General features: G+C 66.1%; 42 protein-coding genes, 1 tRNA gene and 1 pseudogene. 21 read left to right on the forward strand and 23 right to left on the reverse strand.

Going from position 1 to position 46909, the window contains the following annotated elements; genetic code table 11:
• Positions 1-167: 167 nt before the first annotated feature.
• The 3 genes from dprA (at position 168) to HWX25_RS25430 (ending at position 4649) form a co-directional block, all read left to right on the forward strand.
• The gene (dprA, locus tag HWX25_RS25420) at positions 168-1442 is read left to right on the forward strand and encodes a DNA-processing protein DprA (protein ID WP_175911164.1); all 1275 of its coding nucleotides are present in this window, start codon (positions 168-170) and stop codon (positions 1440-1442) included.
• 37 nt (positions 1443-1479) lie between these two features.
• On the forward strand, positions 1480-1860 hold the full coding sequence (locus HWX25_RS25425; protein ID WP_059819965.1) for a thioredoxin family protein: 381 nt from the start codon (positions 1480-1482) through the stop codon (positions 1858-1860).
• A 191-nt stretch (positions 1861-2051) separates the two neighbouring features.
• On the forward strand, positions 2052-4649 hold the full coding sequence (locus HWX25_RS25430; protein ID WP_175911166.1) for a DNA topoisomerase III: 2598 nt from the start codon (positions 2052-2054) through the stop codon (positions 4647-4649).
• Between the two features lie 141 nt (positions 4650-4790).
• Here the strand turns inward: HWX25_RS25430 and HWX25_RS25435 are convergent, their stop codons facing one another.
• Positions 4791-5840: a LysR family transcriptional regulator gene (locus HWX25_RS25435; RefSeq protein WP_059534907.1), complete on the reverse strand. Its 1050-nt coding sequence runs from the start codon at positions 5838-5840 to the stop codon at positions 4791-4793.
• 426 nt (positions 5841-6266) lie between these two features.
• Between HWX25_RS25435 and HWX25_RS25440 the strand changes: the two genes are divergently transcribed.
• A complete protein-coding gene (locus HWX25_RS25440) occupies positions 6267-7280 on the forward strand; it encodes a D-2-hydroxyacid dehydrogenase family protein (RefSeq protein ID WP_057924643.1) in 1014 nt (337 codons plus the stop codon).
• A gap of 49 nt (positions 7281-7329) precedes the next feature.
• Here HWX25_RS25440 and HWX25_RS25445 read toward each other — a convergent pair whose 3' ends face one another.
• The gene (locus tag HWX25_RS25445; RefSeq protein ID WP_059534905.1) at positions 7330-8196 is read right to left on the reverse strand and encodes a patatin-like phospholipase family protein; all 867 of its coding nucleotides are present in this window, start codon (positions 8194-8196) and stop codon (positions 7330-7332) included.
• An 8-nt stretch (positions 8197-8204) separates the two neighbouring features.
• Positions 8205-8609 carry a PaaI family thioesterase gene (locus HWX25_RS25450; protein ID WP_040142566.1) on the reverse strand — a complete coding sequence of 135 codons (405 nt, stop codon included), beginning with the start codon at positions 8607-8609 and terminating at the stop codon, positions 8205-8207.
• A 191-nt stretch (positions 8610-8800) separates the two neighbouring features.
• Here HWX25_RS25450 and HWX25_RS25455 point away from each other — a divergent pair.
• Together HWX25_RS25455 and HWX25_RS25460 are read left to right on the forward strand one after the other, a co-directional pair.
• Positions 8801-8876 (forward strand) — tRNA-Lys (locus tag HWX25_RS25455).
• Between the two features lie 200 nt (positions 8877-9076).
• Positions 9077-10126 (forward strand): DUF3592 domain-containing protein, encoded by a 1050-nt coding sequence (locus tag HWX25_RS25460; RefSeq protein WP_175911168.1) that lies wholly within the window; start codon positions 9077-9079, stop codon positions 10124-10126.
• Between the two features lie 42 nt (positions 10127-10168).
• Here the strand turns inward: HWX25_RS25460 and HWX25_RS25465 are convergent, their stop codons facing one another.
• A complete protein-coding gene (locus HWX25_RS25465; RefSeq protein WP_175911170.1) occupies positions 10169-10783 on the reverse strand; it encodes a CGNR zinc finger domain-containing protein in 615 nt (204 codons plus the stop codon).
• An 81-nt stretch (positions 10784-10864) separates the two neighbouring features.
• On the opposite strand from HWX25_RS25465, the gene HWX25_RS25470 reads away from it, so the two are divergent.
• On the forward strand, positions 10865-11680 hold the full coding sequence (locus HWX25_RS25470) for an alpha/beta hydrolase (RefSeq protein ID WP_175911172.1): 816 nt from the start codon (positions 10865-10867) through the stop codon (positions 11678-11680).
• Positions 11681-11709: 29 nt separating this feature from the next.
• Here the strand turns inward: HWX25_RS25470 and HWX25_RS25475 are convergent, their stop codons facing one another.
• From HWX25_RS25475 to HWX25_RS25485, 3 genes are read right to left on the reverse strand one after another with little or no spacing between them, the layout of a single operon-like run.
• Positions 11710-12468, reverse strand: coding sequence for an amino acid ABC transporter ATP-binding protein (locus tag HWX25_RS25475; protein WP_175911174.1), 759 nt, complete (start codon positions 12466-12468; stop codon positions 11710-11712).
• Entirely contained in the window at positions 12465-13145 is a 681-nt protein-coding gene (locus HWX25_RS25480) for an amino acid ABC transporter permease (protein ID WP_175911176.1), read from the reverse strand. The genes HWX25_RS25475 and HWX25_RS25480 overlap by 4 nt, the downstream gene beginning before the upstream one ends.
• 14 nt (positions 13146-13159) lie before the next feature.
• On the reverse strand, positions 13160-13942 hold the full coding sequence (locus HWX25_RS25485; RefSeq protein WP_059534891.1) for an amino acid ABC transporter substrate-binding protein: 783 nt from the start codon (positions 13940-13942) through the stop codon (positions 13160-13162).
• Between the two features lie 332 nt (positions 13943-14274).
• Between HWX25_RS25485 and HWX25_RS25490 the strand changes: the two genes are divergently transcribed.
• A complete protein-coding gene (locus tag HWX25_RS25490; protein WP_059535130.1) occupies positions 14275-14550 on the forward strand; it encodes a hypothetical protein in 276 nt (91 codons plus the stop codon).
• Between the two features lie 39 nt (positions 14551-14589).
• Here HWX25_RS25490 and phnY read toward each other — a convergent pair whose 3' ends face one another.
• Together phnY and phnA are read right to left on the reverse strand one after the other, a co-directional pair.
• Entirely contained in the window at positions 14590-16044 is a 1455-nt protein-coding gene (gene phnY, locus HWX25_RS25495) for a phosphonoacetaldehyde dehydrogenase (RefSeq protein ID WP_175911178.1), read from the reverse strand.
• A 27-nt stretch (positions 16045-16071) separates the two neighbouring features.
• Positions 16072-17310 (reverse strand): phosphonoacetate hydrolase, encoded by a 1239-nt coding sequence (gene phnA / locus HWX25_RS25500; protein ID WP_175911180.1) that lies wholly within the window; start codon positions 17308-17310, stop codon positions 16072-16074.
• A 136-nt stretch (positions 17311-17446) separates the two neighbouring features.
• On the opposite strand from phnA, the pseudogene HWX25_RS25505 reads away from it, so the two are divergent.
• Both HWX25_RS25505 and HWX25_RS25510 read left to right on the forward strand, forming a co-directional pair.
• Positions 17447-17645 (forward strand): annotated as a pseudogene (locus HWX25_RS25505) (2-aminoethylphosphonate--pyruvate transaminase); the annotation flags it as partial.
• A 108-nt stretch (positions 17646-17753) separates the two neighbouring features.
• Entirely contained in the window at positions 17754-19142 is a 1389-nt protein-coding gene (locus HWX25_RS25510) for an FAD-dependent oxidoreductase (protein ID WP_175911182.1), read from the forward strand.
• 93 nt (positions 19143-19235) lie between these two features.
• On the opposite strand, the gene HWX25_RS25515 is transcribed toward HWX25_RS25510, so the two are convergent.
• Both HWX25_RS25515 and HWX25_RS25520 read right to left on the reverse strand, forming a co-directional pair.
• Entirely contained in the window at positions 19236-19964 is a 729-nt protein-coding gene (locus HWX25_RS25515) for a phosphonate utilization associated transcriptional regulator (RefSeq protein ID WP_175911184.1), read from the reverse strand.
• A 184-nt stretch (positions 19965-20148) separates the two neighbouring features.
• Complete coding sequence (locus HWX25_RS25520; RefSeq protein ID WP_175911186.1) at positions 20149-22320, reverse strand: phospholipase C, phosphocholine-specific; 2172 nt, start codon at positions 22318-22320, stop codon at positions 20149-20151.
• A 229-nt stretch (positions 22321-22549) separates the two neighbouring features.
• On the opposite strand from HWX25_RS25520, the gene HWX25_RS25525 reads away from it, so the two are divergent.
• Positions 22550-23458 carry a LysR family transcriptional regulator gene (locus HWX25_RS25525; RefSeq protein WP_175911188.1) on the forward strand — a complete coding sequence of 303 codons (909 nt, stop codon included), beginning with the start codon at positions 22550-22552 and terminating at the stop codon, positions 23456-23458.
• Between the two features lie 133 nt (positions 23459-23591).
• Here HWX25_RS25525 and HWX25_RS25530 read toward each other — a convergent pair whose 3' ends face one another.
• Complete coding sequence (locus HWX25_RS25530; protein WP_175911190.1) at positions 23592-25232, reverse strand: L-lactate permease; 1641 nt, start codon at positions 25230-25232, stop codon at positions 23592-23594.
• 460 nt (positions 25233-25692) lie between these two features.
• Between HWX25_RS25530 and HWX25_RS25535 the strand changes: the two genes are divergently transcribed.
• Positions 25693-26007, forward strand: coding sequence for a DUF4148 domain-containing protein (locus HWX25_RS25535; RefSeq protein WP_175911192.1), 315 nt, complete (start codon positions 25693-25695; stop codon positions 26005-26007).
• Positions 26008-26098: 91 nt separating this feature from the next.
• Here HWX25_RS25535 and gshA read toward each other — a convergent pair whose 3' ends face one another.
• The 3 genes from gshA to ada form a co-directional block, all read right to left on the reverse strand.
• Complete coding sequence (gshA, locus tag HWX25_RS25540; RefSeq protein ID WP_059819979.1) at positions 26099-27712, reverse strand: glutamate--cysteine ligase; 1614 nt, start codon at positions 27710-27712, stop codon at positions 26099-26101.
• A 466-nt stretch (positions 27713-28178) separates the two neighbouring features.
• The gene (locus HWX25_RS25545; RefSeq protein ID WP_244138793.1) at positions 28179-29132 is read right to left on the reverse strand and encodes an AlkA N-terminal domain-containing protein; all 954 of its coding nucleotides are present in this window, start codon (positions 29130-29132) and stop codon (positions 28179-28181) included.
• Positions 29133-29149: 17 nt separating this feature from the next.
• Positions 29150-30241 (reverse strand): bifunctional DNA-binding transcriptional regulator/O6-methylguanine-DNA methyltransferase Ada, encoded by a 1092-nt coding sequence (gene ada / locus HWX25_RS25550; RefSeq protein WP_059691902.1) that lies wholly within the window; start codon positions 30239-30241, stop codon positions 29150-29152.
• Between the two features lie 440 nt (positions 30242-30681).
• On the opposite strand from ada, the gene HWX25_RS25555 reads away from it, so the two are divergent.
• Positions 30682-31095, forward strand: a complete 414-nt coding sequence (locus HWX25_RS25555) for a VOC family protein (RefSeq protein WP_059534865.1) — start codon at positions 30682-30684, stop codon at positions 31093-31095.
• A 10-nt stretch (positions 31096-31105) separates the two neighbouring features.
• Here HWX25_RS25555 and HWX25_RS25560 read toward each other — a convergent pair whose 3' ends face one another.
• From HWX25_RS25560 to speG, 3 genes are all read right to left on the reverse strand, one after another.
• Entirely contained in the window at positions 31106-31660 is a 555-nt protein-coding gene (locus HWX25_RS25560; protein ID WP_175911196.1) for a YaeQ family protein, read from the reverse strand.
• A 178-nt stretch (positions 31661-31838) separates the two neighbouring features.
• On the reverse strand, positions 31839-32186 hold the full coding sequence (locus HWX25_RS25565; protein WP_044848669.1) for a hypothetical protein: 348 nt from the start codon (positions 32184-32186) through the stop codon (positions 31839-31841).
• A gap of 501 nt (positions 32187-32687) precedes the next feature.
• The gene (gene speG, locus HWX25_RS25570) at positions 32688-33230 is read right to left on the reverse strand and encodes a spermidine N1-acetyltransferase (RefSeq protein ID WP_059534864.1); all 543 of its coding nucleotides are present in this window, start codon (positions 33228-33230) and stop codon (positions 32688-32690) included.
• A 151-nt stretch (positions 33231-33381) separates the two neighbouring features.
• On the opposite strand from speG, the gene HWX25_RS25575 reads away from it, so the two are divergent.
• The 4 genes from HWX25_RS25575 to HWX25_RS33790 all read left to right on the forward strand — a co-directional run bounded on the left by HWX25_RS25575 (position 33382) and on the right by HWX25_RS33790 (position 35649).
• Positions 33382-33552, forward strand: coding sequence for a hypothetical protein (locus HWX25_RS25575; protein ID WP_006489933.1), 171 nt, complete (start codon positions 33382-33384; stop codon positions 33550-33552).
• Positions 33553-33657: 105 nt separating this feature from the next.
• On the forward strand, positions 33658-33906 hold the full coding sequence (locus HWX25_RS25580) for a DUF2795 domain-containing protein (RefSeq protein ID WP_175911198.1): 249 nt from the start codon (positions 33658-33660) through the stop codon (positions 33904-33906).
• A 109-nt stretch (positions 33907-34015) separates the two neighbouring features.
• Positions 34016-35374: a sensor domain-containing diguanylate cyclase gene (locus tag HWX25_RS25585; RefSeq protein ID WP_059819981.1), complete on the forward strand. Its 1359-nt coding sequence runs from the start codon at positions 34016-34018 to the stop codon at positions 35372-35374.
• 149 nt (positions 35375-35523) lie between these two features.
• Positions 35524-35649: a hypothetical protein gene (locus HWX25_RS33790; RefSeq protein ID WP_256980637.1), complete on the forward strand. Its 126-nt coding sequence runs from the start codon at positions 35524-35526 to the stop codon at positions 35647-35649.
• Positions 35650-35748: 99 nt separating this feature from the next.
• Here the strand turns inward: HWX25_RS33790 and mnmE are convergent, their stop codons facing one another.
• Positions 35749-37143: a tRNA uridine-5-carboxymethylaminomethyl(34) synthesis GTPase MnmE gene (gene mnmE / locus HWX25_RS25590; protein ID WP_175911200.1), complete on the reverse strand. Its 1395-nt coding sequence runs from the start codon at positions 37141-37143 to the stop codon at positions 35749-35751.
• A 344-nt stretch (positions 37144-37487) separates the two neighbouring features.
• Here mnmE and HWX25_RS25595 point away from each other — a divergent pair, with 344 nt between their 5' ends.
• Positions 37488-37925: a helix-turn-helix transcriptional regulator gene (locus tag HWX25_RS25595; RefSeq protein WP_175911201.1), complete on the forward strand. Its 438-nt coding sequence runs from the start codon at positions 37488-37490 to the stop codon at positions 37923-37925.
• A 132-nt stretch (positions 37926-38057) separates the two neighbouring features.
• On the opposite strand, the gene yidC is transcribed toward HWX25_RS25595, so the two are convergent.
• The 4 genes from yidC to rpmH form a co-directional block, all read right to left on the reverse strand.
• Positions 38058-39713 carry a membrane protein insertase YidC gene (gene yidC, locus HWX25_RS25600; protein WP_175911203.1) on the reverse strand — a complete coding sequence of 552 codons (1656 nt, stop codon included), beginning with the start codon at positions 39711-39713 and terminating at the stop codon, positions 38058-38060.
• Between the two features lie 8 nt (positions 39714-39721).
• Positions 39722-39988 (reverse strand): membrane protein insertion efficiency factor YidD, encoded by a 267-nt coding sequence (yidD, locus tag HWX25_RS25605; RefSeq protein WP_006750110.1) that lies wholly within the window; start codon positions 39986-39988, stop codon positions 39722-39724.
• 75 nt (positions 39989-40063) lie between these two features.
• On the reverse strand, positions 40064-40525 hold the full coding sequence (gene rnpA / locus HWX25_RS25610; protein WP_031401531.1) for a ribonuclease P protein component: 462 nt from the start codon (positions 40523-40525) through the stop codon (positions 40064-40066).
• A gap of 15 nt (positions 40526-40540) precedes the next feature.
• On the reverse strand, positions 40541-40675 hold the full coding sequence (gene rpmH / locus HWX25_RS25615) for a 50S ribosomal protein L34 (protein ID WP_004198824.1): 135 nt from the start codon (positions 40673-40675) through the stop codon (positions 40541-40543).
• Positions 40676-41097: 422 nt separating this feature from the next.
• On the opposite strand from rpmH, the gene dnaA reads away from it, so the two are divergent.
• The 3 genes from dnaA (at position 41098) to gyrB (ending at position 46617) form a co-directional block, all read left to right on the forward strand.
• A complete protein-coding gene (gene dnaA / locus HWX25_RS25620; protein ID WP_059819985.1) occupies positions 41098-42672 on the forward strand; it encodes a chromosomal replication initiator protein DnaA in 1575 nt (524 codons plus the stop codon).
• Positions 42673-42842: 170 nt separating this feature from the next.
• Positions 42843-43949: a DNA polymerase III subunit beta gene (gene dnaN, locus HWX25_RS25625; RefSeq protein WP_006756934.1), complete on the forward strand. Its 1107-nt coding sequence runs from the start codon at positions 42843-42845 to the stop codon at positions 43947-43949.
• 193 nt (positions 43950-44142) lie between these two features.
• Positions 44143-46617: a DNA topoisomerase (ATP-hydrolyzing) subunit B gene (gene gyrB / locus HWX25_RS25630; protein WP_175911207.1), complete on the forward strand. Its 2475-nt coding sequence runs from the start codon at positions 44143-44145 to the stop codon at positions 46615-46617.
• Positions 46618-46909 lie beyond the last annotated feature (292 nt).

Here is a 46909-nt window from a genome sequence, read left to right on the forward strand (position 1 = left end):
CGGGATGCAATGAAGATGAGGCGGACGCGCGGCATGTCAATGCCGCGGGTCTGCCTCCTGCAATTGGCCGGACGCTCGTGCGCGCGGCCCTATCGAGTATTTCGGATGATGAAAATTTTATCACGGCGCCACGCTGTTCGCTGGCCGTCGCATTCGAGGGGAACCTCATGTCGCCGCAAGCGCTGACGACCTCCGCGTTGCGTGCGTGGCTGCAGCTCGCGCATGCACCGGGACTCCCGCCCGCCGTGCTGCGTGCACTGCTCGATGCATTCGGCTCGCCGACGGCGCTGCTGCGCGCATCCGACCAGGCCATCGGTGCGGCGAGCAGCGCTGCCGCCGCGCGGGCGGTGCGCACCAGCCAGCGGAACGGCCTCGACGCCCGCACCGACGCCGCACTGGCATGGCTCGACGCACCGGGCAACGCGATCGTCACGCTCAACGATCCCGTCTATCCGCCGCGGCTGCGCGACCTGCACGATCCGCCACCGCTGCTATATGTAAAGGGCAGGCTCGACTTGCTGCATGCACGCGGGCTCGCCGTGGTCGGCAGCCGACATGCGACGCCGCAGGGGCTCGCAGACGCCACACGCTTCTCGCATGCGCTGTCCGATGCAGGCCTCGTGATCGTCTCCGGTCTCGCGCTCGGCATCGACGGCGCCGCACATCGCGGCGGGCTCGACGGCCGCGCCGGCACGGTCGCGGTGATCGCGACGGGCGCCGATCTCGTCTACCCGGCTCGGCACCGCACCCTTGCGCACGAGATTGCCGCACGCGGCGCGATCGTTTCCGAATGGCCGCTCGGCACACCCGCGCGGGCGGCGCATTTCCCGCAGCGCAACCGGCTGATCGCTGCGCTCGCGCTCGGCGCGCTCGTCGTCGAAGCCGCGCCGCGCTCTGGCTCGCTGATCACCGCGCGGCTCGCGAACGAGCTGGGCCGCGACGTGTTCGCGATGCCGGGCTCGATCCACGCGCCGCTCGCGCAGGGCTGCCACGCACTGATCCGCGACGGCGCGAAGCTCACCACGACCCCGCTCGACGTGCTCGAGGAATACGGGTTGGGCGAACCGGCTGTTCACGCCAGCCGCACGGAGAATTCACGTTCGCGCCCCGATAACGGTGGAACGACCGACACCGCCGCGCGGTGCGCGGGCGAGCACATCGAGAAAGCCGGTTCCGCCATTCCGGTCGCCACGCCCGCCGAGATCGACGGCACGCCAACCGACAACCCGGCCGAACAGTCCGTGCTCGCCGCACTGGGATACGGCCCCGTTACTTACGAGTGGCTTGCCGAGCACACCGGTCTGTCCGACGACGCGCTGCACCGCGCGCTACTCGGGCTCGAACTGGCCGGCCGCGTGGCGAGCATGCCCGGCGGACGCTTCGCGCGGCTTGACGCAACGCCCACCCCGCCCGCGTCCGGCGTGCTACAGTCCCCCGCATAGAGGCGGCCGTGCCGCCGACGCAACCCCGAGGAATTCCATGCCCGCGCTGAATCTCGACACCGATGCCGATCGGATCGCCGAGCGCCTCGCCGATCCCGACACGCTGCTGGTCGCCTGCCTGTGCGCCGAGTGGTGCGGCACCTGCCGTGACTACCGAACGGCCTTCGACCAGCTCGCCGACGCCCATCCCGACACCTGCTTCGCGTGGATCGACGTCGAAACCCATGCCGACCGGCTCGACGATCTCGACGTCGAGAATTTTCCGACGATCCTGATCGAGGACGCGAACACCGCGCGCTTCTTCGGTACGGTGCTGCCGCACGCGGCGATCGTCGAACGGATGCTGTCCGACCTGAGCGCCGTGCCCGGCGCGCCGCACGCACCGAAATTGCGCAACATCCTGAATGTCGAGGCGTAAGCCACGCACCGGCCCGGCAGCTTTTCGCGCCGTTGCGCGTGCCGCCGCGCCGGGCGCTTGCCGCCGTTGCGGCCCCCCACTATGATGAGCCGCTTTTTGCACGCCGCGCCGCCGTCGCCGCGGCGTGTGCTATAAAGCCGTCGTAAAAGGGACCCACGCCGGCGAACCCGGTCTACCAACACACATCTGTCATGTCCAAAGCACTGATCATTGCGGAAAAGCCTTCTGTCGCGAACGACATCGCGCGCGCTTTGGGCGGCTTTACCAAGCATGACGAATACTTCGAGAGCGACGAATTCGTCCTGTCGTCCGCGGTCGGCCACCTGCTGGAAATCGCCGCCCCGGAAGAGTACGAGGTCAAGCGCGGGAAATGGAGCTTCGCTCATCTGCCCGTCATCCCCCCGCATTTCGACCTGAACCCGATCGCAAAAAGCGAGTCGCGCCTGAAAGTCCTGACCAAGCTCATGAAGCGCAAGGACGTCGACCGCCTAATCAACGCATGTGACGCGGGGCGCGAGGGCGAGCTGATTTTCCGCCTGATCGTGCAGCACGCGAAGGCGAAACAGCCGGTCCAGCGCCTCTGGCTGCAGTCGATGACGCCGCAGGCGATCCGCGACGGTTTTGCGCACCTGCGCAGCGACACGGACATGCAGCCGCTCGCCGACGCCGCACGCTGCCGCTCGGAAGCCGACTGGCTCGTCGGGATCAACGGCACGCGGGCGATGACCGCGTTCAACAGCAAGGGCGGCGGCTTCTTCCTGACGACCGTCGGCCGCGTTCAGACGCCAACGTTGTCGATCGTCGTCGAACGTGAAGAGAAAATCCGCCGTTTCATCCCGCGCGACTACTGGGAAGTGAAGGCCGAGTTCGCGTGCGCGGGAGGCTTCTACGAAGGCAAGTGGTTCGACCCGAAATTCAAGCGCGACGAATTCGATCCTGAAAAGCGCGACTCCCGCCTATGGAGCCTGCCGGCCGCCGAAACGATCGTCGCCGCGTGCCGCGACCAGGTCGGCACCGTGTCCGAGGAATCGAAGCCGTCGACCCAGCTGTCGCCGCTGCTGTTCGACCTGACGAGCCTGCAGCGCGAAGCGAACAGCCGCTTCGGCTTCTCCGCGAAGAACACGCTCGGTCTCGCGCAGGCGCTGTATGAAAAGCACAAGGTGCTGACCTACCCGCGTACCGACGCGCGCGCGCTGCCGGAAGACTACCTCGCGACGGTGCAGTCCACGCTCGAGATGCTCAAGGAGAGCCACAACTACCTGCCGCACGCGAAGCAGGTGCTCGACAAGGGCTGGGTGAAGCCGAACAAGCGGATCTTCGACAACTCGAAGATCAGCGACCACTTTGCAATCATCCCGACGCTGCAGGCGCCGAAGTCGCTGTCCGAGCCGGAGCAGAAGCTGTACGACATGGTCGTGAAGCGCTTCCTCGCGGTGTTCTTCCCGGCGGCCGAATTCCGCGTCACGACGCGGATCACCGAAGTCGCCGGCCATCACTTCAAGACCGAAGGCAAGGTGCTCGTCGAGCCGGGCTGGCTGCAGGTGTACGGCCGCGACGCCGAAGGCGCGGACGCGAATCTCGTGCCGGTGCAGAAGGACGAGAAGGTGAAGACGGACGAGATCGCCGCGGTCGCGCTCGTGACGAAGCCGCCCGCACGCTACTCGGAAGCGACGCTGCTGTCGGCGATGGAAGGCGCGGGCAAGCTCGTCGAGGACGACGAACTGCGCGAGGCGATGGCCGCGAAGGGTCTCGGCACGCCGGCGACGCGCGCGGCGATCATCGAAGGCCTGCTCGGCGAGAAATATCTCGTGCGCGAAGGCCGCGAACTGATCCCGACCGCGAAGGCATTCCAGCTGATGACGCTGCTGCGCGGGCTCGGCGTGAAGGAGCTGACCGCGCCCGAGCTCACCGGCGAATGGGAATACAAGCTGTCGCAGATGGAGCGCGGCAACCTCGGGCGCGACGCATTCATGCAGGAAATCGCCCGCATGACGCAGCAGATCGTCAAGCGCGCGAAGGAATACGATTCCGACACGATTCCCGGCGATTACGCGACGCTCGAGACGCCATGCCCGAACTGCGGCGGCCAGGTGAAGGAAAACTACCGCCGCTTCGCGTGCACGAAGTGCGAGTTCTCGATCTCGAAGATTCCGGGTAGCCGGCAGTTCGAGATCGCGGAAGTCGAGGAGCTGCTGCAGCAGAAGACGATCGGTCCGCTGTCCGGCTTCCGCAGCAAGATGGGCCGTCCGTTCTCGGCGATCCTCAAGCTCTCGTTCGACGACGAGACGAAGAACTACAAGCTCGAGTTCGACTTCGGCCAGGATCAGGGCGGTGAGGAAGGCGAGGCGCCCGACTTCTCCGCGCAGGAACCGGTCGGCGCATGCCCGAAGTGCAAGGGCCGCGTGTTCGAGCACGGGATGAGCTATGTGTGCGAGCACTCGGTCGCGAATCCGAAAACCTGCGACTTCCGTTCGGGCAAGGTGATCTTGCAGCAGGAAATCACGCGCGAGCAAATGGCGAAGCTGCTGGCCGACGGCCGCACGGATCTGCTGCCGAACTTCAAGTCGTCGCGTACGGGCCGCAACTTCAAGGCCTTCCTCGTGAAGCAGCCGGACGGCAAGATCGGTTTCGAGTTCGAGAAGAAGGAGCCGAAGGCCGCCGCCGCGAAGAAGACGGCAAAATCGGCGACGAAGGACGCCGAAACCGTCACGGAAGGCGCCGACGAGAAGCCGGCACCGGCCCGCAAGACCGCCGCCCGCAAGACGACGGCGCGCAAGACCGGCTCGTAATGCTCCGGCTGCCGGGGGCTCCCCCGGCGCGTCGCACGTCGGACGCACGGCCATGCAAGCAGCGATAAAAAAACGCGGATCGATCGCTCGATCCGCGTTTTTTCTTGATGCTGGCCGGGTCGGTGCGCGGCCGCCGCGACGTTACAGCGGCGACGGCACCGCAACCCGCGCGCGCGGCGAACGCGCGAGGCGCGGCTGCAGGTTCGGACCGGTCGATTCGGGCGGCTCGGCACGCGTCTCGACGCCGATCGGCGCAGGCGCAGCACCCTGTGCGGCCCACTGTTCGCCCATCGTCGCGTCGGTCGAGTGGCTGAAATACTCGACGAGGTGGTCGATGAACGTGCGCACCTTCGCAGGCAGATGGCGCCGGCTCGGATATGCGATGTTGATCTCGACCTGCGGCAGCCGGAAATCCGGCAGCAGCCGCACCAGCGCACCGCGCGCGATGTCGCTGCCGATCAGGTAGCTCGGCAGGATCGCGACACCCATCCCGAGCAGCGCGAACTGGCGCAGCATCGCGGTGTTGTTCGCGACGATCACGTTGGTCGGGCGCACGCGCACTTCGCCGTCCGGCCCCGTGAACACGCGCTCGTCGCCCCAGTATTCGGTCGGCAAGCTCAGCGCCGGGTGTTCGGCGAGATGTTCCGGGTGGGTCGGCACGCCGTGCTTTTCCAGGTAGCTCGGCGTCGCGCACACGGTCATGCAGCCCGTGGTCAGCCGCCGCGTGACGATGCTCGCGCTGCGCATCTGACGCGTGACGACGATGCCGACGTCGAAACCTTCCTCGACGAGATCGACCTGGCGGTCGACCAGCGTCAGATCCGGCACCACTTTCGGGAAATTCTCGGTGTACGACTGCAGGACGGGCGCAAGGTTATGCAGGCCGAACACGACCGGCGCGACGATGCGCAGCGTGCCGACCGGCTCGTGATTGCGCGCGACGACCATCTGTTCGACATCCTCGAGCTCATCGAGAATCTGGCGCGCCCGCTCCAGGTAGACCTGCCCCGACTCCGTCAGCGAAAGGCTGCGCGTGGTGCGGTTCAGCAGACGCGTGCCGAGCCGGCCTTCCAGATCGGCGACGTGACGCGTCGCGACCGCGTTGGAGATATCCATTGCACTCGCGGCCCGCGCGAAACTGCCGAGATCTGCAACCTTGACGAACACGCGCATCGACTGCAAATGATCCATAAACGACTCCTGCCGCTGTTACAACTTCAAAAAGTTGAAGCATATGCGTAATTCTCCTACGACAGCGGAAATGATGCAGAGTTGCTCAACAAGGCCCGCGTTGACGATAAAAATAGTCAAAAATCCTCACCCATCGCGAATGGATGATCCAATTATTCTGATTGGAGCAACAATTGGGTGAACCTCGTCCGGTAAGCGGCCGAATCAGGAAGGACGTGTCTGATGCGACACAACATCGCACCCAGCCGCAGCCGACGGGAGCGGCGCCGGGTCTGGCCGGCGCCGATTGCGGCGGAGCGTAACAACCTGTTAAAAAGACACCACGACGTCCGCCGACGTAGCATCATGTCGGCCCCGGCCGGGCGGGACGGGTGCGCGACGTGCGCCGCCGCCACTGCCGCTTTCAACGCGCGACTCCCGCTGATCATGAAAATTGCCATCCTCGACGACTACCAGGACGCCGTCCGCAAGCTGAACTGCTTCGAGATGCTCGCCGAGCACGACGTGAAGGTCTTCAACAACACGGTACGCGGCCTGGGGCAACTCGCGAGCCGCCTGGCGGAAGTCGAGGCGCTCGTGCTGATTCGCGAGCGCACGCCGATTTCGTCGCAATTGCTCGCCAAGCTGCCGAACCTGCGCATGATCAGCCAGACCGGCCGTATCTCGAGCCACATCGACCTCGAAGCGTGTACCGATCGCGGCATCGCGGTGCTCGAAGGCACGGGTTCGCCGGTCGCGCCCGCCGAACTCACCTGGGCGCTCGTGATGGCCGCCCAGCGCCGCATTCCGCAATACGTCGCGAACCTGAAACAGGGCGCCTGGCAGCAGTCGGGCCTGAAGACATCGGCGCTGCCGCCGAACTTCGGTCTCGGCCAGGTGCTGCGCGGCCAGACGCTCGGCATCTGGGGCTACGGCAAGATCGGCCGGCTCGTCGCCGGCTACGGCAAGGCGTTCGGGATGAACGTGCTGATCTGGGGCCGCGAGCATTCGCTCGAGGCCGCACGCGCCGACGGCTACACCGCCGCCGAGAGCCGCGAAGCGCTGTTCGAGCAGAGCGACGTGCTGTCGCTGCACCTGCGCATGCACGACGACACGCGTGGGATCGTGAAGCAGGAAGACCTGATGCGGATGAAGCCGACGTCGCTGCTCGTCAACACGAGCCGCGCGGAACTGCTCGAGGAAAACGCACTCGTCAACGCGCTGTCGCACAACCGTCCGGGGATGGTCGCGATCGACGTGTTCGAGAGCGAGCCGATCCTGCAGGGCTACAGCCTGCTGCGGATGGAAAACGTGATCTGCACGCCGCACATCGGCTACGTCGAGCGCGAAAGCTACGAGCTCTACTTCAGCGCGGCGTTCCGGAACATCCTCGCGTTCGACCAGGGCGACCTGTCGAGCGTCGTCAATCCGGAAGCGCTGACGCCGCGCCGCGTGCGCTGACCGGCGCGAGCCGCGTTCGCCGCGCGGCTCCGTTTCTCCGTTCCCGCCTTCAGGCGGCCACGCGGCCGCCCGTCATCGCGTCGACGCGCGTGAGGAAATGCTCGCCGTCGCGGCGTCCGAGGTCGTATGCATGCCGCATCTGCGACGGACTCGTGTAATCCCAGCTCGAAATCGGCACTTTGCTCGACGGCTGCACATAGAGCCGCCGCTGGTCGCCATGCGCGACCGTGAACATCTGCGGGCGCGGATACAGCCGCGTGACGAGCACCAGCACGTCGCCCGGCGATGCGTCGAGCGCGTCGACCGGCACGTTGTCGACCATGCCGCCGTCGAGCACCGGCCGGCCGCCGCGGCGCAGCACCGGCGTGAACGGCGGCGTGCACGACGACTGCAGGATCAGGTCGGCGAGTTCTTCGACGCTCGCGCATGCCTGCGCGCGCACGAACTCGGGCCGGAAGCCGAGCGTGCGCCCGAGCGTCGGATGCAGCGTCTTGCGCACGTACTTTTCGATGTTGTATGCAACGAGGCCGGCCGCGACCGCGCTGCGCGCGCCGAGCCAGCGCGGCACGTGCGACACGCCGATGCGGATCTCGGGCGCATCGGCAAGTTGCGGGAACGGCTCGCCGTAGATGTCGAGCAGTGCCTGACGGTAGATCCGGTAATGCGGAAACACCGGCTCGCGCCCGAACAGGTTGCCCCAGTACGCGTTCTTGCGGTTGTGGCGCAGCGCCTCCTCGTAATAGCGCATCACCCACGCGGCGTCGCGCGTATACAGCATGCAGGCGGTCGCCGCGCCGGCCGAGATGCCGGCGATCACGCGCGGACGCAAGCCGAGCGCCGGCTGGGCAACGTCCCAGAAGCCGGCCTGCCACCAGCAGCGATTGCCGCCGCCCGCGAAAACGATCTGGTCGAACATCGCGCCGCTCAGCTGACGAGCGCGTAGGTCGACGTTGCGTGAACGGCCATCTTGCCGTCCTCGTCGAACAGCTCGACTTCGCCGAACACCAGGTTGCGGCCCATCCGCAGCACGCGCGCGGTGACGAGCACGTCGCCCTTGCGCACCGGACGCATGAAATTCGTGTTCAGCGACACGGTGGTCATCGGCCGGAACTCGCCGAGCGCGACCGAGATCGCGACCACCATCGCGGTGTCGGCGGCGGCCGTGAACACCTGCCCGCAGATGATGCCGCCCGAATGACGGAATTCGCCGGAAAACGGCAGGCGCATCGTGACGCTGTCGTCGCCGATCGATACGGGGACCAGACCGAGCGAGCGGACCCACGGGGCCAGCAGGCGGTCCAGCAATTCGCGGACTGCGTTTTCGTCCATCTTCGAATGTCCAGAAAACGTTGCGCGACCGCCGCGCAACAGGTGTGGACGTCATCATACCGGGAGCGCGCCAACTGCGATCGGTCGTGACCGCGCGGGGAGCCGCCGCGGCCGTGACGAAGTATTTTCAGGAAATTTGCAGAAAGCGCTTGCCAAGACCGAAATACCCGTGCATAATCTTTCTTCTGTTGGGGGCGTTAGCTCAGTTGGTAGAGCAGCGGACTCTTAATCCGTAGGTCGAGTGTTCGAGTCACTCACGCCCCACCAGGAATTCAAAAGGCCGGTCAGCGCAAGCTGACCGGCCTTTTTCCGTTCCGGCGACCGATTCAGGCGCCCGCCTGACTCCCCCGCATCGCGGCATGCAATTACATACATGCCTCGCCCGTGCACTTTCCGCTAGAATCGTCCGACAAAATATCACACGACCGGGACGGCGATCGCCATATCGCCGCCGGCACTGAGAGAGCATGGGACGTCAGACATGGAATCATGTGAGCGAGACGCGACCATTCAGAGGGCATGGTCACGCCGACAGCGGCGCGCGCGTCGAGTCGCGCCATCCCCCCGATCGCATCCGGCCCCGTCGCACGACGCGCACCGCGGATCCGGCCATGCCACGTAAGGACGCGCTCGTCGCACTCGCGCTCGGCGTTGCACTGCTCGTGGTCGCAGCGATGCTCGCCGTCATCGCGAGCCATGCGGTGGGTGATCTGGTCCGCACGCCGGGCACGGTCGTGCGCATCGTGCAGGACAGCGACGCGATGCGTGGATACCGCCCGATCGTCGCCTATCTCGCGAACGACGGCCATCGCCGTGAAGTCGCCGGCAATACCGCATCGGTGGTCCCGGCGTATGACATCGGCGAAAGCGTGGACGTCCTGGTCGATCCGGCCCATCCGAACCGTCCCGCGATGATCGACGATTTCACGCAACGCTGGTTTCCCGTCGCGGTGCCGACTCTGCTCGCGGTCGCGTCGCTTGCGATCGGCAGCCTGCTGTACAGGAGCGAGCGCCGCAGCCGGCACGCCGACGCGCTTGCCGCACCAGCCGCCGGCAAGTCGGCCCGGCGCCGCTGGAACATCGCGATCGTGCTGATGCCGATCGCGATCGGCACCGGCTTCCTGGCCGGCGCCGGCGCCGCCGGGCTGAGACAATGGCAGATCGCCCGCCATTACGCGCACTCGACCGGCCACGTCGTCGAGATCACCGAATCCGCACAATCGTCCCGCACACGCACGTCGCTCTATTCGGCGACCATTGCGTTCACGACCGACAGCGGCCGGCCGGTCACGTTCGCGCAAGGCTCGGCTTCATCGCGCCCCGGCCTGTACGAAGGCGAGGTGGTCAACGTGCTGTACGACCCCGTCATACCCGAGCGCGCGGTCATCGACCGGTTCTGGGACCGGTGGGGGCTCACGGCGATCCTGTTCGCGATCGGCGCGCCGTTCCTCGTCGCCGGATTGTTCGTCATCGGTGCGCTGTGGCCCGACCATCGGCCGCACGAACTCACTGAATGACGAACGCGAAGCAGCCGGGCCGTCGACACCACGGCCCGCGCCTCACCGCTCCCTGAACGCCTCCACCTTCGCGCGATTCCCGCACGTGCGCATGTCGCACCAGCGTCGGCCGACGCCACGGCCGCGATCGACGAAGAACCACGTACAGCGGCCGCACTGCCGCACGCGCGCGAAGTCGTCGCCGCGCAGCAGATGCTCGAACCCGAGCGCGGCCGCGTCGACCCAGCGCGACGCCGCACGCGCATCGGGCCGCCATGCGAAGCGGCCATCGACCGCGTCGAACGTGCTGCGCCCGATCGCATCGCGAATCGCCTCCGCGAGCCGGTGCGCCGCCCGCGCGCCGGCGCTGCCGCCGCCACCGCTCGTCAGGTGCGCGAGCGCCACGTATGCATCCTCGCGAAAACCACGCAGCGCGGCGAGCTCGTCCGCGCCGTCCTGCCGGGGATGACGCAGAAACCGTGTCAGGTCGGCCCGAGCCAGCAAGCCCGACTTCTCCGCCCACGCGCGCACGGCCGCCCAGTCGACGAGTTTGTCCTCGTCGCGCGTCTTGCCCGTGTCGGCCACCGTGTTCAGGAAATCGAGCGCCGGATGGCCGCCGACGAAATCGGCCGCGGTCCATGCGTGCGCCTGTCGCGCAGGCTCGTGTCGAGTAACCATTTATTTCCACCTATCGGTTTCATATCCGGATGAACAGGCGTAACCTGTTACCAACCCAAACAGGTTAGCACGGAGGCACCGATGCTCGATCTCGCCAATCGCTTCGTTTTCGACGGTCACCGGATCGCATGGGGCACGCTCGGTGAAGGGCCGCCGCTCGTGCTCGTGCACGGCACGCCGTTTTCATCGCAGGTGTGGCGCCGGATCGCGCCATGGCTCGCGCGACGCCATCGCGTGTTCTTCTACGACCTGCTCGGCTACGGCCAGTCGGACATGCCCGACGCGGACGTCTCGCTCGGCCGGCAGAACGTGCTGTTCGGCGCCCTGCTCGACGAATGGAAAATTTCGCGCCCGCGCGTGCTGGCGCACGATTACGGCGGCGCGACCGTGCTGCGCGCGCACTTCCTCGACGGCATCGCGTATTCGGACCTGACGCTCGTGAACCCGGTCGCGATCGCGCCGCAAGGCTCGCCGTTCGTGCGGCATGTCGCGCAGCACGAAGCCGCGTTCACCGGGCTGCCGGCGTATGCGCACCATGCGCTCGTGTCGGCCTATATCGGCCATGCCGTCGCGCGACCGTTGAGCGACGACGTGCTGTCGATCTATCGCTCGCCATGGCTCACGCCGACCGGCCAGCCGGCGTTCTATCGACAGATCGCGCAAATGCGCCAGCGTTACATCGAGGAAGCCGAGGCATGCTATGCGCCGCCGGACTTTCCGGTGCGCATCGTGTGGGGTGAGGACGACGCGTGGATTCCAATCGAACAGGGGCAGGCCCTCGCCGATCGCATCGCGGGCGGCAAGCTGATCCGCGTGCCGTGTGCGGGGCACCTGGTCCAGGAGGATGCGCCCGAGGCGATCGTCGCCGCGGTGCTCGACGCACACGGACAGGAATGATCGCCCACGCAGCCGTGAGGCGTAGCAAATCAGAAGGCCGGCACGCCCTGCGCGAGCGTCGCGACGAACTTTGCGGCGCGCGGATCGCGCGGCCGCCCGAACAGTTCGCGCGATGCGCCGGCCTCGACCACCCGGCCATCCGCGAGAAACACCGCATCGTGCGCGACCGACGCCGCCAGGCGCAGGTCGTGCGTGGCCATCAGCATCGTCGTGCCTTCCCGCGCGAGCTGGCGCAGCACTTCGACGACTTCGATGGACAACTCAGGATCGAGCGCGGACGTCGGCTCGTCGCACAGCAGCACCTGCGGCGACGGTGCGAGCGCGCGGGCGATGGCCACGCGCTGCTGCTGGCCGCCCGACAGCGTCGCGGGCCATGCGTCGGCCTTGTCGGCGATACCGACCTTGTCCAGCAACGCGAGCGCCCGTTCGCGCGCCTGCTCGCGCGGCCAGCGCTGCACGGTCACGAGCCCTTCCATCACGTTCTGCACGACGCTCAGGTGCGGAAACAATTGGAAGTTCTGGAACACCATGCCGGTCTGACGGCGCACCGCGAACACGTGATCGCGCGACGGGCGACGCCCCGCCGCGAAGTCGATGCGGGCATCGCCGACCGTGAGCACGCCCGCCTCCGGCACTTCGAGCAGGTTCACGCAGCGCAGCAGCGTGCTCTTGCCGCTGCCGGACGGCCCGATCAACGCGGTCACGCTGCCGGGCTGCAACGCGAGGTCGATGCCGGTCAGCACGCGCTGCGCGCCGAACGATTTGTCGATGCGTTCGAGACGGATCATCGCAACTCCGCGTGGAACAACGCATGGCGCCCGAAGCGGAGCTCGAGCCGACATTGCAGCGACGAGAGCACCGAACTGAACAGCAGATAGATCAGCGCGGCTTCGGTATAGAGGATCAGCGGCTCGTAGGTGACGGCCGCGATGCGCTGCGCAGCCTGGAAGATCTCGGGCACGGTCAGCACGGCCGCGAGCGACGTGTCCTTCACCAGCGAGATGAACGAGTTCGACAGCGCGGGCAGCGCGACGCGCGCGGCCTGCGGCAGGATCGCGCGGCGCAGCGCCTGCGCGCGTGTCATCGCCATCGAGTACGCGGCTTCCCACTGCCCCTTCGGGATCGACTCGATCACGCCGCGGATCACCTCGGCGTTGTACGCGCCGACGTTCAGCGAGAAGCCGATCACGGCGGCGGTCAGCGGATCGAGCACGATGCCGACGTTCGGCAATCCGTAGAAGATCACGAACAGCTGCACGAGCAGCGGCGAGCCGCGAAACAACCAGATGTAGAAACGCACGCCGGCCTGCACCCAGCGCGGCCCGAACAGGCGCGCGAGCGCCGCGCCGAACGCGAGCAGCAGGCCGATCGCGAACGACGCGAGCGTGAGCGGAACCGTGAACACGAGCCCTGCCACCAGCAGGGGCCGCAGCGATTCCGCCATCAGGTGCAGCCAGGGCGGCATCGGTCAGCCTCGCGTCACGGCTGCGACACGTCGCGGCCGAAGTACTTCTGCGAGATCTTCGCGTAGGTGCCGTCGGCCTTGATGTCCGCGAGCGCCTTGTCGATCGCCGCCACCAGCGCGGGACTGCCCTTGCGCAGCAGCACGCCCGATGCATCGCCGGCGCCGCTCGTGTCGGTCGCCGCGATCTTCAGTTTCGCGTCGGGCTTGTGCTTGCGGAAATCGAGGTACGACAGCGAATCGTTGATCGTCGCGTCGACGCGACCCGCGCTCAGCAGGTCGATCGATTCGTTGAAGCCCTGCACGGGCACCACGTCCGCGCCGTGCGCGGCCGCGAGCTTGCCGAAATTGCTGGTCAGCGTGTTCGCGGATTTCTTGCCCTTCAGGTCGTCGAACGAGCGGATCGACGTGTTGTCCGCGCGCACGATCAGCACCGCGTGGGACGTGATGTACGGTGTCGAGAAATCGTATTTCGCCTTGCGCGCATCGGTGATCGACACTTCGTTGACGACCGCGTCGTATCGGTTCACGTCGAGGCCCGCGATCAGCCCGTCCCACTTGCCTTCGACGAACTCCGCCTTCACGCCAAGCCGTTGCGCGATCGCGGTCGCGATGTCGACGTCGAAGCCGGTCAGCTTGCCCGACGCATCGTGATACGTGAACGGTGCATAGGTGCCTTCGGTGCCGACCCGGAACACGCCGGCCGACTTGATCTGCGCGAGACCGTCGGCCGCCAGCGCGCTCGTGACGGCAGTGGCCTGCAGCAATGCGACGACCAGGATGGAGCGAAGGAATTTCATGGTGCGGACCCCGAACGATGGAAGGGAGTGGACCCGCCGGCCCGAACGGCCGCGCGAGAGGTCCGCGAATTCTACCGACGCGCCGATATCCGGCAAAAACGCAAATCCGCTAACGATATGAGCGCGTCGAATAACGAACGCGCCGGCCGGCCACGCCCATTCCGCAGACGAAATCCGTCGCGATACAGCGCGGCGATCGTACGACGATTCGTTACCGGCAGTTACAGAAGCGACGCTGCGGTATCACCCATTCGGCAAGCGCTACGTACCATGAAGACATGGTGAACCGATTGCTCGCGGGCCTTGCCGCCCGCGAACGGAGTGAACGGAAAATGAAACGCATCCTGTTGTCCAGTGCTCTCGGCATCGCGGCCGCCTGCCTGTCGGCAAGTGCGTTCGCGCGTGCCGACATCGGCGTGTATTTCGGGGTGCCGGGCCCCGTGATCGAAGCGCCGCCTGTCTATTACGCGCCGCCGCCGCCCGTGATTTACGAGCCGGCACCTGTCTATTACGGCCCGTACTACGGCGACTACCGTTACCGCTACTACCGGCACGACAACGGCTGGCATCGCGGCTGGCGTCGTCACCATCACGAGGACGAGGATTGACCGTCGCGTGGCGGCCGGCGCGTCCGCATCATGCACCGCTTACCACGGTAGCGAATAGGTCTTCGTGTTCGTGAAGCTCTTCATCGCCTCCTGCACGCCTTCCTTGTAGCCGAGGCCCGAATCCTTCACGCCGCCGAACGGCGTCAGTTCGAGCCGGTAGCCCGGCACCTCGCGCACGTTCACGCTGCCGACCTCCAGCTCCGTGATGAAGCGCGTGATGCTGTCGAAGCGGTTCGTGCAGACCGACGACGACAACGCATAGTCGGTGCTGTTCGACATCCGGATCGCGTCGTCGATGTCGCGAAAGCGCATGATCGGCGACACCGGCCCGAACGTTTCGTACTTCACGAGCGGCATGTCGGGCGTCACGCGATCGATGACCGTCGGCGAATACAACGCGCCGTCGCGCACGTTGCCGACCAGGAGCCGCGCACCGCGCGCGATCGCGTCGTTCACCTGCTGCTCGCAGAACTTCGCGGCCGCTTCGTCGATCACGGTGCCCATGTCGACCGACGGATCCGCCGGATTACCGTAAGCCCACGCGCGGGTTTTCTCGACGACCAACTCGGTGAAGCGATCGGCCACCGCCTCGTGCACGAGCATGCGCTTGATCGCGGTGCAGCGCTGCCCCGAGTTCTTGTACGAGCCCGACACGGCGAGCGTGCTCGCTTCGTCGAGATCGGCGTCTTCCATCACGATGATCGGATCGTTGCCGCCGAGTTCGAGCACCGCGCGCCGGTAGCCCATCCGCGACGCAATCGACTTGCCGATCGACACGCCGCCGGTGAACGTGATCAGATCGATCGCCGGGTTCGTGATCAGCTCGTCCGCGATTTCCTTCGGGTCGCCGGTGATCACCTGCAGCATTTGCGGCGGCAGGCCGGCTTCATACAGGATGTCCGCGAACAGGTAGCACGACAGCGGCACCTTCTCCGACGGCTTCACGACGATCCGGTTGTTGGTCGCGACCGACGGCACGACCTTGTGCGCGACCTGGTTCATCGGATGATTGAACGGCGTGATCGCGGAGATCACGCCGAGCAGCGGTTCGCGCTGCGTGTACACGCGACGCTTCTTGCCGTGCGGCGTCAGATCGCACGAGAAGATCTGCCCGTCGTCCTTCAGCACCTCGCCCGCGCCGAAGGTGAGCACGTCGGCCACGCGCCCCGCTTCGTACGTCGAATCCTTGATGCACAACCCGGCCTCGGCCGTGATCAGCGCCGCGATCTCGGCGGTGCGCGCACGCACGATGTCGGCCGCGCGGCGCAGGATCGCCGCACGCTCGTGGCGCGTGAGCGACGGCCGGTATGCACGCGCGACGGCGAATGCACGTCGCACGTCGTCGAGCGTCGCCTTCGGCACGGTGCCGACCAGCGTTCCGTCGTACGGGTTGCGGACCTCGATCACCGCGTCGCGATGAATCCGCTCCCCATCGATTCGCAGTGCTTCACGATGAGGTGAACCGGTCGCCGTCGAGGCTGCAATGGCGTTCATGATGTCTCCCTGGCGGATGCGTCCGCGTCACTGCAGATGATTGAGCGCGATGTCGATGATGTCGAAGTTGCGCAGTCGCGCGCGGCCCGTGACGTCGGTCGCGACCGGCTTGCTGAAGATCAGCGGCACGATCTGCTCGGAGATCCCGCCGTGCGAGCGCAGCGGCACATCGAGGCCCGACAGGTCGTGCTTGATGCGGCGCGTGCCGAGCACGACGTCCTGCTTCGAGATCACGATCAGGTCGCCCATCCGGTCGGGCGGCAGCTCGAAGCGTGCGCAGCCTTCGGCACCCGTCAGCACGACCTCGATGCCGTCCACCTCGGCGAGCCGCGCGCGCAGCGCGTCGGCGTCGGCGGAAGCCGGCACGTAGACGGTCGCGAACGAGCCGAGCGCACCGTGATGCACGACGTACGGATCGGTGATCGGCAGGATCACGCGCGCGGCGTCGTGGCCGAGCCACTCGTCGAACAGCTCCTGCAGGTAGATCACGTTCGGCTCGCCGGTCTCGCCGTCGTGCTTCGCGTTCATCCCGTGGTCGGCCGTGATCGCGACGATCGCGCCGAGCGCGTCGAGCCGCTTCAGATACGCGTCCATCATCTGGTAGAACGCGTTCGCGCCATCGGTGCCGGGTGCGCACTTGTGCTGCACGTAGTCGGTCGTCGACAGGTACATCAGGTCGATCGGGCGCGTCTCGAGCAGGCGCACGCCGGCCGCGAACACGAACTCGGACAGGTCCGCGCTGTACACGCTCGGCACCGGCTTGCCGACCAGCTCGAGCACGTTGTCGATGCCGTTTTCCTCGAGGCTCGCCTCGTCGGCCTTCTCCGACGAGAAGCAGATACCCTTGAGCCCCTTGCCGAGCAGGCGCCGCAGCTTGTCCTTCGCGGTGACGACCGCGACGCGCGCGCCCTGTTCGGCGAAGGTTGCGAGCACGGTGGGCGCAACGAGGTACTTCGGATCGTTCATCAGCACCTCGGCGCCGGTGTCGCGATCGTAGAAGTAGTTGCCGCTTATCCCGTGGATCGCCGGCGGCACGCCGGTCACGATCGACAGGTTGTTCGGGTTCGTGAAGCTCGGCACCACGCACTCGCCCTTGAGCGCCGTGCCCGGCTTCAGCAGCGTGCGCAGGAACGGCGCGACGCCGGCCTCGGCCGCCATCTCGAGATATTCGTAGGCGCAGCCGTCGACGCAGACCACCACCACGGGGCGGCTCATCCAGTTGTAGCGGCGGCCGTTCACTTCCACGGATACAGGCGTTTCGGTCATGACGTTCAGTCCTTTCGGTTCGAAGGGGTCGAGCTGTCGGCGCCCGCGCCGCGCCGAGGAGGTCTTTTCCATGCTTGACATTAAAGTTGATGATTTGTAGATTGTCAACAACATGCAGAGAACAGAAAGCAAAAGACCGGGCGATCCGAACTACGATTTCAAGCGCATTTATCAGGTGGTCAAAAAGCGCGGCTACATTCCGTATCCGGGCAACGTTCCGCGTCGGCTGCATCGGCCACTTCGGCGAAGCCGGTATTCCCGGCGCGGTCGCCGCGATCGCCGACACGCTGAACGCGATGGGCGTGCCGCGCGTATCCGCCGAAGCGGCGGCCTGACACGATGCGCCCGCCGCACGACGTCACGCGTCGCCGCGCGGCGGCTTCGTTTTGTTTTCCCGCCGTGTGCGGCACGGCAATCTTCGACCCTTACCGGCACGACATCCGATGCGACCTTTCTGGATCGAACAAGCACTGTTCAACGATGGCGATCTCGCCCCCGCGCTGCAGGGCGCGACGCAGGCCGACGCCTGTATCGTCGGCGGCGGCTTCACCGGGCTCTGGACCGCGATCCAGGCGAAGCAGCAGGACCCGGCGCTCGACATCGCGATACTCGAGGCCGACCTGTGCGGCGCCGGCGCGAGCGGGCGCAACGGCGGCTGCCTGCTTACATGGTCCGCGAAATTCCTGACGCTGCGGAGGCTGTTCGGCGAAGCGGAGGCGATCCAGCTCGTGAAGGCGTCGGAGGCGGCCGTCCAGCACATCGCCGACTTCTGTCGCGCGCATCGCATCGATGCCGAGCTGCGGCTCGACGGCACGCTGTACACCGCGACATCGCGCGCGCAGGTCGGCACGCTCGCGCCGGTGCTCGACGCGCTAGTCGCGTGCGGCATCCACAGCTACGAGCCGCTGCCGGCCGCCGACGTCGCGCGCCGCTCGGGCTCCGCACGCAATCTCGACGGCGTGTACTCGCCGATCGCCGCGACCGTGCATCCGGGCAAGCTCGTGCGCGGACTGCGCCGCGTCGCGCTCGACATGGGGATCCGGATCTACGAACGCACGCCGCTAGTCGACTTCACGCCGGGGCAGCCGGCCGTCGTGCGCACGCCGTCCGGCAGCGTGCGCGCGAGCAAGCTGGTGTTCGCGATCAACGCGTGGATGGCGAGCCGCTTCCAGCAGTTCGAACGCACGATCGCGGTCGTGTCGAGCGACATGGTCATCACCGAGAAATGCCCGGAACTGCTCGAGCGGACCGGGCTCGTGGACGGCGTGTCGGTGCTCGATTCGCGGATCTTCGTGTATTACTACCGCACGACCGCCGACGGCCGGCTGATGCTCGGCAAAGGCGGCAACACGTTCTCGTGGCGCAGCCGCATCGCGCCGGTGTTCGACCGGCGCTCGCCGTACGAGGCGCAGCTCACGCGGAGCCTGCGCGAGTTCTTCCCGTCGCTCGCCGGCGTGCCGATCACCGCAAGCTGGAACGGCCCGTCGGACCGCTCGGTGACGGGCTTCCCGTTCTTCGGCCGCCTCGACGACGCGCCGAACGTGTTCTACGGCTTCGGCTATTCGGGCAACGGCGTCGGGCCGACCTACATGGGCGGGCAGATCCTGTCGTCGCTGGTGCTCGGCCTCGACAACGCATGGACGCGCAGTCCGATCGTGCGCGGGCCGCTCGGCCATTTCCCGCCGGAGCCGATCCGCTATGTCGGCGCGCACGTCGTGCGCAATGCGATCCGCCGCAAGGAGCGCGCGGAAGACGAGAACCGACGGCCGGCGAGGATCGACACGTGGCTCGCGAAATTCGCGAGCGCGGCGGGCAAGGCCGACAAGGCGTGACGAAGCGATGACGCGACGCGCAACGAAGCGCAACGAAAAAGGGACGCTGCGAAGCGTCCCTTTGCTTTTGCTACGACCGCCCGTGCGGCCGCGTCACACGCGCGCGGCTTTCTCGCGCGCCGCCTTGCCCGCCGCGGGCAGCCCCTGCTCGTGCGTGCGGCGCATCCGCGCGAGGCCGTGCGCGAGGTGCTCGCGCACGAGCGCGACGGCATTCTCTTCGTCGCCGCTCGCGAGCGCCTGCACGATCTTGCCGTGCTCGGCCGCCGACACCGCGATCGCGTCCTCCTCGGCCTCGATCGCGGCCTGGCGCAGCAACCCGAGCTGGCGCACGAGACGGCGATAGGTGTCGGTGAGGTGCGTATTGCCGACCCCGACCACCATCGCGTCGTGGAACTGCACGTTCAGCTCGGTATAGCGCGTGACGTCGTGCGCCTTCGCCGCCTCCTTCATCGACTGGATGATGCCCTTCAGCACCTTCAGCGTGTCGGGCGAAATGCGTTTCGCGAGCGCGCGCGCGACCGACTCGTCGAGCATCGCGCGCACTTCGTAGATTTCCTCTGCCTCGCGCAGCGGCACGACACGCACCGTCACGCCGCGGTTCTTCTCGTTGCGCAGCAGCCCGGCCTGCTCGAGCGCGCGGAATGCCTCGCGCACGGGCCCGCGCGACACGTTCAGCTTGGTCGCGATATCGACTTCGTTGAGTTTCTCGCCCGGCGCATATTCACCGGACACGATCGCGCGCTCGAGCATGTCCTGGACAATCATCGCAAGCGACTGGCTTTGCAGGAGTTCGATGGCGTTGAGCGCGTTCGGGGCAGTCATGATCGGGCAGGCAGCGAAGCCGCGGATGAGAACGAGGGCGCCATGTCGGCGAATGATCGTTGTATACCCTCGGCCCGATATATTGTCAACAGTTTTCAGTTTCCAAAAACCAGTTCCTCGTGCCGGAATGCGGTCAGCGTGCGGCCGGCGCGCGCACGCCGGACCGCACGACGCAGGCCTGCCGTCAGGCCGTCTGCTTGACCGGCCCCGGATCGCTCTGGCTTGGCCGGCCCGTCTCGACGTGGCCCGCGAAGCGGCGCACGACCTTGTCGTCGCCGCCGCGCAGCGTCGTCGCGGTGATCGTCAGATCGTACCAACCGTGGCTCGACGACAACTCGAAGTGATCTTCGATCCGCTCGCCCGGATCCAGCGTGTAGCTGCGCGCATGCGCGTGGCTGTACGCGTTGTCGACGACCACGCGGCATGCCGCACGACCGCTGTTGCGCAGTTGCAGGTACACGTGGCGATTGCGCACGTCGTAGCCGATCTTCGCTTCCGGATTCGCGTGGTGGCCGTCCGCAGCCAGCCGCGTGTTGCCCTGGAATTCGCACAGATAGCCGTTCGGGCCATAGGCGGCGAGATGGTAGTCGCCGCGCGCGGCCGACGTGCTCCAGGTATCGGCGAAGCGGTCGTGCGACGACACCGCGTAGCGGCGCGGCGGCGTCCCCGGATTGCGGCGGTCGTACACGTAGAACGCGGCGCCCGCGTCACCCGAGTTCGCGAAATCGAGCGACACGCTGTCGTCGCGCCCGTTCACGCGGGCATGCACGAACAGTTCGTACGGCAGCGCGCGCGCCGGACGCGTGCCGGGCTCCTGCGCCGGCATCGACTGCTGCGCGGGCACCTGGTACGCCTGGCCGGCGGTGGCGATGTGCTGCGGCACCGTGAAGCTCACCGTGCGCGTATCGGGCCGCGCGGAGAAGTCGAACGCCGACGTGAGGTCGCCGCAGACCGACCGGCGCCACGCGCTGATGTTCGGCTCCTGCACGCCGAAGCGCGCTTCGAGGAAACGCAGCACCGACGTGTGGTCGAACGTCTCCGAGCAGACCCAGCCGCCCTTCGTCCACGGCGAGATGATGATCAGCGGCACGCGCGGCCCGAGGCCGATCGGCTGGATGCCGCCCGGGTCCGCGCCCGGCACGAGCGGGCTCATCTCGCCCGGATACTTGTTCAGGTCGAGCAGTTCGTCGCCGAGGTTCGACAGCAGGTTCGACGACACGATGCCCTGGCCGCCCACGCCGCTCGTGACCGGCGGCACCGGCGGCACGACGTGGTCGAACAGCCCGTCGTTCTCGTCGTAGTTGAGGATGAACACCGTCTTCGCCCACACTTCGGGGTTCGACGTCAGCGCCTCGAGCACCATGTTGATGTAGAACGCGCCGTCGGTCGGCGACGCCTGCGGGTGCTCGCTGTACTTGTACGGCGCGACGATCCACGACACCTGCGGCAGCCGGTTCGCCTGCACGTCGGCCTTCAGCTCGGCGAGCGTGTGGTCCGACGCGCCCTTGTCGACCAGCGGGCCGCTCGCGCCTTCCTTCACCTGGAACTTCTTGAAGAACATCAGCGAATTGTCGGTGTAGTTGTCGGTCGGGTCGCCCGGAATGCCCGTGCCGCCCTGGTACACCTTCCAGCTGATCTTCGCGTTCTCGAGACGTTCCGCGTAGGTCGTCCACGTGTAGCCGTTCGTGTTGTTGCGCTCGCCGATGCCGGGGCCGTTCGGCTGCGCGCCGTACACGTTGCGCGAGTCGATCGTGCCGGTCCACAGATAGATGCGGTTCGGTGCCGTGTCGGCGTGCGCGGAGCAGAAGTACGAATCGCAGATCGTGAATGCGTCGGCCAGTGCGTAGTGGTACGTGAGATCCTGGCGCTTCAGGTAGCCCATCGTCAGCACGTCCTGCTTCTGGTTCACCCACTGGTCCCACTGGCCGTTGTTCCAGGACAGGTGGCCGCTGCTCCAGCCGTGGTTGGTGCCCGGCTGGAATTCGGTCGTCTGCTTCGGATCGAGGTAGAACGGCAGCACGTACGGCGCGGACGGGTCGAGCCCGCGCGAATGGTAGTTCTTCGTGAACACCGAGGCCGGCGGCTGCTGCCACACCGGCGCACCGTTCGGCAGCAGGTGCGGGCGCGGGTCGTTGAAGCCGCGCACGCCGCGCAGCCCGCCGAAGTAATGGTCGAACGAGCGGTTTTCCTGCATGAAGATCACGACGTGTTCGACGTCGCGGATCGTGCCGGTGCGATAGGCGGCCGGCATGGCCAGTGCGTTGCGGATCGCGGGCGGGAAGCCGGCGTAGGCGGCCATCGCGCCGGCCGACTGGGCGGCGAGGCGCAGGAAATCGCGTCGATTGGTGGCGGACATGAAGAGGATCCTGTGGGTCGGTAAGGGTGGCGCCGGTCGAGCGGGGCCGGCGGTCGGTGCGTTGCCGTTATTACTCCGCACCGGCGTGTCCCGGCCGTGACCGGTTCCAGCAGGTTTCTTGCGCTCACCCCCAGCTTTTTTTCGAAGCGGCGCCCGGTGCGCCTTTCATCCGGCCGACACATGCCTGCGCTACGCTGACGCGCGATGAAGAGGGGGGAGAAGCCGAGTCGTGTTCGATCAGCTGAAGGCGTTCCACGCGACCGTCCGGCAGGGCAGCATCACGCGCGCCGCGCGCCACCTGGGCGTCAGCCAGCCGACGATCGCCGCGCAGATCCGGCAGGTCGAGCAGTTGTACGGCGTCGAGCTGTTCTATCGAAGCGGCCGCAAGCTCGAAGTCACCGAGACCGGGATCGAGCTGCTGCCGCTCGTCGAGAAGATGATCGCGCTCGAGGCGCAGGCCGACATCATGCTGCGCAACGTCGGCGGCCTGTTCGAAGGACATCTGCGGATCGGCGCGACCGGGCCGTACTACATCATGGATGCGGTCGGCCGCTTCTCGCATGCGCATCCGTCGATCGCCCTCACGTGCCGGATCGGCAATTCCGAGGAGATCCTCCAGGCGCTGCAGGAATTCCGCATCGACCTCGCGGTGTCGTCGCAGCGCAATGACGCGGACGGCCTCGAACGCAAGGTGATCTCCACCGATCCGCTCGTGCTCGTCGTGCATCGCGACCATCCGCTCGCGCGCTTCGACGCGATCGACGCCGCGCAGCTCGCCGACGTGCGGCTGCTGATGCGCGAGGAAGGATCGGTCACGCGCAGCTGCACGGAGACGATCCTCGCGGCGGCCGGCGTTGCGGCCACGTCGGTCGCCGAGATCGGCAGCCGCGAAGCGATCCGCGAGGCGATCCTGCATGGCGTGGGCGGCAGCCTGTTTCCGCGCGGCGAGGCCGAGCGCCATCCGGACTTGCGCGTCGTCGCGCTGCGCGGCGTCGACACGACGATCGACGAATACGTGTATTACCTGAAGGCGCGCCGCCAGAGCCCCGCGATCGATGCGTTCCTCGAGTGCATCCTGCCGGCGCAGGCCGCGACGCACGAGCCAACGCACGCGACGCGGCCGGTGAGCGCGTGCTGAGCCGCTCCGCGTTCACCGGTTTCGCGCATTTCCCGTCGCGCTTCCCTGCACATTCCCCGTACTTTTCCTGCGCTTTTTCCGCGCCTTCCCTCGTCGTTTTCCTCGTGCCTGCCTTCTTGCTTCCCGCCGTGCGCTACTTCGGCAGCGCCGGAATCATCCACGTGAACACGTGCTGCTGCAGGAACACGAGCACGCCGAGCAGCAGCGTGAGGATCACGCTGTGCCAGAACGTGCGCGCGAACACGACGCCTTCCTGCCCCTTCAGGTCGGTCGTCGACACGCCCGTGGCGATGTTCTGCGGCGAGATCATCTTGCCCATCACGCCGCCCGACGAGTTGGTCGCGGCCATCAGCACCGGATCGAAGCCGAGCTGTCTCGCGGCGACCACCTGCAGGTTGCCGAACAGCGCATTGCCGGACGTGTCGCTGCCGGACAGGAACACCGCGATCCAGCCGAGCGACGCCGACACGAGCGGAAACAGCGCGCCGGTCGACGCGACGCCGGTGCCGAGCGTGTAGCTGATGCCCGAATAGTTCAGCAGATACGCGAGCCCGACGATCATCATCACCGTGACGATCGCGATCCACGTCTGCCGCCACGTCTTGACCACGCATTCGAAGAACGCGCCGACGCCGGTGCGTGTCAGCACGGCCGTGATGATCGCCGACAGGAGGATCGCGGTGCCGGTACCGAGCGGCTGGAAGTCCCAGATCGCCGCATACGGCTTGTGATACAGCGACACGAACACCGTATTGTGCAGGCCCGGCCACTTGATCTTCACGTCGCCGATCGCCGCGACGTTCGCGTGCACCCAGACGATCACGACCACCGACACGACGATCCACGGCAGCCAGCCGCCGAAGCCCGCGCGCGCGGCGCCGGCCGCGGCGGGCACGCTGCGCGCGAGCGCGAATTGCGGATCGGGCTGCGGCTTCCACACCTGCAGGAAGCCGATCGTGACGATCAGCGACGTGAGTGAAGACAGCACGTCGGTGAGCTGATAGCCGAGGAAATTCGACGTGACGAACTGCGCGATCGCGAAGCTGCCGCCCGACACGAGCAGCGCGGGCCACAGCTTCGCAATCGAGCGCAGGCCGCCGTACGCGCCGACCACGTAGAACGGCAGCAGCAGCGCGAAGAACGGCAGTTGCCGGCCGACCATCGCGCCGAGCGTCGCGGGCGGCAGCGACGTGACCGCGCCGAGCACGGTGATCGGCACGCCGAGCGCGCCGAACGCGACCGGCGCCGTGTTGAACAGCAGCGTGTAGGTGAGCGCTTCGAGCGCGGGGAAGCCGAGCGCAATCAAGAGCGCGCTGGTGATCGCGACCGGCGTGCCGAACCCGGAGATCCCTTCGAGCAGACAGCCGAACGAGAACGCGACGACGAGCAGCACGAGGCGGCGGTCGTCGGGCAGGTTGTCGAGCATCCACTGCCGGAACTGGTCGAAGCGGCCCGACTTCACCGCGATGTTGTACAGCAGCAGCGCGTTGAAGACGATCCACATCACCGGCACGACCGCGAGCGCCATGCCGGCGCCGACCGCGTCGAACGCGAGGCTGGCCGGCATGCCCCACGCGCCGATCGCGACCGCGAGGCCGGCGACGAGGCCGGCGAGCGACGCCTGCCATGCGGGCCGGCGCAGCACGCCGAGCGCGATCAGTGCGACCGCGATCGGGATCACGGCGACGAGAAACGACAGGAACAGCGAGTTGGCGACGGGCGTCAACGGCTGCGCGAACAGGATGCCGGGCGGCAGGGCTGCGGTGGGATTCATCTTGTCTCCATTGTCGACCGGAGTTAGCGCTTTAGCGCTTACTCAGGTCCCATGCTTCGCGGTCGACCGGGGCTCGCGCATCAACGGCTGCGCACACCTCGATCCCGTTCAAACGTCCGTTCCACGGCCGCAACGATCATCCGGCGCTTGCGCATGCAACCATGCCGCAACGCCGACCGATCGGTCGCTTAAAAGAGGTTAGGAGGCGCATCGCGCTTCTACAAGGAGGGCAACCCCGATGCGCGCGGTGCCGATACACGGCGTTCGCCGCACGCTGAACGGCCGCTGGCGACCCGCTGACGCGCGCGCCCGCCGGCCGCCAGCGCAATGTTGCTCAACCGGCAAAGGTGACTGACGGGACGCAGGGTGTTTCGTTTGGCATCCGAAGCCTAGACTCGCTGCATCGATTCCGTCCGTGCCGACGAAGGCGCGGCTCCGGAACCCTCACGGAGCAAACACGATGAAGACCATGAAACTTGCGGCGTACGCGTTGGTGCTGATCGGCTCGGCCGTCGCCGCCCAGGCTCAAGCGCAGGCCGCGTCGACGCTGACGCGCGCGCAAGTTCGCCAGGAACTCGCGGAACTGCAGGCCGCCGGCTATCGGCCGAGTCTCGCCAGCGGTCCCGACTTTCCGCAAAACATGCAGGCGATCATGCAGCGCGCAGCCCAAGCGCGCGACGCGGCCGGCCACGGCAGCGACGGCCATGCGAATGTGGAATCAGGAAAGCCGGCGCTGCCGCGCGCGGTCGATCGCGACACGTACGCGCATCACTGAAGCGGCTGAAACGGGGCCGGGCGCATGACCGCGCGACCATCCGGCTCGCAGCCGGCATGCCCGCTGCGCGCCGCGCAGCGGGCGACGGCCATCACACGCTGAAGCGGTTCAGCGTATAGGCACGATAGGCCGCGACGAACGCGTCGAATGATCCGGCCTCCTTCGCTTCCAGCTCGGCCTGCTCGGCCAGCGACTTCGCCGCGAGCGCCTGCTCGGCGCGCATCGTCTCCGCCGATGGCGGGTTCGCGCGGAAATGCGCGGCATGCGCTTCGCTGTGCGCGAGCGCGAACGCGAGGAACGACTGTCCGTTCTCGCGCATCGTGCGCAGCACGCGCGCCGACGGCGTGCGCTCCGGATCGGCGAGCTTCTCGCGCTGCGCGGCGATCGCACGCGCATGCTCGTCGCCGCCGCGGATCTCGTCGAGACGGCGCCCGACGGTTTCGATATCGGCCATCAAGTCGTCCGCCCACGCCTGCAGCGTGACCGGCTGGCCGTCGCGCACCAGCGTGAGCCCCGGCTTGCGCCCTTCCATCGTCACGCTGCCGAAGTTCGCATTCGCTTCCTTGTACGCGTCGCAGTCGAGCGCGGGGCTTTCGTCGAGCGCGCAGGCGAGCAGGAACGCGTCGATGAAGCGCGCGGTCTCCAGCGCGATGCCGGTCGGCTCGAACGGATCGATGTCGAGGCAGCGCACTTCGATGTATTGCACGCCGCGCGACGCGAGCGCATGCAGCGGACGCTCGCCCGAATACGTGACGCGCTTCGGCCGGATCGTCGAGTAGAACTCGTTCTCGATCTGCAGCACGTTCGTGTTGATCTGGATCCACTCGCCGTCGCGATGCGTGCCGATCGCCTCGTACGGCGGATACGGCTCGCTCACGGCCTTCGACAGCGCATCGAGATAGCCGGGCAGCGTGTTGTAGTCGACGTGCAGCGCGGCCTGCGCGGTCGTGTTCGAGTAACCGAGGTCGCTCATCCGCAGGCTCGTCGCGTACGGCCGGTACAGCGTATCGGCATCGAACGCGTCGAGCTTGTGTGGTTTGCCGCGCAGGAATTTCGCGTCGAGCGCCGGCGATGCGCCGAACAGGTACATCAGGAGCCAGCTGCGGCGACGGAAGTTGCGGATCTGCGCGAGATAGCGCTCCGACTGGTAATCGACGAGCGTGGCCGTCGAGCCCTCTTCCGCATGCAGGCGCCGCCACACTTCCTCGTGCAGCGAATAGTTGTAGTGGATGCCGGCGATGCACTGCATCGTGCGGCCGTAGCGATACGCCAGGCCGCGGCGGTACACCGTCTTCAGGCGGCCGATGTTCGACGTGCCGTAGTCGGCGATCGGAATTTCATCATCGGCCGGCAGCAGGCCCGGCATCGAGTCGTTCCACAGCATCTCGTCGCCGAGCGACGCATACACGTAGCGGTGCAGATCGTCGAGACGTTCGAGCGTAACCGACGCGTCGCCTTCCGCCGGCGTGATCAGTTCGATCAGCGCTTCGGAATAGTCGGTCGTCAATGACGGGTGCGTGAGCGCCGAACCGAGCGCGCGCGGATGCGGCGTGAACGCGATCATCCCGTCGCGCGTCACGCGCAGGCTTTCCTTTTCGATGCCGCGCAGGCCGTCGGGCAGATGCTGCCGCGTCGGGCCCGAGCTCAGCGCTTCGAGACGATTCAGCAGCAGTTCGGACTGGCGGTGAGTCATGGTGTTCGACATGGAGACGCAAGTGCGTGACGGCCGCGCGCGGAATGCCGCACGCGGCCGGCTGGATTATTGGTCGCTTCGTTGGTAGCGGGCACTTTAACATCTCGCCGTCACACGCGCTTGAGGTGGCGCCGGGCGGTGCGCGCCGGCCGCTGCGGGCCGTCTGGCGGGCCGATGGCCGCGAACGCCGCGCGCGCAGCCGGCCGTCGTCGGCGCCGACGGACGCGGCGATCACGCGACATTCGTCGGAAGGAACGTGAGCGACGAGCACGGCAGCGCCATCAGGTGCAACCCGTTCTGCCGAACCCGGGATGCATCGTCGTCACGGCCGGGTCGATCGTACGCGCCGGAGCAACGGACATCGCCGTCAAACGTCGCAACCGTGAGGATCACCGACCGATCACTGCCGGCGTGACGCCCCTTGCGGGTTGCGTCGCGGCCCTGCCCGGTCGCACCCGCCGGCCTGCGGCGGCGACCGTCATCCGCCGCGCGCGCCGCCGGCCCGGTCCGTCACGTCGTTCCACAAATGAAGCGCCGCATACGCGCGCCACGGCCGCCAGCCTTCGGTTCGGCTTTTCTGGCTCGCGAGCCGGTCGAGCGACGGATCGCGCGCGGCGATCGACTGCATCAGCACCAGATCGGACGCCGGCCACGCGTCCGGGTCGCGCCACGCGCGCATCGCGATGTATTCGACGGTCCACGGGCCGATGCCGGGCAGGTCGAGCCACGCGCGGCGCAGCGTCGCGAGATCGGCCTGCGCGGGATCGAGCGGCACGTGGCCGGCCGCCACCGCGCGCGCCATGCCCGTCAGCGCGGCGGCGCGCTTGCCGGGCATCCCGATCTTCTCCAGATCGCATGCGGCGAGCGCATCCGGCGTCGGGAAACGCCACGCGGGGGCGCCGTCCGGCGCCGCCATGCCGTCGTCGTGCACGACGCGCTCGCCGGCCCGCTGGACGAGCCGACCGACGATCGTCGTCGCCGCCTTCACGCTCACCTGCTGGCCGACGATCGCGCGCACCGCAAGCTCGAACCCCGACCAGGCGCCCGGGACGCGCAACCCCGGCGCGGCCTCGACGAGCGGCGCGAACCATGGGTCGCGCGCGAGCCCGCCGCCGATCGCGGCCGGGTCGGCGCCGAGGTCGAACATCGATGCGACGCGGTGCGCGAATGCATCGTCGACATGCCGCGCGGCCGCCCCTTCGAGCGTCGCGATGAGGCAATGCCGGCGCGGATGCTTCGTGACGGTAAGCCTGCCCGCGTCGCCGTTCAGGTCGACGATCCGGCGATACATGCCGTCGACGACCTGTTCGACACCCGGAATCGCCCGTCCGCTGAAGAAGCGCAGCACGCGCGCCCAGTCGTACGGCGCCTTGAAGCGCAGCGCCATCTGCGCGGACGGCGGCACGTGGCCGCCGTCCGCGATCGACGTCATCGTGGTTTTGTCGATGCTCAAACTGCGTTGCCCTCCGCAACGGCTTCGGTTTCATCGTCGCGCACATGGCGCGCCTCGGACGCGAGCAGCGTCGCCTTGCGGCGCACGCCCCAGCGATATCCGGCGAGCGCGCCGCCCTTCTGCACGACACGGTGACACGGGATCGCGAGCGCGACCGGGTTCGACGCACAGGCCGATGCGACGGCCCGCACCGCGCGCGGCGCGCCCAGCGCCTCGGCGATCTCCGAATAGCTGCGCGTCTCGCCGTACGGGATATGCGTCAGCGCTTCCCACACGCGCTGCTGGAACGCGGTCGGCGCGATGTCGAGCGGCAGGTCGAACGCGTGCCGCGTGCCGTCCAGATACGCGCGGATCTGCGCGACGAACGGCGCGAGCCGCGACGGCGATTCGACCAGCTCGGCACGCGCGAACGCGTCCTTCAGTTCGCCGACGAGCGACGCCGGTTCGTCGCCGAACGCGATCCGGCAGATGCCCTGTTCGGTCGCGGCAACGAGCACCGTGCCGAGCGGCGTCGACGCGGTCGCGTAATCGATCCGCAGGCCCGCGCCCTGACGACGGAACGCGGACGGCGCCATCCCCAGCTCGCGCGGCACCGATGCGTAGAGCCGCGACGGCGAATTGAACCCCGCGTCGACGGCCGCCTGCGTGACCGGCTGCCCGCTTTGCAGCGCCTCGCGCAATGCGGCGCCACGCTGCGCGGCCTGATACTGTCGCGGCGACACGCCGACCACGCGCTTGAACAACCGCTGCAGGTGGAACGGGCTCACGTGCACGGCGTCGCTCAGCTGCTGCAGCGTGAGCCGCTCCGGATGCGCGTCGAGCACCGCGCACGCGCGATTGACGATCTCGAGCTCGCGCGGCAGCCCTTCCGGCTGGCAGCGCTTGCACGGGCGGAAGCCGGCCGCGCGGGCGGCGGCCGGATCGGCAAAGAAGGACACGTGCTCGCGCCGCGGCAGCCGCGACGCGCAGCTTGGGCGGCAGAACACGCCGGTCGTGCGCACGGCATAGAAGAACGCGCCGTCCGCATGCGGATCGCGGGCGGTCACGGCGCCCCAGCGGGCATCGTCGGTCGAATAGGCGGTTTTCATCTGAACCTCGCACTCTCCAGTGTAGATGGTGCCTACTCTAGACATCGGCATGGGCCGTCGCGCCCTGAATCTTGCTCTGTGATTCGCGCCGACGAAATCGGGGACACAATCGGAGGCGCATCGAAACCATTCAATCGGATGAAAAGCCGCGCAAGCGCTGCGTCGACGCCGCTTTCGTCATCATCGCGTCACCATTTTGCTGCAGTGCGGATGCGACAAATCGCCGTCCTGACCATTTTTTACACTCGGAATATTGCAACGCACCATCGCCGTGTGTATAGTTGGAACTGTCTCCTCCATGTCTCCTCCTGATATGGATTAAGCCCGTTCCGCTCTGCGTGAACGGGCTTTTTTTCGTCCGTCGATCGTGCCGCGTTCCGGCATATGTCGCCGGCGCGGTCTACACTCGGTGCACGCCATCCGCGAAGGAGTGCCCGCTCATGAAACCGACCATCCGCGCGATCGATCACGTCGTGCTACGCGTGACCGACATGGCTGCGATGACGCACTTTTACTGCGATGCCGTCGGCTGCCACGTGGAGAAGGAACAACCCGACCTGGGCCTTGTACAGTTGCGCGCCGGCGACGCGCTGATCGACCTGCTGTCGGTTGGCGGCCCGATCGACCGTCCCGACAGCGGCCCACCCGGCACCGGCCGCAATCTCGACCATCTCTGCCTGCGCGTCGAGCCATTCGACCCCGAAGCACTGATCGCGCATTTCGCCGCGCATGGCGCGCGCCCCGGCGCCCCCGCCGAACGTTACGGCGCCGGCGGCTACGGGCCGTCGATCTATCTGTTCGATCCCGAAGGGAACATGCTGGAATTCAAGGGGCCGCCCGCCGCGCTCGGCTGAGCGCCGGCCGTCAGGCGTCGGCGCGCGCCTTCAGGACCGTCCATTCGACCGCGACGGGATCGTGATCGGCGCTCGAGATCCAGGCGGCGCCGTCCTGGACCGTGCACTGCAGGCGCATCGTACGCTCGGCGAGACGCCCGAGCGCGGCGGCGACACCGTCGGCCAGCGACAGCACCTGGACGTTGCGCAGCCGCTCCACCTTGCTGCGCACGCCCTGCCACCAGATGTCCGAGGTCTTGCCGCCGTACGCGATCACCGTGACCTGCCCGGCGCGGCCAGCCGCCTTCGAGATGCGCCGTTCGTCGGGTTGGCCGGCCTCGATCCACACGTCGATCGCGCCCGTCAGGTCCTTCTGCCACAGATCGGGTTCGTCGACGTCCGACAGCCCCTTGCAGAATTCGAGACGCTCGTGCGCGAACAGCGCGAACGCGACGATGCGCACCATCATCCGGTCGTCGGTTTCCGACGGGTGACGGGCGACCGTCAACGAGTGATCGGCGTAGTAGTGCCGATCCATGTCGGCGATTTGCAGCTCGGCTTTGTAGATCGTGGATTTCAGCGCCATGCGGATACGGCCCGGGGCGGGCATTCGGTTCGGTCGGGCCGTGATGATACCGAATGCGCGGCGCCCGGCGCGTGACGGACGCTCCACAGCACGACGGCCCGGCATCGGCCGGGCCGCGTTCGTGCCGCGCCGCCGGCGGTTCCGGCCGGCGTGCGCGTGCGAGAGATGCGCGTGCGGGTTACTGCTTGACGAAGCGCGAATCGGTCCAGAGGCCTTGCTGGTCGCTGTTGTCGGCGCTGACGAACTGGACGTCGCCCTGATCGACCGACACCACGCGGAAACGCTGGCCTTCCGGCACCGACAGGCAACGGTAGTCGTCGAAATACTGCTGCTTCGCCTGCGACTTGCCGTCACGCTCGTGACTCAGTACGGAGTCCAGATTGTCTTTCGACAGACAGCCCCACGCATTCTTCGTCAGCTGGATTTCCTGCTTCGGCTGGACAGCCGCATCGCCGCCCGCCTGGGCGATCGACACCACGGAAAATGCGCCGACAAGGGCAAAGAGGACACCGGTACGTTTCATCATGTTCTGTCTCCAGGCTTGCGGGCACCAGGCTCGGTTAGCTATGTGTTTAAAGGTGATCGTGAACCCGCGTTTTTCACTTTAGAAGACCGGCAAGCGATATCAAGCACATTTGTTGTGCGATCGCAATAGCGGCGAATTGTCGCACCCTGCGCGCCCCCGATTTTTTGCTTGCCGCACGCACGCGGTGTTATCTGCCATCGGGTGAATTTGCTCGCGCCACCGGGCGCAAAGTGCTGTCCAGCAAGACTGTCAGCGAAATCGCAATACGCCGATTGAACGGTTTGGATAATTCATTTCGATATCGAGATCGTTTTGATGCATTGCACATAAAGTCATCCGAAACGATATGAATTTACCGCAGTGCGGCACCGGAATTACCTGATACAAGAAAAATGCCAGGTATAAGCGCACTCGTATTTACCCGTATTTTCCAGAATGGGTCGAGCGCCCCGCAGCGCGTGGCCGCAGGGCGTCTTCGCCACTCCTTTTACTCGGCTTTATTCAGACCGATTGCGGCCGCTCGAAATAATCGCGCTGGAAGATGCACATGCGATAAGCGTTGTGATACGCGCCGTTTCCGAAAAATTCTTCCTTCAATTCCGCCTCGTGCTGGAATCCGCATTTCTCGTATACGTGGATTGCCGCCGCATTCGACGTATCGACGATCAGGTACAGCTTGCGCATGTTCAGCACCTTGAACGCATATTCGATCGCGAGGCGCGTCGCCTGGCCCGCGTAGCCGCGCCCCTGGCATTGGGGCGCGATGATGATCTGGAACTCGCCGCGACGGTGGATGTAGTCGAGCTCGATCAGCTCGACGAGGCCGACCAGTTCGTCTTGCGGATCGACCGCGACGAAGCGGCGCTCGCGCTGGTCGTGCACATGGCGGTCATACAGTTGCGACAGCTCGGAGAAGGTTTCGTACGGCTCCTCGAACCAGTAGCGCATGATCTTCGCGTCGTTGTTCAGCTCGTGAACGAAGCGCAGGTCCTGGCGCTCCAGCGGCCGCAGTGCAAGCGAGTGCTTGTCGTTCTGGAGTTGCATGTTCGTGTCCTTTTTGATGCCCGCGTGCGCGAGAAGCGTCCGGCCGCGGCATCGCGAACGAGGCGCGTTCCGCGCTGCAAGAAGTTGTCCGCGGGCGAAGTTCAGAGCCTAGAATGGGAGCAAGGGTTCCTGCCACCGCAAGGAGGCTATCGTGATCGAGCAAGTCATACTCGGCATCTTTCTCGTATTGCCACTCGTGATCGTGGCTGCGCTGTTCTCCGACGAACTGTGGCAGGAACATCGGCGCCAGCATCCGCGCGACGAAAACGCACCGCATATCGACTGGAAGCATCCGTGGCGCCGCGTGCGGCGCGGGCACTGAGTCGATCGCCATCCCCGCAGGCACTCCGTCCGGGCCGGTCGCCCCGATCCGAACGGGGTCCCTTCCGCGAAGAACCGATTCCCGCTCAACCAGCGAGACGCCGACGTGAACGACAAATCCGCCCTCCCTCCGCACGATATCCCCGGCGAAGCGATCGATCTGCAGATCGCCGACGTGCTGGCCGCCGTCCGCTACCCGGCGAACAAGGATGCGATCGTCGACGCCGCGCGCGACGCCGGCGCGAGCAACGAAGTGCTGTCGATGCTCGACGGCCTGCCCGAACAGGACTATGCGGACGTCGATGCCGTCACGCGCTGGATCGCCGGCAACTTCGGCCCCGGCCTCGGGATTTGAGCGCGCGCGAATAACGCGATAGGATCGGGCGCACCGGTCGCATCGCGGCCGGATGTATGCTGCCCGGCGCCAAGACCGGGCATGACCGCACGAGCGCCCGGGGGAATCCATGGAAGGCATTCTGATCCAGCACACGTCGCGTCGGCAGCTCTGGTTCGGCGCGCTGACGGCGCTCGTCATCGTGCTCGCGCTCGGGATCGCCGTGCCGCACGCGAACGTCGCGCTGCCGGTCGTCGAGCCGTTCATGCCGATGTGCGCGCTGACCGTGTTCACCACCGCGAGCATCGCCGCCTTCTTCCTCGGTGCGCAATTCACCGTCACCCGCCAGCCCGTGCTCGGTGCGCTCGGCGGCGCCTATGCATTCACCGCACTCGCCGTCGCGCTGCAATTGCTCACCTTTCCCGGCGTGTTCGCGCCGCAGGGCTTGCTCGGCGCGCGTCCGCAGAGTGCCGCGTGGATGTGGGTCTTCTGGCATGCCGGCTTTCCCTGCTTCGTGATGGCCGCGCTGCTCGCGCGCGAGCGACTCACGCGGGCGCCGGTCGGCGCCGCGCAGACGCGCCTGTGGACGTTCGCGCTGGTTGGCGGCCCGGCCGTCGCGGCCGCGCTGCTGTGCATGCTCGCGTTGAACGTGGCCCTGCCGCCCGCGTTCCATCCGCCGGCCGACACGGCCGAGCTGCCCGTCAACGGGATCGCGCTGGTCGTATGGATCCTCAATGCGCTCGCGCTCGTCGCCGTGCTGGCCGCCGGCCGGCTGCGCACGACGCTCGACCTGTGGGTCGCGATCGCGGTGCTCGCCGGCCTCACCGACACGACGCTGAACCTGCTGACCACGAACCGCTTCACCGTCGGCTGGTATCTCGCGCGCGTGTTCAGCATGTTCACGCCCGGCGTGCTGGTGTGCGTGCTCGCATGGGAAGTGACGAAGCTGTATCAGCAGCTGTTCGAAGCACATGCGACGCTGGTTCGTTCGTCCGCGCGCGACGGGCTGACCGGCGCGTTCAACCGCAGCCACTTCAACGATCATTTCCATACGCTGTTCCTGCAGGCGCGGCGGCAAAGCGAGCCGTTGTCGCTGCTGATGGTCGACGTCGATCACTTCAAGGCCTACAACGACGCGTTCGGTCACGTGAAGGGCGATGCATGCCTGATCGCCGTCGCGAATGCGCTGGCCGGTGCGGTGCGACGTCCCGCCGATATCGTCGCGCGCTACGGCGGCGAGGAGTTTGCGATCGTGCTGCCGAACACCGGCGCGCGCGGTGCGCGGGTCGTTGCCGAGGAAGCGCGCGAAGCGGTGCTGCGGCTCGATCTCCCGATGCCTTCGTCGCCGGCGGGGCGCGTGAGTGTCAGCGTCGGTTGCGCGACGGTGTCGGCCGAGGATCTGTCGACGCCGGATGCATTGATCGAAGCTGCCGATGCCGCGCTATACCACGCGAAGGATGCGGGGCGAAACTGCGTCGTCGTGGCGTGAAAACGTCTGCGGATTGGCGATTTGTTACGGTCATTGTGACCGGAATAATCCGCCGTTACGGATTGCGGCACCGGGAAACGATCGCTTACAGCCGCTGTTGACGGCGCTCGCTATGCTGGATTCATGTCGAATCCGAGCAGGTGAACGCGATGAAGAAAACCCTTTTGCTGATTGCCGGCGTGGCCGTGTTGTTGAGCGGCTGCATCGTGGTGCCTGATGGTGGCGGGTATTACGGTGATGGCGGGTATTACCATCATCATCGCCATTGGGATTGATGCATTCCGCTTCGGCTGCCGCGATGACGCCGTCCGGATCGGATCAGCCGATTGATCCGGACTGCCGCGGGATGACCTTGGACAACCTTGGGCGCCCGTTTATTTCCCGATACAGAACCTGCTGAAAATCACCCCCAGCAGGTCATCCGAAGTGAACTCGCCGGTAATCGCATTGAGCTGCTCCTGCGCCAACCGGAGCTCCTCCGCAAACAGATCGAGCGATTGCGCCCGCTGCTCCGCGTGATCGGCCGCCTGCGCGAGATGCTCCTGCGCAGCCCGCAACGCAATCAAATGCCGTTCGCGCGCCAGATAAACACCTTCGGCGCCCGCCTGCCACCCCGCGATCCGCAGCAACTCCGCGCGCAGCATGTCAATCCCGTCACCGCGCTTCGCCGACAGATGCACCTCGGTCAGGTCGCCTTCGGCCGCCGGATGGTCGACGCACGCCGGCACGCCGGTCAGATCCGTCTTGTTCAGCACCCGCACCACCGGCACGCCATCCGGGAATCGCGCCGCGATCGACTCGTCGTCCACCGTCATCCCCGTGCGCGAATCGAGCAGGTGCAGCACGACGTCCGCGCGCTCGATCTCGCTCCATGTCCGCGCGATCCCGATCCGCTCGACTTCGTCCTCCGTCTCGCGCAACCCGGCCGTATCGATGATGTGCAACGGAATCCCTTCGACCTGGATCGTCTGCGCGACCTTGTCGCGCGTCGTGCCCGCGATCGGCGTGACGATCGCCAGTTCCGCGCCGGCCAGCGCGTTCAGCAGCGACGACTTGCCGACGTTCGGCTGCCCCGCGAGCACGACCGACAACCCCTCGCGCAGCAGCGCGCCCTGCCGCGCGTCGCCGAGCACGTGCGCCAGTTGCTCGCGGATCTTCGCGAGCTTGCCGCGCGCGTCGGCCGCTTCCAGGAAGTCGATTTCCTCTTCCGGGAAATCGAGCGTCGCCTCGACCAGCATCCGCAGCGTGATCACATCCTCGACGAGCGCGTGGATCTGTCGCGAGAACGCGCCGTCGAGCGAGCGCCCGGCCGAGCGCGCCGCCGCTTCCGTGCTCGCCTCGATCAGATCGGCGACGGCCTCGGCCTGCGCAAGGTCCAGCTTGTCGTTCAGAAACGCGCGCCGCGTGAACTCGCCCGGTTCCGCGAGCCGCAGCCCGAAGCCGCGCCCCGCATCCAGGCAGCGCTGCAGCAGCAGCTGCATCACGATCGGCCCGCCATGTCCCTGCAGTTCCAGCACGTGCTCGCCGGTATACGAATGCGGCGCGGGGAAATACAGCGCGATCCCGCGGTCGAGCGGCGCGCCGTGCTCGTCGAGGAACGGCACGTAGCTCGCATGGCGCGGCGCGAGCCGCTGCCCGCACAACGCGTCGATCAGCGGCAACGCGGCCGCCTCGCCGCCGCGCCCGAACGACACGCGGACGACGCCGATGCCGCCCCGGCCGGCAGCGGTGGCAATAGCGACGATCGGATCGGAATCGGTAGCAAGCATGGGAATCGGATGAATCGGGTGAACGGATGGTCAATGATGCAATGATGCGCCCGCGCAACGGTGCGGGCATCGGGACGCCGGCATTGTAGCGTGCCGGCCGGCGCGCTACCGGACGCCGCGTCGGTTTCGGAATCGCCCGAATTTATCCCGACGGAGCTAAGGCGAGTATCAATTCCACGCTCGCCCATACTGTCCATTTCGGACGAACAGGCCTGCCGGATTGGCCCGACGCTGCGCCCCCAATTCCTCGATACGGCCCGCGGCAGGTTGGGATTCATCCAAATAGGCTACGTTTAGCCTATATGGTTGTCTGAAAGGCGTCGGTGGAATTGCACAATCACCCCATGCCGACACCCGAAGAAAAATCAGCGTTTTCGGAACGCCTGAAATTCGCCTTGAGGCGCAGTCCGGAGAAGATCACCGGCGCGACTGAACTCGCGAACCGGTTCAATCTGCGTCACCATGGCGCGCAGCCGGTTTCACCGCAAACCGCGCACAAATGGCTGACCGGCCGGACGATTCCGACGCCGGACAAACTCGAAACGCTCGCCGACTGGTTGCGCGTCGAACTGCATTGGCTGCATTACGGCCCGTCGCCGAGCGTGACCGAACATCCGACGCCGCAACCGCTGCCGCGCGACGAGCGCTATCCGCCGACGCCCGAGACGATCGAACTCGCGTCGAAGATCGAGTCACTGCCGCCACATCAACGCTACCTCGTTCAGGAACTGATCGAGCAGTTCTACGGCAGCGACGCGAAGATCGACGTGAAGAAGGCCTGAACGGAAGCGGTCGACCTCCACACACGCCGCCGCACCGCCACCCACCGGAAACGAAAAAAGCCGCATGGAAAAAACCATGCGGCTTTTTTACGTGCATCGCGGGCGGCTGGCCGCCCGCGTATGCGACGGGCGTCAGGCCTTCTTGCCGCCGCCGAGCTTGCGCGTGATGTAGTACTGCTGCGCGATCGACAGCACGTTGTTCACAACGTAGTACAGCACCAGACCGGCCGGGAAGAAGAAGAACATCACCGAGAACGCGATCGGCATGAACTTCATCATCTTCGCCTGGACCGGGTCCGGCGGCGTCGGGTTCAGGCTCGTCTGCACGAACATCGAGACGGCCATCAGCACCGGCAGGATGAAGAACGGATCGCGCTGCGACAGGTCGTGAATCCAGAGAATCCACGGCGCACCGCGCATTTCGACCGAGGCGAGCAGCACCCAGTACAGCGAGATGAACACCGGAATCTGGATCACCACCGGCAGGCAGCCGCCGAACGGATTGACCTTCTCGGTCTTGTACAGCTCCATCAGCGCGGCGTTCATCTTCTGCGGATCGCTCTTGAAGCGTTCGCGCAGCGCCTGCATGCGCGGCGTGATTTCCTTCATGCGCGCCATCGACTTGTAGCTCGCGGCCGACAGCGGGAAGAACACGGCCTTGATCAGGACCGTCAGCAGCACGATCGCCCAGCCCCAGTTGCCGACGAAGCCGTGGATCTTCTCGAGCAGCCAGAACAACGGCTTCGCGATGATCGTCACCCAGCCGTAGTCCTTCACGAGCTCCAGGCCCGGCGCGATGCCTTCGAGCATGCGCTCTTCTTCCGGACCGGCGAACATGCGTGCCTGCACGTCGGCCGACTGGCCCGGCGCGATCGCCGCGACCGGCTGCTTCACGCCGACGCGGTACAGCGTCGGGTCGATCTTTTCAGCGTAGATGTCGCGCTTCACGCCCTGCTGCGGAATCCAGGCCGATGCGAAGTAGTGCTGCACCATCGCGACCCAGCCGTTGTCGGCGGAGTTCACGAAGTCGGCCTTGTTCTTGTCGAGGTCGCTGAAGTTGATCTTCTGGAAGTGCTTCGCGTCCGTGTAGACCGCCGGCCCGAGGAACGTATGCGAGAACATCGGCGTTTCGACGGCCGTGTTGTCGCGCACCAGTTCCATGTAGACCGTCGGCGTGACCGGTGCCGTGCCGACGTTGTCGATCTTGGTGTCGACGCCGATCACGTAGCTGCCGCGCGTGAACGTGTAGGTCTTCACGACCTTCACGCCGCCCTTCACCGGCGATTCGAACGACAGCTTCAGCGTGTTCTGGTCGCCCGTCAGCGACGTCGAGCCGGGGTTCAGCTGCGTGTAGACGTCGTTGTGGTTCGGGAAGTCGCCGCCGAGCAGGCCCGAGCGCGCGAGATACGTGTGGCCGGCCGTGTGGTCGAACAGCGTGATGTACAGGTCCGGCTGCTTGCCGTCGCCCTGCTTCTTCAGCGTCAGCTTCGCGAGCGTGCCGCCGCGCGTGTCGATTTCGCCGTCATACACGTCGGTCGAGAACTTCACGAGCTGCGCCTGCGCGGCCGGTGCCGTCGTCGACGGTGCGGCGCCTGCTGCTGCGGCAGGCACTTCACCTGCGGTCGTCGTCGCGCCCGTGCCCGATGCACCGCCGGCAGCCGCGGGGGCCGTCTGTGTGGCGCTCGGGAAGAACATCGACGGGCGTCCATGGTCGCGCTGCCAGTTGTCGTACAGCATGACAGCTGACATGAAGAAGATCACCCATAGGACGGTGCGTTTGATATCCATGCGTTGTCTCAGAGTCGATGGGACCGCGCGTCGGCTTCGCCGCGAGCGCGAGTGTCGGAGTTGGGCGGCGGGACGAGGTCGATGCCGCCCGCGGAAAACGGATGGCATCGGCACACGCGCCTGACGGCGAGATACGTGCCGCGCGCGGCGCCATGATACTGGATTGCCTCGCGCGCGTAATCCGAACAGGAAGGATAAAAACGGCAACGGTTGCCGAGCATCGGGCTCACGGCAACCTTGTAGAAGCGCAGCAAGGCGATCAATACCGTTTCCATACCTTGGGCGGCGCCGTTCGACGCCGCGTCAAAACCGGCCGGGCGGGCGCGAACGCCGCGCCACGGACGGATGCGTCACTCGGACGCGGGCTTCGACGCCCGGCGCGCGATCTCCCGGACTGCCCTGTCGAGCAGTTCGCGGATTTCGGCCGCGCACATCGCCGCGAGCGGGGCGGAAGCCGCACTCGGCAGCGCTTTCTTGTCGAAGCGCGTGTGCTGCCGCAGCAGCAGGTCGTAACCGGCGAATTCGGCCCGGCGCAGGCGAAATGCGTCGCGCGCCAGCCGCTTCACGAGGTTACGGGTGACCGCTCGCGGCGCATACTTCTTGCCGATGACGAGCCCCAGACGGGCGGGCTGGCCAGTCGGCTTGCCGTAGATCACGAAGTGCGCGGAGCGCCGCCAAGGGCGCAAACGAAAAACGGATGAAAATTCATCCGTTTTCAGAAGTCGCGCAGCTTTCGGAAAGGCGGCTTTCGTCTGCGACGGATTCGCACCCGGCTCGACGGCACCTTCCGCAGGACTGCGGACGGCGGACACAGCGCGCAACCTGCCTTAGATGGCGAGGCGCTTGCGGCCCTTCGCGCGGCGAGCGTTGATGACCTTGCGGCCACCTGCCGTCTTCATGCGGACACGGAAGCCATGGGTGCGCTTGCGGCGCGTCACGGACGGTTGGTAAGTACGTTTCATGATGTTCTCACTTGTTCGAGAATGTCGAAATTCAGGGGACCGCGTGCCCTTAACCGGAGGCATTCGGGCGAACGCAATCGCCGGGAATACAGGATTGGTTTTCGCGGAACCCGTTATTTAAACCGTTTTTCTCTTGACGGTCAATACTTTAGGAGTCGTCCGCCTGTGCCGGCCCACACCGATCCGGCCCCGCGACCCACAATCCCGGCCTGTGGATAACTCGCGCTGTGGCCGCGTTTGGCGGTAGAATCTCGCCTTATCTCCAAGAATCCCGCACGCCGCTTCGGCCCGCGCCTGCCCCGCCAACACTGTGTGAGCAGGCGTCCGAGGCACGCTCGCACGACCGCTTCGGGCCTTGTTGCGCAACCGCGACAAGGGCGCCGGCGAGCCGCGCTGTGCATGCAAAAAACGACAGTTACTTGATGAACGATTTCTGGCAACACTGTTCCGCACTGCTGGAGCGCGAGCTGACGCCCCAGCAGTACGTGACGTGGATCAAACCCTTGGCCCCGGTGGCCTTCGATGCGTCGGCGAACACGCTGTCCATCGCCGCGCCGAACCGCTTCAAGCTGGACTGGGTCAAGAGCCAGTTTTCGGGTCGGATCTCCGATCTGGCCCGCGAATTCTGGAACACGCCGATCGAAGTCCAGTTCGTCCTCGATCCGAAGGCCGGCATGCGCAGCGCCCCCGCAGGCGCCGCGGCCGCCCCGCGCGCGCCGCTGGCGCCGAGCGGGCCTGCCGCGACGGTCGCCGCGATCGCCGCCAACCTGACCGCGAATGCCGCCGCCGCGCCCAGCGCGCCGGCCGACGTGCCGATGACGCCGTCGGCGGCCGCCGCGCACCACCTGAACGCCGACGACGCCGACATCGACCTGCCGAGCCTGCCCGCGCACGAAGCGGCCGCCGGCCGCCGCACGTGGCGCCCGGGCCCCGGCGCCGCACCCGCCAACGGCGGCGAAGCCGATTCGATGTACGAACGCTCGAAGCTGAACCCCGTGCTCACGTTCGACAACTTCGTGACGGGTAAGGCGAACCAGCTCGCGCGCGCCGCCGCGATCCAGGTCGCGGATAACCCCGGCATCTCGTACAACCCGCTGTTCCTGTACGGCGGCGTCGGCCTCGGCAAGACCCACCTGATCCACGCGATCGGCAACCAGCTGTTGCTCGACAAGGCCGGCGCGCGGATCCGCTACATCCACGCCGAGCAATACGTGTCCGACGTGGTGAAGGCGTACCAGCGCAAGGCGTTCGACGACTTCAAGCGCTATTACCACTCGCTCGACCTGCTGCTGATCGACGATATCCAGTTCTTCTCCGGCAAGTCGCGCACGCAAGAGGAATTCTTCTACGCGTTCGAGGCGCTCGTCGCGAACAAGGCGCAGGTGATCATCACCAGCGACACGTATCCGAAGGAGATCTCGGGCATCGACGATCGCCTGATCTCGCGCTTCGACTCCGGCCTCACCGTCGCGATCGAGCCGCCCGAGCTGGAAATGCGCGTCGCGATCCTGATGCGCAAGGCGCAGTCGGAAGGCGTGAACCTGTCGGAGGACGTCGCGTTCTTCGTCGCGAAGCACCTGCGCTCGAACGTGCGCGAGCTCGAAGGCGCGCTGCGCAAGATCCTCGCGTATTCGAAGTTCCACGGCCGCGAGATCTCGATCGAGCTGACCAAGGAAGCGCTGAAGGACCTGCTGACCGTGCAGAACCGGCAGATTTCGGTCGAGAACATCCAGAAGACCGTCGCCGACTTCTACAACATCAAGGTCGCCGACATGTATTCGAAGAAGCGTCCGGCGAACATCGCGCGGCCGCGGCAGATTGCGATGTACCTGGCGAAGGAGCTCACGCAGAAGAGCCTGCCGGAAATCGGCGAGCTGTTCGGCGGGCGCGATCACACCACCGTGCTGCACGCGGTGCGCAAGATCGCGGACGAGCGCAGCAAGGACGCGCAGCTCAACCACGAGCTGCACGTGCTGGAACAGACGCTGAAGGGCTGAGCGCGCGCACCGCGCTTGATAATTCGGCCTCCGCCCCAATTTAAGGGGGGCGGTTCGGTTTTGAGGCACAATACTGGTTTGACCGCCCCGGTGGTGGCGGGCCAAGAGCCCGGCCGGCGGGGCGCTGCGAGGCTGCTGCGCTGCAGGCCGTTACTCAACGAAGGAACTCTATGCAACTGGTCAAGACCGAACGAGACACACTCCTCAGGCCGCTGCAAACGGTCAGCGGCATCGTCGAACGCCGCCATACGTTGCCGATCCTCGCCAACCTGCTGATCACCAAGAACGGCCCGGACGTTTCATTCCTGTCGACCGACCTGGAGCTGCAGATCACCACGCGCGCCGATTTCGGCGTCGGCGGCGACCAGGTGGCCACCACCGTCGCGGCCCGCAAGCTGCTCGACATCCTGCGCGCGATGCCTGACGGCCAGGTCACGCTGTCGCTCGCCGACAAGCGCCTCACCGTTCAGTCCGGCAAGAGCCGCTTCGCACTGCAGACGCTCGCGGCCGACGAGTTCCCGACCGTCGCGCAGGCGAAGGATTTCGGCGCCACGCTCACCGTCCCGCAGAAGTCGTTCCGCCAGCTGCTCGGCATGGTGCACTTCGCGATGGCGCAGCAGGACATCCGCTACTACCTGAACGGCATGCTGCTCGTCGTCGACGGCGACCAGCTGATGGCCGTGGCCACCGACGGCCACCGCCTCGCGTTCTCGTCGATGAAGCTCGAAGGCGGCACGTTCGGCCGCCAGGAAGTCATCGTGCCGCGCAAGACGATTCTCGAGCTGCAGCGCCTGCTCGAGGACATCGACGACACCGTCACCATCGACATCGCGCAGACCCAGGCCAAGTTCACGTTCGGCCAGGTCGAGCTCGTGTCGAAACTCGTCGAGGGCAAGTTCCCCGACTTCCAGCGCGTGATCCCGAAGGCGCACAAGAACACGTTCGAGATCGGCCGTGAAGAGCTGCAGCGCTCGCTGCAGCGTGCGGCAATCCTGACCTCGGACAAGTTCAAGGGCGTGCGCTGCATCATCGCGCCGGGCCAGCTGAAGATCATGTCGACCAACGCCGATCAGGAAGAGGCGCAGGAAGAACTGGAAATCGCCTATCAGGGCGATACCGTCGACATCGGCTTCAACGTCACGTATCTGCTCGACGTGCTCGCGAACCTGAAGGTCGACACCGTGCAGGTGAGCCTCGGCGACGCCAGCTCGAGCGCGCTGATTACCGTGCCCGAGAACGACGAGTTCAAGTATGTCGTGATGCCGATGCGCATCTGACGCGCTCGACATCACGATACATACCAGGGGGCGGCAAGCCCCTTTGGCGTTTTTATGGCGAACCGACAACCCGTCCCTTTGGTGCCTTTCAGGTGCCTCGGGCGGGCCAGGAAACTGGAGCGGCCCGGCGATTTCTCTCGCTGAAACGCACCGCGCCGCCACGAGAGTGGCCTCGCAGAACCGGAAGATATCCATGAGTGAACAGCACAATTCGCAACCCGATAACAGCAGCTACGGCGCCTCGTCGATCCAGATCCTCGAGGGTCTGGAAGCGGTGCGCAAGCGCCCCGGGATGTACATCGGCGACACGTCTGACGGCACCGGTCTGCACCACCTCGTATTCGAGGTGCTCGACAACTCGATCGACGAAGCGTTGGCCGGGTACTGCAACGACATCCACGTGACGATTCACGCCGATAACTCGATTTCCGTGACCGACAACGGCCGCGGGATTCCGACCGACGTGAAGATGAACGACAAGCACGAGCCGAAGCGTAGCGCGGCTGAAATCGTGATGACCGAGCTGCATGCCGGCGGGAAGTTCGACCAGAACAGCTACAAGGTGTCCGGCGGCCTGCACGGCGTGGGCGTGTCGTGCGTGAACGCGCTGTCGAGCTGGCTGCGCCTCACCGTGCGCCGCGACGGCAAGAAGCGTTTCATGGAGTTCCATCGCGGCATCGCGCAGGACCGCGTGCTCGAGACCGTGGACGGCGTGGAAGTGTCGCCGATGCATGTTGTCGGCGATACCGAGAACCGCGGCACCGAAGTGCACTTCATGGCCGATCCGACCATTTTCGGCACGGTCGAGTATCACTACGACATCCTCGCGAAGCGGATGCGCGAGCTTTCGTTCCTGAACAACGGCGTGCGGATTCGTCTCACGGACCTGCGCTCGGGCAAGGAAGACGATTTCGCGTTCGCCGGCGGTGTGAAGGGCTTCGTCGAGTACATCAACAAGACGAAGACCAACCTGCACCCGACGGTTTTCTTCGCCAACGGCGAGAAGGACGGCGTGGGCGTCGAAGTCGCGATGCAGTGGAACGACAGCTACAACGAAAACGTGCTGTGCTTCACGAACAACATTCCGCAGCGCGACGGCGGCACGCACCTGACCGGCCTGCGGGCCGCGATGACGCGCGTCATCAACAAGTACATCACCGACAACGAAATCGCGAAGAAGGCGAAGGTCGAGACGACCGGCGACGACATGCGCGAAGGGCTGTCGTGCGTGCTGTCCGTGAAGGTGCCGGAGCCGAAGTTCAGCTCGCAGACGAAGGACAAGCTGGTTTCTTCTGAGGTTCGTGCGCCGGTTGAAGAGGTTGTGGCGAAGGCGCTGGAAGAATTCCTTTTGGAAACGCCGATCGACGCGAAGATCATCTGCGGGAAGATCGTTGAAGCGGCGCGGGCGCGGGATGCTGCGCGGAAGGCACGTGAAATGACGCGACGCAAGGGCGTGCTCGATGGCGTCGGGCTGCCGGGCAAGCTCGCGGATTGCCAGGAGAAGGATCCGGCCAAGTGCGAAATCTACATCGTCGAGGGCGACTCGGCAGGTGGTTCGGCAAAGCAAGGGCGTGACCGGAAGTTCCAGGCGATCCTGCCGCTGCGCGGCAAGGTGCTGAACGTCGAGAAGGCGCGCTACGACAAGCTGCTTTCGTCGGAACAGATCGTCACGCTCGTGACCGCGCTTGGGTGCGGCATCGGCAAGGACGATTACAACCTCGACAAGCTGCGCTATCACCGCATCATCATCATGACCGACGCGGACGTCGACGGTGCGCACATCCGGACGCTGCTGCTCACGTTCCTCTATCGCCAGATGCCGGACATGATCGAGCGCGGGTATGTGTATATCGCGCAGCCGCCGCTTTACAAGATCAAGGCGGGCAAGGACGAGCGGTATCTGAAGGATGACGTGGAGCTCAACGCGCATATGCTGCGGTTGGCGCTGCAAGGGTCGGAGCTGGTGCCGGGTGAGAATGCTGCGGCGATTTCGGGTGATGCGCTTGGGGAGTTGGCGCGGTCGTATCTGCTGTCGCAGAGCGTGATCGAGCGGTTGAGCCGGTTGTATGATCCGGCAGCGCTGGAAGCCGTTATGGACGGGGTGGTGATCGATCTCTCCAATGAGGCTTCGACTGAGGCTTCGGCTAAGGCTCTTCATGCTGCTTTGCATGATGAAGCGCTGAAGAACGAAGTGCGGGTCGTGCCTTCGTATGACCCGGTTCGCGAACAACGGTCGCTGCATGTCGAACGCACCCATCACGGCAACGTGCGAGTTTCGGTCATCGACCAGGAATTCCAGCACACGGCGGATTATCAGCAGCTCGTGACCACCGCGAATACGTTCAAAGGGCTTATTGGGGAAGGTGCGGTTATCAAGCGCGGTGAGCGCAGCATGGCTGTCGCGGACTTCAAGAGCGCGATGAAGTGGCTGCTGGCGGATGCTGAACGCAACGTCTCGAAACAACGCTATAAGGGGCTGGGGGAGATGAACCCCGAGCAGCTGTGGGAAACGACGATGGATCCGGCCGTGCGGCGGTTGCTGCGTGTGCAGATCGAAGACGCGATCGCGGCGGATGGGATCTTTACTACGCTCATGGGCGATGATGTCGAGCCGCGGCGGGCGTTTATCGAGTCGAATGCGTTGCGGGCGGGGAATATTGACGTTTGAATCTCGTTGTAGCGGGACCCATAAGGTGAGATTTTGGGAAGCATCCACTGAGATATTTATTGTTTTTTGCCTCCCGATAGCTCGGATTTATGGCGCTTAGCTTGACGCCACTCTGCACATAACTACGGCCGCCTCATTGAGGTGGCCGTAGTTTTTTCAGCCTAAGCTGTCCGCGCCGACGGAATTTTGAGCCACCGGGCCGATTGGATTTTGAGCCGGGGTGGAGACCGGTCTATAGCAGGACCGGTTGTGGATAAGTGTATGGGTTTCCGGGGTCGTTGTCCTCCTGCGT

This window comes from Burkholderia sp. BCC1640 (genome assembly GCF_902833125.1).
GTDB lineage: Bacteria > Pseudomonadota > Gammaproteobacteria > Burkholderiales > Burkholderiaceae > Burkholderia > Burkholderia diffusa.

Bases quoted from the DNA above. Each gene is read 5' to 3' on its own strand.
- gshA (WP_059819979.1), bottom strand. From the start codon at position 27,712: ATGTCGAACACCATGACTCACCGCCAGTCCGAACTGCTGCTGAATCGT.
- HWX25_RS25465 (WP_175911170.1), bottom strand. From the start codon at position 10,783: ATGGTTACTCGACACGAGCCTGCGCGACAGGCGCACGCATGGACCGCG.
- HWX25_RS25445 (WP_059534905.1), bottom strand. From the start codon at position 8,196: ATGTTCGACCAGATCGTTTTCGCGGGCGGCGGCAATCGCTGCTGGTGG.
- HWX25_RS25545 (WP_244138793.1), bottom strand. From the start codon at position 29,132: ATGACGTCGATCGCGGACGGCGGCCACGTGCCGCCGTCCGCGCAGATG.
- HWX25_RS25530 (WP_175911190.1), bottom strand. From the start codon at position 25,232: ATGAATCCCACCGCAGCCCTGCCGCCCGGCATCCTGTTCGCGCAGCCG.
- HWX25_RS25460 (WP_175911168.1), top strand. From the start codon at position 9,077: ATGGGACGTCAGACATGGAATCATGTGAGCGAGACGCGACCATTCAGA.
- mnmE (WP_175911200.1), bottom strand. From the start codon at position 37,143: ATGCTTGCTACCGATTCCGATCCGATCGTCGCTATTGCCACCGCTGCC.
- HWX25_RS25470 (WP_175911172.1), top strand. From the start codon at position 10,865: ATGCTCGATCTCGCCAATCGCTTCGTTTTCGACGGTCACCGGATCGCA.
- HWX25_RS33790 (WP_256980637.1), top strand. From the start codon at position 35,524: ATGAAGAAAACCCTTTTGCTGATTGCCGGCGTGGCCGTGTTGTTGAGC.
- HWX25_RS25565 (WP_044848669.1), bottom strand. From the start codon at position 32,186: ATGATGAAACGTACCGGTGTCCTCTTTGCCCTTGTCGGCGCATTTTCC.
- yidD (WP_006750110.1), bottom strand. From the start codon at position 39,988: ATGGAAACGGTATTGATCGCCTTGCTGCGCTTCTACAAGGTTGCCGTG.
- HWX25_RS25435 (WP_059534907.1), bottom strand. From the start codon at position 5,840: ATGGATCATTTGCAGTCGATGCGCGTGTTCGTCAAGGTTGCAGATCTC.
- dnaA (WP_059819985.1), top strand. From the start codon at position 41,098: ATGAACGATTTCTGGCAACACTGTTCCGCACTGCTGGAGCGCGAGCTG.
- HWX25_RS25560 (WP_175911196.1), bottom strand. From the start codon at position 31,660: ATGGCGCTGAAATCCACGATCTACAAAGCCGAGCTGCAAATCGCCGAC.
- phnA (WP_175911180.1), bottom strand. From the start codon at position 17,310: ATGACCGAAACGCCTGTATCCGTGGAAGTGAACGGCCGCCGCTACAAC.
- HWX25_RS25475 (WP_175911174.1), bottom strand. From the start codon at position 12,468: ATGATCCGTCTCGAACGCATCGACAAATCGTTCGGCGCGCAGCGCGTG.
- HWX25_RS25480 (WP_175911176.1), bottom strand. From the start codon at position 13,145: ATGCCGCCCTGGCTGCACCTGATGGCGGAATCGCTGCGGCCCCTGCTG.
- HWX25_RS25510 (WP_175911182.1), top strand. From the start codon at position 17,754: ATGCGACCTTTCTGGATCGAACAAGCACTGTTCAACGATGGCGATCTC.
- HWX25_RS25450 (WP_040142566.1), bottom strand. From the start codon at position 8,609: ATGGACGAAAACGCAGTCCGCGAATTGCTGGACCGCCTGCTGGCCCCG.
- ada (WP_059691902.1), bottom strand. From the start codon at position 30,241: ATGAAAACCGCCTATTCGACCGACGATGCCCGCTGGGGCGCCGTGACC.
- HWX25_RS25425 (WP_059819965.1), top strand. From the start codon at position 1,480: ATGCCCGCGCTGAATCTCGACACCGATGCCGATCGGATCGCCGAGCGC.
- HWX25_RS25585 (WP_059819981.1), top strand. From the start codon at position 34,016: ATGGAAGGCATTCTGATCCAGCACACGTCGCGTCGGCAGCTCTGGTTC.
- HWX25_RS25520 (WP_175911186.1), bottom strand. From the start codon at position 22,320: ATGTCCGCCACCAATCGACGCGATTTCCTGCGCCTCGCCGCCCAGTCG.
- HWX25_RS25485 (WP_059534891.1), bottom strand. From the start codon at position 13,942: ATGAAATTCCTTCGCTCCATCCTGGTCGTCGCATTGCTGCAGGCCACT.
- rpmH (WP_004198824.1), bottom strand. From the start codon at position 40,675: ATGAAACGTACTTACCAACCGTCCGTGACGCGCCGCAAGCGCACCCAT.
- dprA (WP_175911164.1), top strand. From the start codon at position 168: ATGTCGCCGCAAGCGCTGACGACCTCCGCGTTGCGTGCGTGGCTGCAG.
- HWX25_RS25430 (WP_175911166.1), top strand. From the start codon at position 2,052: ATGTCCAAAGCACTGATCATTGCGGAAAAGCCTTCTGTCGCGAACGAC.
- HWX25_RS25440 (WP_057924643.1), top strand. From the start codon at position 6,267: ATGAAAATTGCCATCCTCGACGACTACCAGGACGCCGTCCGCAAGCTG.
- speG (WP_059534864.1), bottom strand. From the start codon at position 33,230: ATGCAACTCCAGAACGACAAGCACTCGCTTGCACTGCGGCCGCTGGAG.
- HWX25_RS25490 (WP_059535130.1), top strand. From the start codon at position 14,275: ATGAAACGCATCCTGTTGTCCAGTGCTCTCGGCATCGCGGCCGCCTGC.
- phnY (WP_175911178.1), bottom strand. From the start codon at position 16,044: ATGAACGCCATTGCAGCCTCGACGGCGACCGGTTCACCTCATCGTGAA.
- dnaN (WP_006756934.1), top strand. From the start codon at position 42,843: ATGCAACTGGTCAAGACCGAACGAGACACACTCCTCAGGCCGCTGCAA.
- HWX25_RS25555 (WP_059534865.1), top strand. From the start codon at position 30,682: ATGAAACCGACCATCCGCGCGATCGATCACGTCGTGCTACGCGTGACC.
- yidC (WP_175911203.1), bottom strand. From the start codon at position 39,713: ATGGATATCAAACGCACCGTCCTATGGGTGATCTTCTTCATGTCAGCT.
- HWX25_RS25595 (WP_175911201.1), top strand. From the start codon at position 37,488: ATGCCGACACCCGAAGAAAAATCAGCGTTTTCGGAACGCCTGAAATTC.
- HWX25_RS25515 (WP_175911184.1), bottom strand. From the start codon at position 19,964: ATGACTGCCCCGAACGCGCTCAACGCCATCGAACTCCTGCAAAGCCAG.
- HWX25_RS25535 (WP_175911192.1), top strand. From the start codon at position 25,693: ATGAAGACCATGAAACTTGCGGCGTACGCGTTGGTGCTGATCGGCTCG.
- gyrB (WP_175911207.1), top strand. From the start codon at position 44,143: ATGAGTGAACAGCACAATTCGCAACCCGATAACAGCAGCTACGGCGCC.